Consider the following 55482-nt stretch of genomic DNA (forward strand, 5'->3'; position numbering starts at 1 on the left):
ACGGCGGCACGCTGCCGGGGCGGCAGCTCGGCCAGTGCGGCGACCAGCTCGGGATCGACCATCGCGGGATCCTCGACCGGAGCCTCGGGCAGCGAGTCCGCGCCGTGCTCCCGCCGGAAGAACGGGCGTCTGCGGTGGTCGGTCAGGCAGTTGACCAGGGTGCGGCGGGCGTACGCAGCGGGCTGCTGGGATGCTCGCCCCCAGGCCAGGTAGACCTTGACCAGGGTCGTCTGGACCAGGTCCTCGGCGAGGTGGGCGTCGCCGGCGGTCAGCAGTCGGGCGGTGCCGACGAGCGGCGCCCGGTGGCGGCGTACGAAGGCCTCGAACTCGGCGTCTTGGGAACGTCTCACGCACTGTCAACGGATCAGGGGGACCGCGGGGTTGCACGGGGCCCACCATCCGAATCGAATGCGTCTCCCACGCGCGCGACAATTAGGCTCATGCCCATGACGACCAACAGCCCTGCCAAGACCGCGATCGAGGAGATCACGGGGCACGAGGCGTGGGCGATCATCCGGCGCTCCTCGCGGGCCGGTGACCGCGACACGGTCGGCATGCTGGCCGGCACGCGGTCGGTGGTCGAGTCGCTGCTCGACGTACCTCTCGAGGAGGGCACCCCGGAGCCCGGCAAGGTCGCCGACCGGCTGCTCGCGGTGCCGTTCCGGCAGGTCAGCGAGCGCGGCTTCGAGGCCCACGACGACGGCACCCCGCTGGTGGTCGTCGACGTGGAGCGCGAGTGGGAGTTCTCGGTCGCCGAGGTGATCGAGGCGCTTCCCGACGTGCCGGTGGAGTTCGTCGACCGCGGCGGGTTCGACGTCGACGACGACACCTACGCCGACCTGGTCAAGACCGTCATCGAGGACGAGATCGGGCAGGGCGAGGGCGCCAACTTCGTGATCGGCCGCCACTACCGCGCCCAGCTCGACGACTGGAACCACGATCGCGCGCTCACCGTGCTGCGTCGGCTACTGGAGCGCGAGCGCGGGGCGTACTGGACCTACTGCTTCTTCACCGGCGACCGCTACCTCATCGGCGCCTCGCCGGAGCGGCACGTGAGCGTCCATGGCGGCGACGTCCGGATGAACCCGATCTCCGGCACCTTCCGGCTGCCGCGCGACCTCGAGGGCTCGCCCGAGAAGATCGCCCACGACCTCAAGGGCCAGCTCACCGACTTCCTGACGGATCAGAAGGAGGTCTACGAGCTCTTCATGGTGGTCGACGAGGAGCTCAAGATGATGTGCGACATCTGCGACCAGGGCGGCCAGGTGCTCGGCCCGTTCCTGAAGCCGATGTCGCGGCTGATCCACACCGAATACCTCCTCGCCGGCCGCTCGGCCCGCGACCCGCGCGAGATCCTGCGCGACACGATGTACGCCGCCACCGTCACCGGCTCGCCGGTCGAGAACGCGTGCCGGCTGATCAAGAAGTACGAGCCGGAGGGCCGTGGCTACTACGGAGCCGCGCTCGCGCTGCTCGGCCGTGACGAGTCCGGCGCCCCGACGGTCGATTCGCCGATCGTGATCCGCACCGCGGACGTCTCCGTCGACGGCCGGCTGAAGGTGAGCGCCGGCGCCACCCTGGTACGCGACTCCGACCCGAACTACGAGGTCGCCGAGACGCACGCCAAGGCCGGCGGCATCCTGTCCGCCTTCGGTCTGGTGCCCGCCGCGCCTGCCTTGGCACAGGACGTCTCCGAGCTGGTCAACGACGAGGACCTGCTGCTGACCCTCGCCGCCCGCAACCGCCGGCTGTCGTCGTTCTGGCTCACCGACCAGGCCGACGAGGAGCCCTCGGCCCACCTCGCCGGCAAGCACGCGGTGATCCTGGACGGCGAGGACGACTTCGTACGCATGCTGCGCCATGTCCTGCGGGTGCTCGGCATGACCTCGTCGGTGATCCGGCACGAGGACTACTCCGAGGGTGCCTTCGAGGGTGCGGATCTGGTGATCGTCGGACCCGGTCCGGGGGACCCGCGCGACGGCTCCGACCCCAAGATGGCCAAGCTGCGGGCCGCTGTCGCCTCGCTCTTCGAGACCGGACAGCCGTTCCTGGCGGTCTGCCTCGGCCACCAGGCGCTGTGCCATCAGCTCGGGATCGGGCTGCACTACAAGGACATCGTCTTCCAGGGCACCCAGACCCGGGTCGGCCTCGGGTTCGGTGGACGGCCGCGCCGCGAGCGGGTCGGGTTCTACAACACCTTCGTCGGACGGGTCGGCTCCACGGAGCTGCCCGAGGGGGTGTCGGTGGACGCCGATCCCGAGACGGGTGACATCCACGCCATCTCCGGACCGCACTACGCCGGCATCCAGTTCCACGCGGAGTCGGTCCTCACCGAGCGCGGCTACGACCTCATCCACGACGTCGTCAGCGATCTGCTCGCCCCATGACCAGAGTCGTCGTGGTCGACCACCACGACTCCTACGTGTGGAGCCTCGTCCACATGATCGCGCAGGTCAGCGGGGTCCTTCCGGACGTGGTCGAGCACGACGAGGTGAAGCTCGGGGACCTCGCCGGCTACACCCATGTGGTCCTCTCGCCCGGCCCCGGCCACCCGGCCGACCCGGAGGACTTCGCGGTCGGGCGAGAGGTGCTTCTGGCGGCGGATCGCCCGGTCCTCGGGGTCTGCCTGGGCATGCAGGGGCTGGTGACCGCCTACGGCGGCGTCGTCGACCGGATCGAGCCCGCTCATGGTGAGGTGGCGCGGGTGACGCACGACGGGCGCGGCGTCTTCGCGGGGCTCCCCTCACCGCTCGAGGCGGTCCGCTACCACTCCCTCGCGGCCGTGTCCGTCCCCGACGTCCTGGAGGTGACGGCCCGGTCCGAGGACGGCGTCGTGATGGGCGTACGTCATCGTGAGCTGCCGCTCGAGGGTGTTCAGTTCCACCCCGAGTCGGTGCTCTCCCAGCACGGGGCGGCGATGGTCGCGAACTTCTTGAACCAGCACAGCCTGGGTCGACCGGGACCACGATGAGCGTCGAGGAGCTCTTCGCCGAGGTCGCCGCCGCCCACCCCCGCTGCGTCTGGCTCGACGGCGGCGGCGCGCGCGAGTGGTCGGGCAGCCGGTCGCTGATCGGTTGGCTGGAGGACGACGACGTCTCGCTGACCTACTCCGCCACGCGCCGCGAAGTGCTGCGCCACGCCGGCGGCCGCTCGGAGGTCGTGGGCGACGACATCTGGCAGGTTCTCGAGCGCGAGATCGGGCCCGGGGAGCAGTGGTTCGGCTACCTCGGCTACGCCTGCCGCGCGGACCTCCCGGCGACCCCCTCGGCGGACATCCCGGACGCCGTCTGGATGCGGCCGTCGCACGTGCGGCTGTTCGACCACGGCGGGGTAGTCCGGGAGCGAACTGTCCATATACCCGGCAGTAATAGACAGTTCGCTACCGGACTACCCCGAAATGCCGCCTACGCCGCTGCCTTCGACGAGGTCCAGGAGGCACTGCGGGCCGGGGACACGTACGAGGCGAACCTGACCTACCGCACCACGGTCCGCACCGACGCCGACCCTGTGGAGACCTATCTGCGGCTCCGGAGCATCAACCCCGCGCCGTACGCGGGATTCCTCCAGCACGACGTCGCGAACCATCGAGCGTGGTTGCTGAGCTCGAGCCCCGAGAGATATGCGCTCATCGACGAGGACCGCACGATCGAGACCAGGCCGATCAAGGGCACGACCCCACGAGGCGCCACGGCGGAGGAGGACGCCGCCAGCGCGGAGCTGCTGCGCACCGATCCGAAGCTCCGCAGCGAGAACCTGATGATCACCGACCTGCTCCGCAACGACCTGGCGATGGTCTGCGAGCCGGGGACGGTGGAGGTGCCCGGGCTGATGCAGGTGGAGTCCTACGAGAGCGTGCACCAGCTGGTCACCACTGTCAGGGGCCGGCTCAGCGACGAGATCACGACGATCGAGGCGCTGCGCCGACTCTTCCCGGCCGGCTCGATGACCGGTGCGCCCAAGCTGCGCACGATGGAGGTCATCGAGCGTGCCGAGCGTGACCTGGGCGGCCCGAGGGCGGCGTACGCCGGTGCGTTCGGCTGGATCTCCGGCGACGGACCGGCCGACCTGGGTGTCGTCATCCGCACGCTGACCACCCATGACACCCACACCTGGCAGATCGGCACCGGCGGCGGGATCACGGTCAGATCCGACGTCGCCGAGGAGGCCGAGGAGGCGCGGTTGAAGGCCGATCGGGTGCGCGCTTCCCTCGGCAGATGATCAAACAGGTGAAAAGACGGCGACACGTTGAGACGGCGGCCGTTGTCTATTGGATCGTTCATAAAACGGGGACTACCGTGGACTCATCATGGCCACCATCGATGACAAAGCCCTGCCACATGTGATCGTGCTCTTCGGTGCGACGGGTGATCTGGCGCGCCGCAAACTCCTGCCTGGCCTGCTCAGACTCAACGAGGCCGGGCTGATGACGGATGCCCAGATCGTCGGCACGTCACTCGAGGACATGTCCGACGAGCAGTTCATCGAGTTCGCTCGCGAGGCGTGCGAGGAGTTCGGCAAGGGCGACATCACCGACGAGCGCTGGGAGGCGTTCGGCGGGATGCTCTCCTACGTCTCGACCAAGGAGGGCCCGCACGCCCTCGCCGACGCGGTGAAGCTCGCCGAGAAGAAGCTCCAGGGGCTCGGCAGCGACGTGCGCCGCCTCCACTACCTCAGCGTGCCGCCCAAGGCCGCTCAGGACGTGATCCGTCAGCTCGAGGAGGCCGACCTCGTCGAGCGTGCTCGGATCATCATGGAGAAGCCCTTCGGCACCGACCTCGAGTCGGCCAAGGAGCTCAACGCGAAGATCCACGAGGTCTTCTCCGAGGAGCAGATCTTCCGGATCGACCACTTCCTCGGCAAGGAGGCCGCGCAGAACATCCTGGCCTTCCGCTTCGCCAACGGTCTCTTCGAGCCGATCTGGAACCGCAACTTCATCGACCACGTCCAGATCGACATCCCCGAGACGCTGGGCCTGGAGGGGCGCACCGCGTTCTACGAGAGCACCGGCGCCTACCGCGACATGGTCGTGACCCACCTGATGCAGGTGCTGGCGTTCATGGCGATGGAGCCGCCGACCTCGCTGGCTCCCGACCCGATCGGCGAGGAGAAGAACAAGGTCTTCCGGTCGATCCGGCCGCTGGACCCGCGCAACGTGGTGCGGGGTCAGTACTCCGGCTACCGCGGCAAGAACGAGGTCGCCGACGACTCCGACACCGAGACCTTCATCGCGATGAAGGTGATCATCGACAACTGGCGCTGGGCGGGCGTGCCGTTCTTCCTGCGCACCGGCAAGAAGCTGGCCGAGGGCGCGCGGATCATCTCGATCGCGTTCAAGGAGCCGCCGCTGACGATGTTCCCGGCCAACTCCGGCGCCGGCACCCAGGGGCCCGACCACCTCACCTTCGACCTGGCCGACCAGTCGAAGATGTCGCTGTCGTTCTACGGCAAGCGCCCCGGGCCCGGCATGAAGCTGGAGAAGCTCTCCATGCAGTTCGCCACCCAGGAGACGAGCTCCTCGACCGGCGTCCTCGAGGCGTACGAACGCCTCATCCACGACGCCATGCGCGGCGACCACACGCTCTTCACCACCGCCGAGGGCATCGAGACGCTCTGGGAGATCTCCCAGCCGCTCCTCGACAACCCCCCGCCCGTGCGGCTCTACGCCCCCGGCTCCTGGGGCCCCAACTCGATCCACCAGCTGATCGCCCCGCACGCCTGGCGCCTCCCCTTCGAGCGCTCCTGGCGCGAGACGAAGAAGCACTAGCCGAAGCGTCACGTACGTCGCCCGAGGCGTCGGCTAGGTCGCCCGAGGCGTCACCCCGGACGGCCGAAGCGTCACGTACGTCGGTCGAGCTGGCCATGCGTGACGTCTCGGTCGACGGGGTTGACGCTTCGGCTACGGCGCGTTGGCGCTCAGCTGCTCGAGCAGGGCCTGGGCGGCGCGGTCCATGGCGTCACCGTCGTACGGATCCAGGTCGACGGAGTTGAAGCTCTGGATCAGGGTGCCGTTCTGGACGAAGCCGGTGACGGCGTACGAGTTGGTGCCCTGCTGCTTGACCAGCCGGGCGTCATCGGCGCCTTCGATCTCGGGCTCACTGACGTCCCCGGCCTTCACGTCCATGGTCTTCCACGCATCCGCGAGGGTGCCGTCGAAGGGCAGGTAGTTCAGGTCGTACGCCGTCCCGCCGGACTCCTCGGGAAGCAACGCGCAGCGGGGTGCCGCCGAGGTGCCCTTCTCGACGCGGAGCTGGCTGCCGAGGGCCTTCTCCACGGGGGTGATGTCGAGCCCGTCGCAGGGGTTGAACGTCTTCTTGGCGGCATCCCCCGAGGCGGACGCCGACGGATCGGCGGGCTCCCCGGCTCCGCAGGCAGCGAGGGAGAGCAGCGCCAGCAGAGCGGGCGCCAGGACGGCGTATCTCAATGGTTCGACCCTCAATCGTTCAACACAGCCGTGGGTGGTTCGGTCGGCCGGGGTGAGGCCGAGCCGGGCAGGCGCAGGGTCATCCGTGCGCCACCGTGCGGTGAGCGGGATGCGGAGACCGACCCGCCGGTGCGCTCGGCGACCTGCCGGACGATGGCGAGGCCGAGCCCGGAGCCGGGCATCGAGCGGGCCTCGGTGGAGCGGTAGAACCGGTCGAAGACGTAGGGGATGTCGTCGTCGGCGATGCCCGGACCCTCGTCGTCGACGTTGAGCACCCCATCGCGGAGCGAGACGTGCACCGTGCCGGACTCGGGCGACCACTTGGCGGCGTTGTCGAGCAGGTTGGTGATCGCGCGCTCCAACGAGCTGGCGTCACCCAGGACCCACCACGGCTCCATCTCCTCGGTGAAGGTCACCGACGGCGCGCGCAGGCGCACCCGGGAGAGCGCCCGGTCCACCACGTCGGAGACGTCCACCGTCTCCAGGGTCGGCTCGGCCGGCGCATCGCGGGCCAGCTCGACGAGATCGCCGATCAGGTTGGTGAGCTCCTCGATCTGGGCGCGGATGTCGCCGAGCAGGTCGGCCCGCTGCTCGCCGGAGATCGAGGCGTCGGCCTGGGTGAGGAGCTCGACGTTGGTGCGGAGCGAGGTCAGCGGCGTACGCAGCTCGTGCGAGGCGTCCGCCACCAGCTGCCGCTGCCGGTCCCGGGATGCGGAGACGGCGGACAGCATCCGGTTGAACGAGGTGGCCAGCCGGGCGATCTCGTCGTCGCCCTCGACCGGCAACGGGGTGAGGTCCTCGGTGGTCGCGATCCGGTCGACCGACGCGGTCAGCCGCCGCACCGGCCGTAGCCCGCCCGCTGCCACGAGCCAGCCGGCGAACGCCGCGGCGACGACACCGGCCGCGCCGAAGAAGAGCACGACGAGCCCGAGTCGCTTGTACATCTCCTGCTGCGGCCCCAGCGACTGTGCCAGCATCAGAGCCGAGTTGCTCTCGGGGATCGGGACGGTGACGACCCGGAAGACGCCGACCTTGGTGGAGACCGTACGGACCGACTGCTTGGCCTCGCGCTTGGCGACCGCCTCCTCGGGCACGCCGGGGCGTGGGAACGTGCCGAGCGTCGGTGACCAGTAGTTGTGCGAGTCGTCGACCTCGGCGACCTGGATGTCGCCTGCGTTCAGCACCCAGGTAGGGAAGGCCGCGCCTGTTCGTGCGTCCTGGATCGATGCGGTGTTGGCTGCGGCGGAGGTGGCCCGCTTCAACAGCGACTCGTCCATGTTGGCCTGCAGCTGGATGCGTACGACGAAGTAGAGCCCGACCGCGATCAGCGCGATCGAGCCGGCGACCGCGAGGGTCGTCAGCAGGGTGACCCGGCCCGCCAGAGAGCCGCGGTAGCGCGAGCTGGTGGCCGGCGTGGTCACGGCGCTGCTCACGGCTCCTTCAGGACGTAGCCGATGCCGCGCACGGTGTGGATCAGCCGGGCCTCACCCTCGGCCTCGGTCTTGCGCCGCAGGTAGCCGACGTAGACCTCGAGCGAGTTGGCCGTCGTCGGGAAGTCGTAGCCCCATACCTCTTCGAGGATGAAGGACCGGTCGAGTACGCGGCGGGGTCGGCGCAGGAACATCTCCAGGAGCGTGAACTCGGTGCGGGTGAGCTCGATGGCGCGTTCGCCCCGGGTGACCTCGCGGGTGGTGGTGTTCATGGACAGGTCGGCAAAGGTGAGCGTCTCCTCGTCGTCCTCGCCGATCGGAGCCGCCCGGCGCAGCAGTGCACGCAGCCGGGCCAGCAGCTCCTCGAGCGCGAACGGCTTGGTGAGGTAGTCGTCGGCCCCGGCGTCCAGGCCGTCGACCCGGTCGCCGACGGCGTCGCGGGCGGTCAGCACCAGGATCGGTACGTCGTTGCCGGCTGCCCGCAGTGCCTTGGTGGCCTCGATGCCGTCGAGGCGGGGCATCATCACGTCCATCACGACCACGTCGGGACCGTGGTTGGCGATCCCGGCCAGCGCCTCGGCGCCGTCGCCGGCCAGGGCGACGACGTAGCCGTTGAACTCCAACGACCGGCGCAGCGACTCACGCACGGCCTTGTCGTCGTCGACGACCAGCACGTGCGGCTTGTCGCCGGGGCTGTCGCTGGACCCATCACGAGGGGTGGCAGGGCTGTTCACACTCCTACCTTGCCACCCCTCGCTGAGTCGCTACTGAGAACGGCCCCGGTGTTTTGCTAAGCGTTCTCCTTGCGGAAGGTGGAGATTCCCCACCAGACCGCGAGTGCGAACAGGGCGACGGTCCAGCCGAGTCCCCAGCCGATGTCGCCCATCCCGAGGTCACCGAAGAACGAGGCACGGACCGCGTCGACGATGTGCTTGGTCGGGATCACGTCGGCCAGCGCCTCGAGCCACCTCGCGCCGAAGCTCATCGGCAGGAAGATGCCCGAGAGCAGCAGGATCGGCATCAGCAGCATGTTGGTCACCGGCGCCATCACGTCCTCGCTCTTCACGAGCAGCGCGAACGCGTTGGAGGCGGCGGCTCCGGCACCACCGATCATCACGGTGATCGCGATCCCGACGAGGATGCCGACCGGCCTGAAGTCCATGCCCATCACCAGGCCAAGGGCGACCAGGATGATCGCTTGCACCAGGATCTGCAGCAGGTCGCGGTAGAGACGCCCGAACAGCAGCGCGCCCCGCGACGCCGGGGTGACCCGCTCCGCCTCGATGACGCCCTCGCGCCACTCGCCGATCAGCGAGAAGCCGGCGAACATCGCGCCGAAGATGCCGAGCTGGACGAGCATGCCGGGGACGAACCAGTTGTAGGCGTTGCCGCCGAGCTCCTCGATGAGCGGCTCGAGCAGCGGGCCGAAGAGCAGCAGGTAGAGGATCGGCTGCATCACGCCGATCAGCACCCAGGCCGGGTTGCGGAGGTTCATCCGCAGCTGGCGGTTGAAGACGACCATCGACTCCCGGAAGAAGCCGGACCTGAGGACGGGCTGCTGGAACTCGGTCATCACTGGGCCTCCTGGGTCTGCTCGGCCTCGTCGGCCTCGGGTGTGCCTGAGTCGGCATCGCGCAGCGATCGTCCGGTCAGCGTCAGGAAGACGTCGTCCAGGGTGGGGCGGGCGACCTCGATCGACTCCAGGGAGACGCCGTTGGACTCCAGGTCGCGCAGCAGGCCGGGGACGGCCTTCCCGGCCCGCGGCACCCGGCCGCTGACCAGCCGCTCGTCGACCTCGACGTTCTCCGAGATCGAGCCGAGCTTGTCGCGCGCGATCGCGACCTGCTCGTCGGTGGCGACCTCCAGGGAGACGAGGTCGCCGGAGACGGCGGCCTTGAGGTTCTCCGGGGTGTCGTTGGCGACGATGCGGCCCTGGTCGATGACCATGACCCGGTCAGCGAGGGTGTCGGCCTCGTCGAGGTAGTGGGTGGTCAGGAAGACCGTCGCCCCGTGGTCCGTACGCAGCGAGGCGATGTGGTCCCACAGGTTGGCCCGCGCCTGCGGGTCGAGGCCAGTGGTGGGCTCGTCGAGGAAGACCAGCCTCGGGGCATGGATCAGCGCCATCGCGATGTCGAGGCGGCGCTTCTGCCCGCCGGACATGTTGCGGGGCTTGCGGCGCCACAGCCCGTCGAGCTGAAGCCTCTCGAAAAGCGCCTGCCCGTGGGCGACCGCGTCCTTCTTGGACATCCCGTAGAGCATGCCGTGGTCGACGACCTCGTCGCCTGCGTAGGCCCCCGAGAAGGTCGATCCGACCTGGGAGCAGTAGCCGATGCTCCGCCTGACCTCGACGGACTGCCTGGCCACGTCGAAGCCCGCGACCGTGGCGGTGCCCGCCGTGGGCTTGAGGAGGGTGGTGAGGATGCGCAGCGTGGTGGTCTTGCCGGCGCCGTTCGGGCCCAGGAAGCCGACCACCTCGCCCTCTTCGACGTCGAGGTCGACTCCGTCGACCGCGACGACTTCTCTCTTCTGCTTGCCATGGCCGGAGGCGAAGGTGTGCCTCAGGCCGCGTGCGTGAATCATGTGTCACTCCCTTGTGCGTGCAAGTCCCAGACAAGCACGGACCATCGATGACTATCACTCGATTTTACCGAGATGTTCAAACTTGAATAGGGCGAGTGTTCAATCTTGAACCCGGGTTGTCAAACCGATTCCGCCGGGAGGGTGGAGGCTCAGCCCCGCAGCATCTCCCGGTAGCGCTTCCGGTCGGCGTCCATCTGCCACCCCGGGTCGTCGTCGGCAGGCGTCCACCCGGGTGCGTCGCCGGCGAAGAACAGCTTGCCGCTGCGTACGTCGTCCAGCACCTCGACCAGCCAGGACCGCTCCGAGCGGAGCTTGTCGATCTGGAGGTGCAGGCCGCTGACGGTGTGGGGCGGCGCCATGCGCGCATTCACCCGGGCCGCGGCGTCGAGCTCCTTGATCGTGCGCTCCAGGTTCTTCAGCCGGACGCTCAGGTGCTGGACCGCGGCCGGCCGCTCCAGCAGCGGGACGAGCGAGAAGGCGGCGTAGAAGGAGAGGCCGTTGTAGGCGTCGACGGCCTCCAGCGACCGGGTGATCAGACGCTCCAGCTCCGCGCGGCCGCCGGCGCTGATCTCGTAGACCGCGACCGTACGCCCGTTGTCCACCAGATCGTGCCTGGTCAGATGGCCCTTGTCGGCGAGCGAGGTCAGTGCGTGGTAGATCGAGCCCGGGTTGATGTTGGCCCACTGGTCGACCTGCCACGACATCAGCTCGCGCCGGATCTGGTAGCCGTTGACGGGCTCGAACAGCGCCACCGCCCCCAGCAGCAGCATCCGTGTGTCGTCTCCGGCCATAGGGAGATTCTAGGGGTGGCACGACCGGTCCTCAGCGGGACGTCAGCTGCCAGAGATGGCCGTCGGGGTCCGCGACGAGCGCCCGGTACTCGCCCCACGGTGCCGCCTCCGGCGCGATCACTCCGCGGCCGACCGTCGTGGCGGCCGCGTAGCGCGCCTCGATGTCGTCGCGCGAGCCGAGCTCGAGGGTGACCAGGCACTGCTTCGGGCCGTCGGGCGGGGGCAGCGTCGCCGCGTCGATCGGCTCGTCCGCGAGCTGGCCGGTGACCCATCTGAACCCGCCGGTGGGGATCATCATCACCTCGCAGGAGTCGGACAGCGTTGCGCGCAAGGGCTCGGGGACCCCGTCCTCAGCGAGCTCTCCGGGCGTCTCCAGGCCGAGGCCGTCACGGAGGAAGACATGGGACCGGGGGCGATCCCGGGTGGGGAGGGCGATCGTGATCATGGAACTACGTTAAACATAGTTGATACTCTTGTGAAGAGAGTTGGAGGAAAGATGCCGAAGAAGCAGACGTACGCCGACCTGGGTGATGCCTGCGCGACCGCGCACGCCATGGATGTCATCGGCGACCGGTGGAGCATGGTGATCGCGCGGGAGCTGCTGCTCGGTCCGCGCCGTTTCGCGGACCTCGCCTCGGCCGTCGTCGGGATCACGCCTGCCGTCCTCACCGCCCGGCTGAAGGCGCTGCGGGACAGCGGCGTCGTCGAGCAGGCCCGGCTCGACGACCTCGGGCGGACCCACGTCTACCGGCTCACCGAGTGGGGGCAGGGGCTCGAGGACGTGATGCGATCGCTCGGTCGCTGGGCGCAGCGCTCGCCCGGCTTCCCGGTGCCGGAGGGGAGCATGACCCCCGACGGGGCGATCGTGGCGATGCGCACCATGGCCCCCTACGCCACGATGGCCGGGTGGGACGAGGGCCCGGTCCGGATCGCGATCGACCTGCACGACGAGCGGCGTCCCGCCGCAGGCGTACGCCGCTACCGCCTGCACTGGGACGCGGACCGTTTCGAGCTGACCGAGGGTGCGGACGATGCGCCCGCGGCGACCGTCTCCGGCGACTCGACCGCCTGGGCCGGCGTGGTCTTCGCCGGCGCGCCGGCCGACACGGTCGGCATCGAGGGCGACCGGCGGGCGGTGGAGCGGGTCGCGGCTGCGTACGCCGCGATCGCGTAGCGCCGGCATTTCACCGGCGCGGCGGGACCTCTGGCACTGACCACCCGTAGTTCGGGCTCACTACCCTCGATGGGATCGAATGACTCGGAGAGGATCGACGTGACCCTGAACCTGACCTACGGGGACCTGGGAGACGCGTGCGCGGCCGCGCACGCCCTGGACCTGATCGGTGACCGGTGGAGCCTGATCGTGGTGCGGGAGCTGATGTTCGGGCCGCGCACCGCCCGCGACCTGGAGTCCTCGGTGATCGGGGTCGGCCCCGACGAGCTCAAGGACCGCCTGCAGTTCCTCGAGCACGCCGGCGTCGTGGTCGAGACCGAGCTCGGCTACATCACCAAGACGACGGCCTACGCCCTCACCCCGTGGGGCCGTGAGCTCGAGTCGATCCTCGGGGCGCTCGGTCGCTGGGCCCATGGCTCGACCCGCTTCCCGATCATGTCCGCCGGGATGACGCCGAGCGGCGTGATGGTGGCGATGCGCACGATGGTGCCCGCCGGCAGCGCGACGACCCCCGAGCCGATCAGCGTCGCCTGGGAGCTGACCGACGCCCGCCGTCCGGACGCCGACCCGCAGCAGTTCCGGCTCGTGTGGAAGGGCAACCAGTTCGACCTCGCCGAGGGCACCCTCGAGGACGCCGACGTCACCATCGCGGGCGACTCGACGGCCTGGACCGGGGTCGTGTTCATGGGCTTCCCCGTGGACGCCGCGATCGCCGAGGCGGGGCTCGAGGTCGCCGGCGACCGCGCCGCGCTGGACCGCGTGCTCGGGCTGTTCGCGGACACCCTTGCCGAGGCCAGCTGACCCCCGGCTGACCACTGGCTGACCACGGGCCGACCTCGGTGCCTGCGCGCCGTGGGTGTGGCGTGGTTCACTGGAATCGGCGGATCCAGACTCGGAGAGGATCGACGTGACCCTGAACCTGTCCTACGGGGACCTGGGAGACGCGTGCGCGGCCGCGCACGCCCTGGATCTGATCGGTGACCGGTGGAGCCTGATCGTGGTGCGCGAGCTGATGTTCGGGCCGCGTACGTCTCCTGATCTGAGGTCCTCCCTGATCGGTGTCGGGACCGAGGAGCTCAACGAGCGGCTGCGGTTCCTGGAGCGTGCGGGCGTCGTGGTCGAGACCGAGCTCGGCTATCTCACCAAGACCACGGCGTACGCCCTGACCGACTGGGGCCGGGAGCTGGAGGAGGTCCTCAGCGCCCTGTCGCTGTGGGCCCTGGAAGGATCGGCCCATTTCCCCGTCCCGTCGACCGGGATGACTCCCAGCGGGGTGATGGTCGCGATGCGCACGATGGTCCCGCCCCGCAGCCTGACGACCCAGGCTCCGGTCCGGGTGCGGTGGAACCTGACCGACGCTCGCTGCCCCGACGTGGCGCCGCAGCAGTTCCGGCTGGACTGGAACGAGTTCGGCTTCGACCTCGACGTCGGCGACCTCCCCCGGGTGGACGTCGCCGTGACCGGCGACTCGACCAGCTGGGCGGGCGTGGCGCTCCTCGAGCAGCCCCTCGACGAGGCCCTGGCGAAGGGCGACCTCCAGGTCGAGGGCGACCGAACGGCGCTGGAGCGCGTGATCCGGGTCTTCCTCGACGCGATGGCCGCGGTGGGCTGACCCTGCGTCTCTAGGGAGCCGGGTCGGCGCAGAAGGCGATCAGCTCACCGCGCGCCTTGCCCTGCTCGATCAGCTGGCCGACATCGAGGGGGACGTGCTTCAGCTCGCCGAGCGGGGAGCGGATGATGGCGCTCTCCCGGCGCCAGGGCGCGATCGTCGGCGGAGCCACGCAGTGGTGCTGCTCGAGCATCGCGGCGAGCTCGGGCTGCTCCCTCTTCGCCAGCGACCGAGGCTCGGACGGCGTGGTGACGGCAACCAGACAGAAGGCTGCCAGCGCCGTCAGCGCGCAGATCTTCATGGCGACGACGACCAGAGTCAGGAGTCGCGGGGTGTCCGAGTGCACGCCTGTCCAACGACCGATAAGCCCGACGGTGACGGTCTGCGCCGGGCACTATGACGAAAGTCCTACCCGGACACCGGGAGCAGACCAGGAGCGGAGTCGCTAGTGTCGCGTCATGCCTTCGCGTACGTCTTCCTGGTTCTCCTCGCCCGCCGAGGCCGTCACCCGTCTGGGAGACGTCGGCTACCTCGCGGACGACTCGACCGCGCTGACGACCTACCTCGCGGGGGCGCTGGAGAAGCCGGTGCTCATCGAAGGGCCGGCCGGCGTGGGCAAGACCGAGCTCGCCAAGGCGATCACCCGCGCGACCGGGGCGGAGCTGGTCAGGCTGCAGTGCTACGAGGGGCTGGACGAGGCCCGGGCGCTGTATGAGTGGAACTACAAGAAGCAGCTCCTCCGCATCCAGGCGGCCAGCGACGGTCAGGCGTGGGAGGAGACCCACGACGACATCTTCTCCGAGGAGTTCCTGCTGACGCGGCCGCTGCTGACCGCGATCCGCCGTGAGGAGCCGACGGTGCTGCTCATCGACGAGGTCGACAAGACGGACGTCGAGGTCGAGGGGCTGCTGCTCGAGGTGCTCTCCGACTTCCAGGTGACCATCCCCGAGCTCGGCACGATGACCTCGACCCGCCGTCCGCTGGTGGTGCTCACCTCCAACGCCACCCGCGAGCTCTCCGAGGCGCTCAAGCGACGCTGCCTCTACCTCCACCTCGACTACCCCGACGCCGACCGCGAGCGCGAGATCGTCCTCTCCCAGGTGCCCGGCCTCGACGACAAGGTCGCCCGCCAGCTCGTCTCGGTCGTCGGCCGGCTGCGCGAGCTCGAGCTCAAGAAGTCGCCGAGCATCGCCGAGTCCGTCGACTGGGCGCGCACCCTGATCGCGCTGGAGATCACCGACCTCTCCGACAAGGCCGTCGCCGACACCCTCGGCGTCGTCCTCAAGCACTCCTCCGACGTCGACCGCGCGGTCCGAGAGCTGCGGTTGAAGAGGTGACTCTTCTCGACCGGCACATCGAGTTCCTCGAGGCACTTCGGGGAGCCGGGCTGCCGGTGTCGCTCTCCGAAGGCCTCGACGCCGTCACCGCCCTCGGCCTGATCGGCTGGAACGACCGGACCCAGGTCAGGGAGGCGTACGCCGCGACCCTGGTCAAGCGCGCCAACCAGCGGACCACCTTCGACGGGCTCTTCGAGCTCTACTTCCCGCGGATGGTCGGCTCGGGGACGGACGCCGAGGCGGAGGCCGCCGGGGTGGCGAAGGACGGGCCCGAGGCGCTCTCCGAGTTCAGCTCGCGGCTGGCCGAGGCGCTCGAGGCCGACGACGTCGAGATGCTCCGCCAGCTCGCCGCCGAGGCGGTTGCGCGCTTCGGCGCGATGCCGGGTCGCGGGCCGGGGCTGAGCTCGTGGTCGTCCTACACGGCGCTGCGCCGGCTCTCGACCGACGAGCTGACCGCGCGGCTCATCGAGGGCCTCCAGCAGGGCGGCTGGACCGAGGAGGAGGCGGCGCGCGTCGGCACCCGACGCATGGATCGGTTCAGCGGTCTCGTCGAAGCCGACGCACGCCGCCGGATCGCGGAGGAGAAGGGCCCCGAGCAGATCGCCAAGATCGCCGTCCGCCCCACCATCGAGAAGCTCGACTTCCTGCACGCGCGCCGGGCCGACCTGGAGGCGCTCCGGCGCGAGATCTACCCACTGGCTCGCCGGCTGGCGACCAGGCTCACCCAGGAGCACCACGCCCGCCGGCGAGGAGCGGTGGACCTGCGGCGTACGCTCCGGTCCTCGATGTCCACCGGCGGGGTCCCCGTCGACCTGCGCTACCGCCCGAAGCGGCCGCACCGCACCGAGCTGGTGATCCTGTGCGACGTGTCGGGTTCGGTGTCCAACTTCGCGACGTTCACGCTGATGCTCGTCTTCGCGCTGCGCGAGCAGTTCGGGAAGGTACGTGCGTTCACCTTCGTCGACGAGATCCACGAGGTCACGTCCTACTTCAAGCCCGGCGCCGACCTGGTCGACACGATGACCGAGCTGACGAAGGCGACCGAGCACTCGGCCCGGATGGGGCGCACCAACTACGGCCGGGCGTTCTCCCTCTTCCAGGAGCGGCACGCCGACGCGCTCGGTCCGAAGTCGTCGCTGCTCATCCTCGGCGACGCCCGGTCCAACTACTCCGACCTCGCCGTCGGCTCGCTGCGCGCGATGGTCGAGGGGAGCCGGCATGCGCACTGGCTCAACCCGGAGGTTCGTACGCAATGGGACACCGGGGACTCGGAGGCGACCCGTTACGGGTCGATCATCGAGATGCGGGAGTGCCGCAACCTCACGCAGCTCTCCGAGTTCGTCCACGACCTGGCCTGACGGTCAGGGATCGTGATTTTGTGGTGGTGTGGGCCGCCGACCCGTTCCTCGATTGTTTCTCGACCTGGTCCGGAGTAAAGGACGGCCTTTGGCCGCCGGCTTCGCCGGTCGCCTTCGGCGATCCTTGACACCGGATCAGGTCGAGAAAGATTTGGCTGGCTATCGGGGCGGCGGCCGGGGTGTGGTCGCCAGTACTGGCTCCTTGGAGGGTGTCGTTTCGCGGCGAACGAAAATTCGTTCGCCTTCCAACCCGTCGCTTGGAGACACACCCTCCCGGGTGAAAGAAACTTTTCTTTCACCGACCGGCCCGGCCGTGCCGGCGACGAACGAAAATTCGTTCGCCCCGCGGCAGCCGACAGGCGCTACTGCAGCTTCAGGTCCAGTCCGTAGACGATCCGGTCGGCGACCCCGACGGAGTCGGTGATGCACACGACGCGGTCCTCGGCCAGGAAGCGGCGCCGGTCGGAGAGGACCGGGGTGCCGTCGGGGATCTGCAGGTCGTAGGTCTCCTGCGGCGTCGGCATCCGCGACTCGATGTCCATTGCGACCGTGGTCACCTTCACGCCGACGGTGGCCAGCAGGTCCTTGATCGGAGGCTGCGGCCAGTCGTCGGTCGGGGTGGCCAGCGGGGTGTCGATGACCAGCGGATACGGGATGTAGGCCGTGGTGCGGTACTCGGCGGTGTCGTCGCCGCTGATGTAGAAGGTGTAGGTGGTGCTGAGGAGCTCGCTGCGGGGATCGATCTCGAAGGCCGCCCCGAGCTTCTCGCCGGCCGCGATCACCTCGTAGGCGTGCTCGATCGAGAGACCGTCGTCCGGGCCGCGCGGCGGCTGGTTGTAAGCCGCGTCCGGCTTCGCCGGGTGGCTCCGGTCGGTGATCAGCATGCTCATCAGGTCGTAGCGGGTCTTGGTGGCGTCGCGTACGAAGACACCACGGCCCTGCTCGCTGGTGATCAGGCCTTCGTTGCGCAGCACCGCCAGACCTCGCCGGATGGTGGCGCGGTCGTAGGGGAAGGTGTCCATCAGCTCGGGTTCGGTCGGTAGACGCTCGCCGGGCTGGTAGGTGCCGTCGTCGATCTGGGCCCGCAGATAGTCGGCCACGTGGAGGTATTTCGGCAGGCCGCGCGGACGGGGGTTGCTCATGGGAGAACACGTTACTGAGGCGTACAGATCCCGAATAGCCGCATAGCCCCACCCTTTCAGCCTTGACCCATTGCAATGAGTGGACTTAGGGTCGAACAAGCCTCGGGGCGTTGGGCGACCTGGCCCCCGCTGGAGACCGGCGTCTCGAGGCACTCAACGACGAGAGCCATCGACATTCCTTGGGGGGAATTCGTGTTCGTAGACGACAGACTCAGCATGCGATCCAGTGAGAGGCCGCCGGTCCTGTCCAAGGATCCGCTGGTCTACCGCACCGACCGAGGCAGCTTCTGGCACCTTCGCTCGGTCAAGAGGAGCAACGGGTACGTGATGACCATGTGCGGCCGCCGATTGGGCACGTGGCACGTGCTGCCGCCGCGCAGGCTCAGCAAGGTCGCGCCCGACCAGGTCTGCGTCGGGTGCCTGCGCAAGACCCCGATCGGCGAGGTGAAACGCCCGAGCGGGTCAGGCAACCTCGAGAAGGCTGAGGTCGGTGAGCCACTCGACCGGCGCGACGTCGTCGGTGTAGACCGTCCCGCCCCGGACGCCCGGCTCGAGCCGGGCGGCAGAGTCGGTGAGGGTGCCGGCGAGGTCGGCGGGCTGCGACTGCGCGGTGGCGATGAGATCGGCCGCGGGATCCGCATCCGGGTCGACGGTCGCGATCAGGTGCGTGTTGGTCGGGCCGGAGTCCGACCGCCACACGGCCTCGCCGAACGAGGTCCGCAGGGTTGCGGTGAGGACCTTCTCCAGCGCTGTGGAGCCCTCCGGGTGGGCTGAGTTCACGACGAGCACCCCGCCCGGGTTCAGGTGGGACTTCGCCAGCGCGAAGAACTCCTTCGTGGTCAGGTAGAACGGGATGTAGGGCTGGTGGTAGGCGTCGACCATGATCGCGTCGTACTTCCGGGTCTGCTTCTGCAGCCACGGGCGGGCGTCGGCGGTGTGGAGGTGGAGGTTCGGGTGGTCCTGGAGGTCGAAGAGCTTCTGGCCGACCTCGGTGACGTCCTCGTCGATCTCGACGGCGTCCACCCGGGTCTCCGGGGCGAAGTGACCGAACTGGCGCGCGGTCGTCCCGGCGGCCGAGCCCAGGATCGCCACCGACTTCGGGGCCTCCGCACCGGCGTACGACAGCGAGAGCATCTCGTCCCAGTAGGCGCCGGTGAGCCATTCACCCTCGTTGTAGACCGAGTGCACGGCGTGGCCCTCGTTGAGCTCGAGGTAGCGGCTGCCGTCGTCGTACTCGACCACGCGGGCGTACTGGTATTCGGTCTCCTTCTCCCAGATCACCTCGCCGCCGTTGCTGGTCAGCGTCTTGATCGACCCGGTCGGCAGTGCGATCAGGGCGAGGATCGCGACCGGCACGACCGCGGCCGGCAGCCGCCGCTTGACCAGGTGCGGGATCGCGCAGACCGCCATCAGGAGAGCGAAGATCAGGAACGTACGCCGGGTCCCGACGACCGGGATGAGGAACAGCGAGGCGGCGAAGGTGCCGACCAGGGAGCCGACCGTCGAGATCGCGTAGAGGCGTCCGGCCGCGTGGCCGGCGTCCTCGACGGCCTCGACGCTCAGCCGGACGGCATAGGGGCTGACGATGCCGAGCAGGAACAGCGGGATCGCGAGCAGCACGCCGACCCCGACCAGCGAGCCGGCGAAGGTCGCGATGCTGAGCTGGTCGACCGCCTTGACCGCGAGCGGGAGGAACGGGTCGGCGATGAACGGCACCGCGGCCAGGAGGGCGGCGGCGACGAGCACGATCTTGGCGAGGCCGGAGGGGTGCGGGTTCCGGTCGGCGATCCTGCCGCCGACGGAGTAGCCGATCGCGAGCGCCACCAGCACCGTCGCGATCGTGTTGGCCCACACGATCGTCGAGTCACCGAACCACGGAGCGAGCAGCCGAGCCGCGGCCATCTCCGATCCCAAGGTGCCGGCACCGACGGTGAAGACGAGAAGCTCGAGCGCACGTGCACGCAGTTTCATGGGGGTGAACCTATCCGGCGGCTCCAACGTCGGCACACGAGGCGGGTGCTGGCCGACGTCTGGCGCTGATCCGGTCCAGCACGGCTGGCTGCCCGAGGAGTACGCCACCGAGCACCAGCGCCATCCCGAGCCCGCTGATCGGGGTGAGATGTTCTCCCGCGAAGGCGAGGCCGATGAGGATGCCGGCGACCGGGTTGAGCAGGCCGACCAACGACACCGCGGCGGCCGGCAGCCGCCGGGCGCCACGGAACCAGACGGCGTAGGCGACGACCGTGCCGACGATGCCGATGTAGGCGTAGCCCCCGATCGCGGGCAGGTCGAGAGCGGGCGGCGGACCTTCGACGAGGAGGGCCACCGGGGCGAGGGCGAGGCCACCGAGAACGAGCTGCCAGGCCGTGAACGTGAGCAGCCCGACCGGCGGCTGCCAGACCTTGACGAGGATGAAGCCGGTGGAGAAGACGGCGACCGCGGCGAAGGCGGCCAGGACCCCGATCAGGTCGAGACTCGCGCCCCCGCGGAGCACCAGCAGGGCCACGCCGACGGCACCGACGACGCCGGCGGCGAGCGACCCGGCCCGCGGGCGTTCGCCAGCGAACGCCCAGGCCAGCAGCATCACCACGATCGGCGAGACCGCGGTCAGGGTCGCGGCGAGGCCGCCGGGGAGCCGGTAGGCGGCGACGAAGACGAGGGCGAAGAACGCCCCGAAGTTGAGCAGGCCGAGCGCTGCCGTACGCCACCACCAGGAGCCGTGGAGCAGGCCCGGCCGGAGCGCCAGGAGCAGCAGGCCGAAGGGCAGCGCCCGCACCACCGCGCCGAACAACGGCCTGTCCGGAGGTAGGAACGTGGCCGTGACGAAGTAGCCGGACCCCCAGGCCACCGGGGCGATCGCGGTCAGCGCGAGGGTCGCCAATCTACTTTCCATGGAAGAGATAATATCTTCCTCGTAAGATATATTCCAGTGTCATGGCAGACCACGTCTCGACCGTGATGGCGCAGTGGGAGCAGGAGCGCCCCGACCTCGACATCACCCCGCAGGCCGTCATCGCCCGGCTGCACCGCCTCGCGCTGCGGCTCACCGACGAGCTCGTCGAGGTCTACGCGGCCCATGGCCTGGGCGAGGGGGAGTTCGACGTGCTGGCGACGCTGAGACGGCAGGGTGCTCCGTACGCCCTGACTCCGAAGGAGCTCGGCGAGCAGACGATGGTCTCCTCAGGGGCGGTCACCAAGCGGGTCGACAGGTGCCTGGCCCAGGGCTGGGTCAGCCGGGACCGCCGGGACGAGGACGGTCGCGGGCGCCGGATCGCGTTGACCGAGCGCGGTCGGGAGCTGATCGACGCCGCTTTCACCGACCACATCGCCAACGAGCACCGCCTGCTCGCCGTCTTCACCGCGGCGGAGCGGCGTTCCCTCGCCCGGCTGCTCGAGAAGTGGGCCGAGCAGACCGGGGCTTGAGGTTGCCCCAGGGTCAGACACCAATCTGATGACACCGGTGACCATCACCGGGGAGGATGGTGATCATGAGCGAGCGTCAGCGAGCGACGACAAGCCTCAGGCGACCGCTCTCGTATTCTGGCGCTTGCGCCACGGGAGCGGTCGCATGAGCGGCCTGAAGGGGCTTGTGAACATCGGCGACTTCGCCCGGGCGACCGGGCTGACGCCGAAGGCGCTGAGGTTGTACGACGACCTGGGCCTGCTGCTGCCTGCCGAGGTGGATGCGGCTTCCGGCTATCGCCGCTACGCGCCCGACCAGGTGGATCGTGCTCGCCTGGTGGCCAAGCTGCGGCTGATCGGGATGCCGCTGGCCCGGATCCGGGAGATCGTCGACATGCCCGCCGCGCTCGCGGCGGCCGAGCTCGAGACCTACTGGCGCCAGGTCGAGGCCGACAACGCCACCCGTCGCACCATGGTCTCCGTCCTCGTCCACCGATTGAGGAGCGAGGCACATCCGATGACCACATCAACCGAGACCCTGCACGCCGAGTTCGGCGTCAGCCACGAGACCGGTCGCCGGGCCAGCCAGCAGGACGCCGTCCTGGTCACCCCCGAGCTGATCGCCGTCGCCGACGGCACCGGCGAGCGCGACGACCTCGCCGGAGCGGCCCTGACGGCGTACGCCGGTGGCGGGCTGCGCGCGGCCATCCAGGAGGTCTTCGCGGAGGTGCCGAAGTCGGGCACCACCCTGACCGCCGTCGATCTGCACGGCTCGACCGCGCGGATCACCCACATCGGCGACGCCAGGGTCCACCTGGTGCGGGACGGGCACGTACGCCAGGTCACCCACGACCACACGGTCGTCGCCGCCATGGTCGAGGCCGGCCAGTTGACCGCCGACGAGGCCCGCTCCCACGAGCACCGGGCGCTGCTCAACCGCGCCCTGGTGCCCGGGGTCGTCGCCGACGAGATGTCGCTGGAGCTGCTGCCCGGTGACCGGCTGGTGCTCACCACCGACGGCGTCCACTCCTACGTGGACGACCTCGATCCGCTGATCACCGCCGAGGCCGGCCCGCAGTCGGTCGCCGATGCGGTCTCGGCCGCCGTCGCCGCCGCCGGGGAACCCGACAACCACACCATCGTGGTCGCCGACCTCTCGTAGACGCTGGTTGAGCCGCGAGCGCCAGCGAGCGTGTCGGAACCAACACCGCAGACGACCGGGTTGGTTTCGACACGCCTCCGCCTAGCGGCTACGGCGGCTCAACCAACGGCGCTTCGGCTTTGCCGGAGTCTCCGCGTCGAGTGCGGCGGCCGCCCGGGCGAACGAGTCCCGCAGCGACGGGTAGACGAGCTTGATCTCGGGGTGCTCGAGGAGCGTCTGGGCGATCCGGCGGGTGAGCCGTTTGCCGACGGTGGCGATGTGGCGGACGACGGCGTCGACCTCGTCGTCGGTGAGCTGTTGCGGGTGGAAGGGCTTCGGCGCCTTCTCGCGCAGCAGCTCCCGCATGGGCTCGAGGGAGTCGATGTCGTATCTCAGCGCGAGCGCGCGCAGCTCGTCGTCGGCGCTCTTCCGGAGCCGTTCGTGGTCGGCAGGAGGTATCAGGGTGTAGCTCGTCGGCCCGAGGGGGCAGGACTGGAGGTGGACGTCGAGGCGCTCCTGCAGCTGCGGCCCGATGGGGAGGACATTGAGTGCTCGCTTGATCTCGAGCGCGTGCAGCGAGTAGGAGAGGTTGACCTGCTTCAAGGACAGGTCGCCGAGCACGGCGGTGTCGATCCCGGCGGTGTGGAGCAGGTCGGTGAGCAGATTGTCGCCGACGAAGAGCTCGGGCAGGTAGGGCCGGAGGACGAGCCGGGAGCGTACGGCCTCGGAGTCGAGCGCGCGGTAGAGGTGCTCGTGACCCAGCCAACCGCCGTATGCACCGGGCGACGGCTCGAACGAGTCGACGTGCGCGAGCCGCTTGACCCGCTGGTTGTAGTCGGACTCCAGGAAGGCGAGGGGATCGCGGACGTACAGGACGAACCGGGCCTGTGGCGGCAGCAGCTCAGCGATCCCGGGCAGCTCGGGGAGGAACGCCTCGGAGGAGAGCAGCAGCGTGTGGCAGCCGCTGGCCTCGAACTCCTCGAGCGTCCGGGCGACCTCGTGGGGCGAGGCCACGAAGAGATGACCTGAGCGCTCCATCAGCGACCCGGCGTTGCCGGCGCTGATGCCGTTCTGGTCGACGCGGTGCTGGGGGTAGCGGATGCCGGCCCTGGCGAGCGTGTCCGTGTGGGCGCTGAAGAACGCCTGGACCGCGGAGGTGCCCGTCTTGGGGAGGCCGGCGTGGACGACGATGGACTTCACGAGGACCGATCGGGTAGGCGTCAGAGGGCCCTCCGCGATCGACTGGCCGGTGACCGAGCACAGGTGAGGTCGGGGATGGTGCCGAGGGTCATCTACACCGTATCGACTCCCATCCCCGAGGCAAGCCCCGCGGCTCTAGCCGAGGTATCCCAGACTGCGGATCCGCGCGATCTCGTCGCGGAGCTCGTCGTGGGCGGCGTTGTCCGCGGCCCGCCCGCCGGCCACGTACTGGCTCTCCTCCGCCACGGTGCCGTCGTAGACGACCGTGAACCGGTGTCCGACACCCGCGTTGATGAGCCCGCCGAGGAGCGCGACCGGGTCGGAGCGGTCCTCGAGCGACAGCACCCGCGTGGTCTCCGGAACCCGCGGCGCGGCCGCGCCGGGAGCACCCACGGTGACCACCTGGTCCACGACGTACGCAGCCCCGGCTGCTGCCGCGATCGCGGCCGCCGCGGTTCCCCCGGCCGCGGCGCCGACGAGCATCACGTGTGAGTCGGCCTCGACCGCCTCCTCGATGGTCCGCGACGCGGTGGCGATGTAGTCGGAGAGGTCACCGGAGACGAGCCGCAGGCGACGGCGGCCGGCGTAGGGACCCGGCAGGTAGGCGATGTAGCGACCGGGCGCTGTCTTCTGGACCGCGACACCGGTCTCGGTGGCCTCGAGGGTGCGGATCAGCTCCTCGACGGTGGCCGGGGCGGCGGCGGTGACGTCGCCCGCCGGGGTGTCCTCCTCGGTGGCGGCCAGCGCCCCGCCGACGTCGCGCAGCGCATGCCCGGCATCGGCCGCGAACGCGTCGACACCGACGGCACGCAGCGCGCCCGCGGTGGCCGCCCCGGCGTCGTCGCCGCGCGGGAAGTCGGCGGTGAGCAGCGAGCGCAGCTCGAGCGACTCGAGCAGCCCGCCGCCGGTGGCGATGTGGTCCATCAGCTCGGGGTGACCCTGGGCGAGCTCGCCCAGGTAGGCGGTGACGCCCTCACGGTCGAGCGCGTCGGTCTCGATCAGGCCGGCGGACAGCAACGACCCACCGAGCTCGACCTCGGGGGCGAGGTAGTCGAGCGCGTTGGCCGCGATGGCGCCCAGCGTGCTGCGGGCCGCGGTCTGGAGCTCGTCGATCCAGCGGTAGGTCTGCACGGTCGCACGCACCGAGAGCGCATCGGCCTCGAGCGCCTGGCCGAGCCCGAGGACGCCATGCTTCTCGGAGGTCGCGGCCCGGATCTCCTCCTCGGCCGGCTCCCAGGTCTTCGCGGAGAGCTCGGCGGAGAGGGTGACGTCGTCGTCGGTGAGGATCTCCGCGCCGATCTCGGCCCACTCACGCAGCTGCGCGCCGGCGTCGCCGATGGAGCCGGCCAGACCGAGGATCTGCTCGTACTTGTCCTCCGGACCTGCGGGAGGCGGCACCGAGTCGGGCGCGCCACCGGGGAGCGGCCCCAGACGGTTGATCGGATCGTTGGACGAAGTGCTCATCGGACCTCCGCGAGAACAGGAGCAAGGTCGGCGGCGAGCTCGGACGGCTCGACGCTGGTGATCAGCAGTGTCAGCTCGCCATCGAGCGACACCGTACGCATCGAACGCCAGCCGTCGTTGACCAGCGTCCAGGAGACCGTGCCGATCAGCGGGTTCTCCGGGTCGGCGGTCGTCGCGACGACCGCGCGCAGCCGGCCGTGGGCCTCGGTGGACAGCGCCTCGAGGGCTCGGGAGACGATCACGTCGCCGTCGGTCAGCACCGGCACCAGATCGCCGCGCCCGGTGCGCAGGGCCTCGAAGACGGCGTCGGCGGTCGCGAACGGGACCTCCAGCTGCTCGGGCACCGCCGAGGTCAGCCGGGCGGTGTCACCCGGCAGCGTCGCGGTTCGGCCGAGCTCGGCCGACCAGGCCGCCGAGGGATACCAGGAGAGCTCGAAGACGAGGCCGTCCACGGTGGCGAGCGAGGCGGCCGCCTCCCCCTTCTGCCGGTGCCAGGCGCGGCCACGGAGGCAGTCGACGACGACGTCGAGGTCGATGACCACCTCCGGCGTCGCCAGCAGGCCCAGTGCGCCGGTGATGCCGGCGTCGAGGGCTCCGTCGGCGTCGAGGAGGTCACGGCGCCGGAGGGACGTGCTGCCCTCGCCGAAGCCGGCGACGGCGCGAGCCAGGGCCTCGTCCTCGGCTGCCGAGCGGGTCTGTCCCAGCCGGGCGTCGAGCCCGTCGTCGCGGTGCGTCGCGACCTCGAAGGGGAGCGGCGCCCCGATGCTCTCGCAGGCGTGGGTGAGCTCGGGGAGGGTCAGGCCGACCCGGCGCGGCACTCCTGCCCATGGCTCGGTCGGTGCCGCCGGAGCGGGGCCCAGATCGATCGTCGTCATCGGAAGGTGACCTCCAGCCAGTCCTTGTGGCCCGGCTCGGGGGCCTCGAATCCGTCGACCGCCAGCCCGTCGCCGGCCAGCGCCTCGGCGCGAGCCTCGGCCTCGGCGATCTGCTCCTTGAGCAGGTCGACCTGCTTGAGGTGCTTGGCCAGGGCGTCGGCCGCGCGATCATGCTTCTCGGCCGAGCTTCGCAGCGCGGTGGCGCGCTCCTTCATCCGTCCACGGAGGGACTCCGCAGCCCGCCCGTGCCACGGCACGGCCTCGGCCTGCGTCACCAGCTTGTCGGCACTCGCGCGGATGTCATCCGCCTGCTCACGCAGACGGCTCACCCGGCGGCGGATCACGTCGCTGTCGCCGTACATATCCCTCCTCGGACAGGTCTCTGTGTTCCTCCTACCCCGCTGGAGTGGTTCTAAACGTAAAATCGTGAACTTTCTCGAAATCGCCTCCGGCCGCGGACTGCGGCCGTCGGTGTTCAGTAGATCGCGCCGGGTTCCTCGGTGACCTCTGGCAGGATCACGCCGTTCTCCAGGGCGTTGGCGCCGGGGATCTCTTCGATGAAGATCGCCAGGCTCTCCTTGGCGTCTCCGGTGACCTCGGACCAGGCGTCGGCGATTCCGTGGATGAGCCTCGCTCGCACCTCCGGCGAGCGGCCCGCGCGGATCAACCCGACCATCCGGGGCGCGTCGATCGCCTCGCCGGCCACGAAGAGGCTGCCACGCGGGACCTCGACGAACGAGCAGTAGACGTAGGCGCCCGACGCACCGGTGACCTCGGTGTGCACCCTCGTGGCCGCCGCGGCGACCTCGGCCTTGTGCTGCAACGTCGCACCGCCCGCCGGGACCGTGAACTGGTAGTAGGGCACTGGGCCACCTCCGTGAGCCGCGCTGACCGAGCCTGGTAGGACTCGAATTGAGTCTGACTCTAGGGCGTACGTGTTGCTTCATCAAGGTGTGCGCCTTCCGCTGCCTACCTTGCGGCAGGCTCAGGACATCACCGTGCGAAGGAGTCGCTCCCTGGTCCGTGCTGCTGTCGCTACCAGGCGTCCGGCTCGAACTCGGCGGTCATCTCGCGCCAGGACACGGGCTCGGCGCAGTGCGCACAGGTCAGCTGTGGGTCGGCTTCGTGGCCACAGGCGCGATGGATCAGCCGCACCGGTGGGATGTCGTTCTTGTACTTGTCCCCCCAGGACATCAGGGCGACGAGCACCGGGTAGAGGTCGGCGCCCTTGTCGGTGATCCGGTACTCGTGCCGCGGAGGGTGTTCCTGGTACTGGACGCGATCCAGGATGCCCTCGTCCACCAGGACCCGGAGCCGGTCGTTGAGGACGTTGCTGCCGAGGCCCAGCTTGTAGCGGAAGTGGTCGTAGCGACGTTCACCGCGGAAGCACTCGCGCAGGATCATCATCGTCCACCGCTCCCCGATCACCGACCAGGTGCGTGCGACGGAGCAGTACAGCTCCTGCAGGTCATCGTGCTTCATGGCGCCAGTGTAGGACTCCATTTGAATCCGAAAGGTCCCGTGCATCCACCCCCTTGGACCTTTTTTGAGTCTTAGGTGTTGATGCGGAAGTTGCTGTGGCCTATAGTCCGACTCAATTCGAGTCCTAGTCCTGTTCGGACTGAGCACACTCGACCGGATCTCGACCGCACGGAACAGGGAGAACTCTTTGTCTGCCATCAGTACGACCACCACCCCGGCCGATGTGGCCCGGCAGTGGGCCGATGCCTGGAGCGCGCCGACCCCGGAAGCCTTCGTCGCCCTCTACGCCGAGGACGGCGAGTACTTCGACGTGACCTTCGGGGTGCGACGCCGAGGGCGCGACCTGATCGCCACCCACCACCGTCTGTGGCGGGCAGCCGTCCCGGACTTCGTGATGTCGGTCGAGGACATCCACACCGGTGACGGGTTCGTGGTCGTGGAGGTGACCGGCCGGGGCACCTTCTCCGGTGACGACCTCGGCGGCGGGAAGATGAAGGCGACCGGCAAGCCCTTCAGCGGTCGTTCGGTCGCCGTCCTGGTGCTGGACCGAGACCTCGAGATCGTCTCGTGCCGGGAGTACTACGACCGGGCAGTGATGCCCGGCGGAGCGGCCACGCCGTTCGGGGAGTGAAGACCAGGCGGAGCGCGGCCTCCCTACCGCAGAACGGTGGAGAGGCGGTCTAGCCCCTGGTCGATCTCGGCGGCGGAGCCGGCGAAGGAGAGACGTACGAAGCGGTGTCCGTCGACCGGGTCGAAGTCGATCCCGGGCGCCATCGCGACGCCGGTGCGGTCGAGGATCTGGTGGCACCAGGCCATGGTGTCCTCGGTCCAGCGGCTGACGTCGGCGTAGACGTAGAACGCTCCGTCGGCCGGGGCCATCTCCGTGACCCCGAGCGAGCGGAGGCCGTCGAGGAGCACCTCGCGGTTGGTCGCGTAGCGGGTCACGTGACCGTCGAGCTCGGCGTACGCATCCGGGGTGAACGCCGCCACCGCGGCGTGCTGGGCGAGCGCCGGCGGGCAGATCGTGAAGTTGCCGACCAGGACGTCGATCGCGCGTCGCAGATGAGCGGGGGCGAGCAGCCAGCCGATACGCCAGCCGGTCATCGAGAAGTACTTCGAGAACGAGCCGAACACGACGGCGTCGCGCGAGGTCTCCCAGGCGCTGCGGCCACGGCTACCGTCCCCGCCGTACGTCAGACCGTGGTAGATCTCGTCCGAGATCAGCTGGATGCCGGCCTCCTCGCAGTAGCGGGCCAGCGCGGCCAGCTCCTCGGGTAGCAGCATCGTGCCGGTCGGGTTGGCCGGACTGGCCACCACGAGCCCCTTCAGGCCGACGCGCTCGTGCAGCTCCCGCACCTGCTCCACGGTCGGCTGGAACCGCTCGGCGGCACCGGTCGGGATCTCCACGACCTCGCAGCCGAGCGCGGCGAGCACGTTGCGGTAGCAGGGGTAGGACGGCCGGGCCATCGCCACCCGGTCCCCGACGTCGAAGGCCGCGAGGAAGCTGGCCAGGAAGCCGCCGCTGGCACCGGTCGTCACGATCACGTCGTCGGGGGAGACGTCGATCCCGTGCCACGCCCGGTGATGTCCGGCGATCGCCTGGCGCAGCTCGAGGATGCCGGTCGCCGGCGTATAGCCCAGCGGGTCACCGCTCTGCAGCAGCCGCACCGCCTCGGCGCTGACCGCCTGCGGCGCCCCCGTGGAGGGCTGCCCCGAGGTGAGTGAGATGAGATCGGCGTACGTCCGCTGTCGCTGCGCCGCCCGCTCGAGCATGTCCATCACGTGAAAGGGAGGCACGTTCGCGCGTCGGGCGACAGTCAGGCGGTCCATAGGAGCAAACACTAGGATGCAGTCCCAGAGGTCGGAGGGGGGCCCGGCGCGCATGAGTTTCGACGTCCATCAGTTCGACATGTTCGTGCTGATCGGCTCCCTGGTCACGCTCCTGGCGATCCTCGCGGTGCGTATGTCCACGAAGGCCGGGCTCCCGTCGCTGCTGATCTACCTGCTGATGGGCGTCCTGCTCGGTGAGTCGGTGCTCGGGATCCGGTTCGACGACGCCGCGCTCGCGCACGCGGTCGGCTTCGGAGCACTGGCGCTGATCCTGGCCGAAGGTGGTCTGACGACGTCGTGGAAGGACGTACGCCCCTCCTTCGGGCTCGGGTTGATGCTGGCCACGGTCGGGGTCGTGATCTCGATCGGGATCGTGGCGGCGGGTGCGCACTACCTGCTCGGGCTCTCCTGGCAGCTGGCGTTCCTGCTGGGGGCGGTGACCTCGCCGACCGACGCGGCCGCGGTCTTCTCGGTGCTGCGGGTGGTGCCGCTGCCCAAGAGACTGACCGGCGTCCTCGAGGCCGAGTCGGGGCTCAACGACGCCCCGACCGTGGTGATCGTGACGCTGATCGCCAGCGGTGCGATCGCCGACCACCATCCGGTCGTCGTCGCAGGGGTCGTGGTGGGTGAGCTCCTGCTGGGCATCGCGATCGGTCTGCTCGTCGGGTTCGGCGGAGCATGGCTGATGCGGAGGGCGGCGCTGCCCTCCGCCGGCCTCTATCCGCTGGCGGTGATGACGCTGGCCTTCCTGGCGTACGGCGGAGCGGCGTGGCTGCACGGGTCGGGGTTCGCGGCGATCTACGTGGCCGCGCTCGTCCTCGGCAACTCCGAGCTGCCCCACCGCGGCGCCACCAGATCCTTCGCCGAGGGCGTCGCCTGGCTGGCCCAGATCGGGCTCTTCGTGATGCTCGGGCTGCTGCTCTCCCCGGGGCGTATCGACCTCCAGACGATCGGCCTCGCGCTCGCTGCCGGCCTGATCCTGACCTTCGTCGCCCGGCCGGCATCCGTGCTGGTCAGCACGGTGGTCTCCCGGATGTCGTGGCGCGAGACCGCATTCGTCTCCTGGGCCGGGCTGCGCGGCGCGGTGCCGGTCGTGCTGACCACGATCCCGCTGGCCGAGGGCGTCGACGGTGCCGAGGAGCTCTTCGACCTGGTCTTCGTGATGGTCGTCGTCTACACGCTGCTGACCGGCCCGACGCTGCCCTGGGTCGCCCGGGTGCTCGATGTCGCCCGTCCCAACGACCCGCGCTCGCTCGACCTCGACGTCGCGCCGCTCGAGCAGATCGCGGCAGACCTGATCCAGCTCCGGATCCCGCCCGAGTCGCGCCTGCACGGCGTCGAGGTCAGTGAGCTCCGGCTGCCGACCGGGTCGTCGGTGTCGCTGCTGATCCGCGACGGACGGACCCTGGTCCCGGAGAGCACCACGGTCCTCCGCGCCCGCGACGTCGTCCTGGTCGTCGTGCCCCGCCACCAGCGTGAGCATGCCGAACGGCGCCTCGAGATGGTCAGCCGGAAGGGACGGCTCGCGGGCTGGCTGCGGTGACGAGGCCGCGCTCTACTCGACCGGCGGGCTGCAGATCGTGCCGTCCGCCTTGGCGGTCACGGTCTTGTCGCCGCCGGTGACCTCGGGGAAGTTCTCGCCGGTGACGACCACGATGCCCGGGATGTCGGACTTCGTCTCGACGATCTTCGCGTCGCCGAGCCAGCTCGCGACGAGCGCGGCGGAGGGAGCGTTCTTGTCGGGCGTCCAGACCTCGACGGTCTTCAGCTTGGTGCCGCTGGGCGCGTTGCCGGTGGACCCCTTGACGAAGCCCGCGTCGACGAGATCCGTCATCGCCCGGGTGGCGAGCCCGGCCCGTGTGCTCGCGTTGAGCACGGTCACGACCACCTGCGACGGATAGACCTCGGAGCCCTTCTTGACCGGCGCGTCCACGCACGGGCCGACATCGACCTTCTGCGGGAAGGGTGCGGTCATCGCCTTCCATCCCCAGGCGCCGGCCAGAGCGACCGCGACCGCGAGGACGGCGAGGATGATGAACGTACGAAGTCCCGTGAGGGCCGAATCGAGCATGACGCCGAGCCTAACGGCTCGGAACGTCCTGACCGAGGCTGTGCACGCGGGCGTGCAGCACGTTGCGCTGCTGCAGCGCCGCGCGGAGCGCCCGGTGGAGCCCGTCCTCGAGATAGAGCTCGCCGTTCCACTCCACGACGTGGGCGAAGAGGTCGCCGAAGAACGTCGAGTCCTCGTTGAGCAGAGCGACCAGCTGAAGGGTGTCCTTGGTGGTCACCAGCTCGTCGAGTCGGACCGTCCGAGGAGGCAGCGCGGCCCACCCCTTGGTCGTCAGACCATGGTCGGGGTAGGGGCGAGAGTCGCCGACACGCTTGAAGATCACCCTCGTGACTGTATCGCCCTCGGGGCAAAACCCAACATAGAGTCGGCGCATGACGGATGCTGCTGCTCTCTCAGAAGCGGTCGGGCCCGGCTACCAATTCGAGGGTTCCGCCCTCGAGCTCGGGGGCCTCATGGCGGACGCTGAGACGTTGTTGGACACGCCGATTCGCATTCCCCTGGGGATGTTGAACCGGCATGGGCTGGTCGCGGGCGCGACCGGAACCGGAAAGACCAAGACCCTGCAGCTGCTGGCCGAGCAGCTCTCCGCAGCCGGGGTCCCGGTGTTCGCCGCCGACATCAAGGGCGACCTCTCCGGTCTGGCCGCTCCGGGCGCGTCGAGCGAGAAGCTGACCGCGCGGGCGGCCTCCGTCGGGCAGACCTGGCAGGGGCGCGGGTTCCCGGTCGAATACTTCGCGCTCGGCGGCGAGGGCACCGGCATCCCGGTCCGGGTCACGGTCGACGCCTTCGGCCCGACCCTCCTCTCCAAGGTCCTGGACCTCAACGAGACCCAGGAGTCCTCGCTCGGTCTGGTCTTCCACTACGCCGAGAAGGCCGGCCTGAAGCTGGTCGGGCTCGACGACCTGCGCGCCGTGCTGCAGTGGCTGGTCTCCGACGAGGGCAAGGCCGACCTCAAGGGCCTGGGCGGCCTCTCGTCCGCGACGACAGGAGTGATCCTGCGTACGCTCATCGCCTTCGCCGACCAGGGCGCGGACGAGTTCTTCGGTGAGCCGGCCTTCGCCGTCACCGACTTCGTGCGCAACGACGGGGACGCCGGGATCATCTCGCTGCTCGAGCTGCCCAACCTGCAGGACCGGCCGGCGATCTTCTCGACCTTCCTGATGTGGCTGCTGGCCGAGCTCTTCCGGGCACTGCCCGAGGTCGGCGACGTCGACAAGCCCAAGCTGGTCTTCTTCTTCGACGAGGCGCACCTGCTCTTCAACGACGCCTCCGACGCGTTCCTCGACCAGATCACCAACACGGTCCGGCTGATCCGCTCCAAGGGTGTCGGGGTCTTCTTCGTCACCCAGAAGCCGACCGACGTCCCCGACGACGTGCTCGGTCAGCTCGGCTCTCGCATCCAGCACCAGCTGCGGGTCGCCACGCCCAACGACGCCAAGGCCCTCAAGGCCAGCGTCAACACCTACCCGACCTCCTCCTACGACGACCTCGGCGCGGTCATCCAGACGCTCGGCATCGGTGAGGCGATCGTGACCGTCATGAACGAGCGCGGCGCGCCGACGCCCGTCGCCTGGACGCGGCTGCGTGCCCCCGAGTCGCTGATGGGTCCCGCGGAGGCGGCCGCGATGGAGGCTGCCGTGGCGGCCTCGCCGCTGGCGGCGAAGTACACCGCGACCGTCGAGGTCGAGTCCGCCGCCGACCAGATCCAGGCGAAGACCGACGCGGCAGCCGCCGCACGCGCGGCCGAGGCGGAGGAGAAGGCGGCGGAGAAGGCGGCCAAGAAGACCGCCCCGAAGAAGACCTCGGGTTCGCGATCGCGGTCGCGTGACGATGACGACTCGATGATCGAGACCGTGGTGAAGTCGACCGCCTTCAAGCAGGCCGCACGCACCGCCGCCAGGGAGCTGGTCCGGGGGATCTTCAAGCGCCGCTGAGCCGGCGGCCTGAAGGTCGGCCGGGTCTGATTGGCACGGGCATGGGCAGAATCCTTATCGTCTGCTCATGCTCGACCTTCTCCTCCGGAACGTACGCATCGTTCCGCTCTCACCCCGGGCGAACGCGCCCGCCGGGGTGGTTGACGTTCGTGTCGCCGACGGTGTCGTGTCGGCGGTCGGAGAAGGCCTCGACCGGCCTGATGGCGTCGAGGCGTACGACGCCGGTGGCCGCTGGCTCGTGCCGGGGCTGTGGGACGCCCACACCCACCTCGGCCAGTGGACACTGCGGGCCAGCAGGCTCGACCTGCACGGCACCCGTTCGCCCGCCGAAGCGCTGGCCCGGGTCGCCGCCGCCGCCCGAGAGGTCGGGCCGGGCGAGGCGATCGTCGGGATGGGCCACTCGGCCGGCACCTGGGACCGCTGGGGCACCGTCTCCGAGCTCGACTCTGTCACCGGCGGCACCCCCGCGATCCTCGTCAACCACGACTTCCACCACGCCTGGCTGAACACCGCCGCGCTCGACGCCGTGGACCTGCCGCGCCGGGAGGACATGGTGCAGGAGACCGAGTGGTACGAGACGTATCCGCGGATCGCGGAGCTCTTCGAGTCCAACGGGAGCACACCGGCGGCGTTCCGCCGGATGCTGACCCGGACCGCCGCGCTCGGCGTCGTCGGGGTGACCGACTTCGAGGTCGGTGTCCGGCTCGACGACTGGCGCTCGCGGTGGGTGTCCGGGTGCGACCTGGTCCGCATCCGGGTCGCGACCTATGCCGACCAGCTCGACGAGGCGATCGCCGAGGGGCTGCGTACGGGCGACCGGCTGCTCCCGGGCGAGGACCGGCTGACGATGGGCCCGCTCAAGATCATCAGCGACGGTTCGCTCGGCACCCGGACGGCCTGGTGCTGCGACCCGTACGCCGACGACCCCGACAGCTGCGGAGCGCCGAACCAGTCTCCGGACGAGCTGCAGGGGCTGCTGGCGAAGGCACACACCGCCGGCCTCGAGGTCGCCACCCATGCGATCGGGGACCGCGCGGTGTCGGAGGCACTGGCGGCGTACGCGACGACGGGGGCGCGGGGGAGCATCGAGCACGCTCAGCTCGTACGCCGCGAGGACCTGCCGCTGATGGCCCGGCTCGGGATCACCGCGTCGGTGCAGCCGGCGCACATCCTCGACGACCGCGAGATGACCGAGGACGTCTGGCCGGGCCGGGAGGACCGCTGCTTCGCGACCCGCTGGATGCTCGACGAAGCGGTGCGGATCGCCCTCGGCTCGGATGCTCCGGTCGCGCCGCTCGACCCGTGGCTGGCCATCGCGGCCGCCGTCGGACGCTCGCGTGACGGCAAGGAGCCGTGGCATCCGGAGCAGGCACTCACCGCCCAGGAGGCGTTGGCGGCGTCGGTCGACGGTCAGCCCACGGTCGCTCCCGGATCTCGAGGCGACCTGGCCGTGCTCGACATCGACCCGCTCCGGGCCTCGGTCGGTGATCTCGCCGCGATCGCTCACGGCGGGGTCGTGCTGACCACCGTCGGCGGCCGGATCGTCCACCGCAGCTCCTAGCCAGAGCCTCAGAAATTGGCGAAGGCCCGGCCGTCGTCGGCCGGGCCTTGCGCAACGGGATCGCTGGATCCCCTCAATCAGCTGCTGGTCACGCGGACCAGCGCACCGAGTCGTCGACGAAGTCGGCGAACACGTGAACACCGCGCAGGTCCTGGCGCTCGTCCATGAGCTTCGTCAGGGCACTGGCGTGACGGAACTTGAGGCTGTGCTGCTTCGCGGCACTGTTGGCCTCAGGCTGGGTGGCGGTGAGTGTTTCCATCGAGGTCCCCCCTACAACGGATAGATGGTGTGCATCGTGGTTTGTTCTGCGCATCAAGCATCCCGCCCGCAAGTCGCAAGCAGGTTGTTTGAACGTTACAAGCCGGTTTCGGTAAAAGAAATGGCTGTCGATGCCTGTCGCGGTATCTGCCGAGCGATAGGGCCGAATCTCGCTAGACAAAGGCGATGGGGGCTCAGTCCGCGGCGGATCTGAGCGTGTCGACCGCCTGGCGGGCCTGCTCGAGGAGCCGCAGCGCGGCGCTCGCGTCGGGAAGGTTCGGCTCGGGGGACCAGAGCTGGTCGGTGTCGCTGATCGGATCGGCTCCGTCGATGATCGGGTCGAGGTCGGTCACCAGCGCGCCCTTCGACGGGTCGCCGGCGAGCGACGAGCGGATCTCGTCGCCGTCGATCGGGGACGCCGAGGCGATCAGCGTGGCGTTGCCGAACCTCGCTCCCGCGAGCGCGGAGCCCTGCACGATCATCGCGACATGCCCGAAGACCGTACGCAACGTGGCGAGCTCGCGACGGGTGAAGAGCAGCTCGGGGCCGGCGACGGAGTTCAGCACGAGCCGGCCCTCCTCGCGCAGCGCGCGGCGTGCCGCGGTCATGCACTCGAGCGAGGTGAACGCCGGCGGGATCCGGTTGCCGACGAAGACGTCGATGACGATGGCGTCGTGCTCCGGGTCGGGGTGAGCCTCCAGCCACGAGCGTGCCTCTGCGGTCTCCATCGTGATCCCGGAGGGAAGCGGGAACCGTGACCTGGTGAGCTCGACGAGCGCGGGCTCGAGCTCCACGACCGTCTGCCTGGCCGCGGGCCACCGGTGGGCGACCGCACGGGGGAGAGCCAGCAGCGCCCCGCCCAGGTGGGCGGCGCGGCGCGGTGCCCGATCCCCGAGCGCAGCCAGCATCCACCGGATCGAGGCGAGCTTCGGCGGTAGCGCCGGGTCTTCGCCGAGGTGGGACTGGGCGACGCCGTCGATCTGGATGGCCCAGCCATCCTCCTTGCGTACGAGATCGGCGGTGCTCCCGTCCGAGAAGACGATGCGCTCGAGACTCCCGGATGGCCCGGAGGGTGTTGACATGCGTCGATCCTCCCAGACACCATCGCGCCCGAGCCGGGACATTCCGGTAACCTGCTGGCGTCGTTGGTCAGCGCCGCAGTTCTCGGACGTCGGGACTCGGATATCGGGCGTGAGGGAGTTCTTGCGGTGGAGATATGGGAGGTCGCCGAGCATGACGACCGGATCGAGGGTCTCACCGCCGATGGAAAGCCGGACCCGGCCTACGCCGCCTCGCTCGGACTGAAGGACGCGCCGCTGGGCCGTCGTGCCGTCGCGGCCGCCGTCGACATCGTCTGCTACCTGCTCCTGCAGGTCCCCTATCTCGTCTTCACGCTCCCGCTGCTGCTGAAGCTTGCCCAGGGCAAGTTCGGCTTCGCCCGGTTCCTCAGCCACCCCGACTTCATGCTGGCCGCGATCGCCGGTGGCGCGACCGTGTTGCTGAGCCTGATCTTCGTCATCGTCCAGATCGTCTTCCACGGCCGCCGCGGGGTCACGCTGGGCAAGTCCGTCGCCGGGATCCGCTCGATCAACGTCAAGACGCTCGAGCGACCGGGCGTCGGCCGCGCCTTCCTCCGCGCCCTGGTGCTCTGGGGCTCCGGGATCATCCCGATCGCCCCGATCGCCTTCCTCGCCTCGCCGCTCTTCGACAAGGAGGAGCGCAACCGCGGCTGGCACGACAAGGTCGCCGAGACCTGGATGGTCGACGTACGCGCCGGCCTCGACCCCTATGACGAGAAGCGGATGCGCATCGCCCGGAAGACGGTCGCGGCCGCGCCCGTCGCGGAGCGGAAGTCGCTGCCGTCGCTCAGCACCCCCAACGACCACGACGCCGGCAGCTACCGCCCCGCCGGGCGGGTCAGCGCGGGTGTGCTCGGCGTATCCCGCCCGAAGGCGAAGCACGACGAGACCGGTGCCTCGCCCGGTGGCGCGCTCGCGACCCCGCCGTCGGGACCGGTCGCACCGACGCCGGTGACCCCGTCGATCCCGCCCTCGCGCGCGACGCCGGGCCAGGGCCAGACGGTGCCCCCGCCGCCGCCCACCCCGACACCGACGCCGTACCCGGCACCGGCCCCGACGCCGCCGGTTCCGACGCCACACCCGACGCCCGCGCCGACGCCGCACGCCACCCCGGCTTTCACGCCTCCGCCCTCGTCCGGCGGTCAGCCGCCACGCGAGCGGGGCATCATGCTGAAGGTCGACTCCGGCGAGCGGATCCCGGTGACCGGCCTGGTGCTGGTCGGCCGTGACCCGGCTCTGACGGAGAACACCCTGGGTGCGCGTACGGTCTCGATCATCGACGTGTCGGTCTCGAAGACCCACCTGTCGCTGCGCCCCAGCGGCGACGGCGTCGAGGTCACCGACCGCGGCTCGACCAACGGCACCGTCGTGATCCACGAGGGTGCGACCCGACGACTGAACGCCTGGGAGCCGGTGCTGGCACCGGTCGGCGCGATGATCCGCTTCGGCGACCGCTCAGCCCTGGTGCGCCGCGGGTGACGCGGCCCCATCCGCACGATCTTGCTGCATGGTCTTTCAGGCACGTTGACGAGGGGAACGAAGGATGAAGGTCAAGCTCACTCTGCACCGGCCCGGTGTCGCGCCTGCGGATGTGATCGTCACGGCCGACTCCACGGCCACCGCCGGTGACGTCGCTCGGCACATCGCCGACGCGGACCCGGCGCGCTCGATCATCGCGGGCGAGCACGACGTCTTGACCCTGGCGGTCGCCCCGCCGACCGCGGAGCGGATGGAGCCGCTCCAGCACGACATCCCCATCGGTGAGGCTCCGATCGGGTCCGGGTTCGCCGCTGCGGTGGTCAACTTGGGACCGGACAGTGAGGCGACCGGCTCGCGGCGCAAGAGTGTCGGCGTGCTGCGGGCGATCGACGGGCCGGTGCGCGGCCAGGCGTTCCCGCTGGTCACGGGCCATGCCTCGATCGGTCGCGGCCCCGAGAACGAGATCGTGCTCGCCGACCCGATGGTCTCCAAGCGTCACGCCCGCATCGAGGTGGACCGCTCGGTCGAGCTGGTCGACCTCAACTCGGCCAACGGCGTCGTCGTCGACGGCACCCAGGTCTCCCGCGTACGTCTGGCGCCGGACACGCCCGTCGTCATCGGCAGCACCACGCTGGTCATGCAGCTCTCGGCCGACTTCCTCTCCGCCGTCGAGGACCCGGTCCTCGAGCGCGGTGGTGGTCTGCTCTTCAACCGCAGCCCGCGGGTCGACGTCCGCTACCCCGGCACCGAGCACCCGCCGCCGTGGATGCCGACCGAGATGCAGAAGAAGCTGTTCCCGTGGTTCGTGCTGATCGCGCCGATCATCATGGCGCTCTCGATCTACGCGATGACCGGTCGCGCCCGGGCGCTGCTGCTGGTTGTGATGACCCCGATGATGGCGGTCGGCAACTACATCAACCAGCACCGCCAGGCTGGCGCGAAGCAGGACCACGAGATCGAGCTCTTCGAGCGGCAGTTCGAGAAGCTGGAAGAGGTCTTCTACCGCAGCAAGCCCGAGGAGGAGCTGGCGCGCAACGAGGAGGTTCCTGCGGTCGCGGAGGTCTTCGAGCAGGCGATGCAGCTCGGTCCGCGGCTGTGGACCAGGCGTCCCGAGCACTGGAACTTCCTGGCCGTACGTCTCGGCACCACCCGCGCGCTGTCGCGCAACTCGATCGCGGAGCGCGACACCCAGAACGGCCTGCCCGAGTTCATCGAGCGGATCGACCGTCTGAAGGAGCGCTACAAGTACGTCGATGACGTACCGCTGCTGGAGTCGCTGCCCGCGGTGGGCTCCGTCGGTGTCGCCGGCCCGGCCGGCCCGGCGGCCGACGCGATGCGCGGGCTCGCGGTGCAGCTCTTCGGCCTGCACGCGCCCAACGAGGTCGTGACCGTCGCCTTCGCCGACCCCGACTGGGTCGAGGAGTTCGAGTGGCTCAAGTGGCTGCCGCACACCACCTCGGAGACCAACCGGTTCAAGGACATGCCGCTGGCCGACTCCGCGCCGACCGCCAACGCCCTGCTCAGCGCGCTGGAGGAATACATCATGCGCGCCGGCCGGACCGCGGAGCACCGCGGCCCGTTCGCCGAGAAGTGGAACCCGATGCAGTACGGCACCGACGTCGCTCGGGCCGGCGAGGAGACCAACGCGCGGGTGCAGGTCTCCATCATCGTCTTCGTCACCAACGACGCTCCGGTCGACCGGGCCCGGCTGGTCCAGGTCCTCGAGCGCGGCGCCGACGTCGGCGTACACGCGGTCTTCCTCTCCTCGACCGTCGAGGCGCTGCCGGCCGTGTGCCGCAGCTTCCTGGACGTCAGCAACGGCCTCGAGCGCGCCACGGTCGGGCTGGTCCGCAACGGCGACCTCTACGAGGGCGTGACCGTCGAGGGCGTCTCCAACGCCTACATGGACATGTTCGCCAAGCGGCTCGCGCCGGTGGTGGACGCGAGCACCGTCGTCCACGACTCCTCCGACCTGCCCAACTCGGTCGGCTTCCTGTCGCTCGTCGGCAACGAGGTCGCCGAGGACCCGCACTCCGTGGTGGAGCGCTGGCGGCAGAACAACTCGATCATCGACCGCTCCGACCGGCCGCGCCCGCGGTTGAAGAAGGCCGGAAACCTGCGCGCCATCATCGGCCAGGGCGCCTCGGACGCGATGACCCTCGACCTGCGTACGCAGGGCCCGCACGCCCTCGTCGGCGGGACCACCGGTGCCGGTAAGTCCGAGTTCCTGCAGGCGTGGGTGCTCGGCATCGCCTCGGCGCACTCGCCCGACCGGGTGACCTTCCTCTTCGTCGACTACAAGGGCGGCTCGGCCTTCGCGGACTGCATCGAGCTCCCGCACTGCGTCGGTCTGGTGACCGACCTGAGCCCACACCTCGTACGCCGCGCGCTGACCAGCCTCAAGGCCGAGCTGCACTACCGCGAGCACCTGTTCAACCGGAAGAAGGCCAAGGACCTCCTCGAGCTGGAGAAGCGCCAGGACCCGGAGTGCCCGCCGGCGCTGGTGCTGGTCATCGACGAGTTCGCCGCGCTGGCCGGTGAGGTCCCGGAGTTCGTCGACGGAGTTGTCGACATCGCTCAGCGAGGCCGTTCGCTCGGCATCCACCTGATCATGGCGACCCAGCGTCCGGCCGGTGTCATCAAGGACAACCTGCGGGCCAACACCAACCTCCGCGTCGCGCTGCGCATGGCCGACGAGACCGACTCCAAGGACGTCGTCGACGACCCGATCGCCGGCACCTTCCCGCCGTCCCTGCCGGGCCGCGGCATCGCGAAGACCGGCCCGGGTCGCCTGACCCCGTTCCAGTCGGCGTACGCCGGTGGTTGGACGCGCGACGACGAGGTCGTCACCGCCGATGTGAAGGTGGCCGAGCTCAAGTTCGGTTCGATCACCGAGTGGGAGCCGGAGCGTCCGCCGGAGAGCGACTCGCACGACGAGGACCTCGGCCCCAACGACCAGAAGCGGATCGTGGCCACCCTGATCAAGGCTTCGGCCACCGCCGGGCTGATGACCCCGCGGCGCCCGTGGCTCGACGATCTCGCCTCGGTCGTCGACATGCGCGACCTCCCGCTGGAGGGCGACAGCCAGATCCTGCTGGGTCTCGCCGACATCCCCGAGCGGCAGCAGCAGAACGCGACCTACTTCGTCCCCGACCGCGACGGCTCCCTGCTCATCTTCGGCTCGTCGGGTTCGGGTAAGTCGACGCTGCTCAAGACGATCGCGACCGCCGCCGGTGCCCGGCCGGAGCTCGGCCGGGTCCAGGTCTACGGCCTGGACTTCGCCTCCGGTGCGCTGGGCGCGATCGAGCGTCTCCCGCACGTCGGCTCGATCATCGACGGCGACGACGCCGAGCGGCTGCAGCGGCTGATGCGCACGCTCGAGCGGGAGATGGACCGCCGCTCGGAGCTGTTCTCCAAGGCCGCGGCCGCGAACCTCAGCGAATACCGCGAGATCGCCGACCAGTCGATGCCGCGCATCCTGCTCCTGATCGACAACTACCCCGAGTTCAAGAAGGAGTGGGAGATCGCCGCCGGCCGCGCGCCGTTCTACCAGTCCTTCATGCGGGTCCTCGGTGAGGGCCGCCCGCTCGGCATCCACGCGGTCATCACCGCCGACCGGTCGGGGTCCGTCCCGACGGCGGTCTTCGCGAACATCCCGCGCCGTGTCGTCATGCGGCTCTCCGACCCGAGCCAGTACGTGCTGGTCGGAGCACCCAAGGACGTACTCAACGAGCAGTCGGTGCCCGGCCGTGCCGTCGTCGACAAGGCCGAGGTGCAGCTGGCTGTGCTGGGTGGCACGACCAACGTCGCCGAGCAGACCAAGGCTCTCGACGAGCTCGTCTCCCAGCTGCGGGCTCTCGGTGTCCCGGAGGTCGGCGAGATCGGTGCCCTGCCGACGAAGATCTCCAGCAGGGACCTTCCGGCTCAGGCGAACGGCCAGCCCGTCTTCGGTATCTCCGACGACACCCTCTCGGCGCGCGGCTTCGACCCGATCGGGTCGTTCATCATCACCGGCCCGCCGCAGTCGGGCAAGACCAACGCCCTCAAGGCGCTGGTCGAGTCCGTCGAGCGCTTCGACCCCGAGGTCAAGCTGTTCCACCTCGGTAGCCGTCGTGCCCTGCTCGGCGACTTCCGGCCGTGGGTACGCAGCGCCACCCGCCCCGACGACGAGAAGGTGCTCGTCACCGAGCTCGCCGAGATCGTCGCCGACGAGTCCTTCCCCGGCCGCATCATGATCGTCGCCGAGGACATGACCCACCTGGCCGACGGCCCCGCCGACCGCCCGATGCGGGCCCTGCTGCAGGCGATCAACAACTCCGACCACCTCTTCGTCGGCGACGCCGACGTCACTCGGGCCGGCGGCGGCTCGGGTGTCATGGGTGAGTGGAAGGCCGCTCGCCAGGGCATCGTGCTCAAGCCGGACACCTACGACGGCGACACGCTGTTCAAGGTTCCGTTCGGCAAGCTCAAGCGCACCGACTTCCCCGCGGGCCGCGGAATCTTCGTCCAGGCCGGGCGCATGGTGACCATGCAGATGCCTCTGGCGAGCGACTCCGAGAACTCAGGATGAATCTGACAACGAATCTCTTTTTACCCTTCACAACCTCGTGACGGGTGCCCTACGGTGGCCAGCGGCGTTTACTTACGTCAGGTAATGAAATCGCGGGAGAGGGCTAGGATCGATGACTGATTTCGGGGCAACCTACGACGAGATGACCGGCACTGCCGACAAGCTCGACCAGGGCAAGGACACGATCGAGTCGGCGCTGGACGAGTGCCAGGGCTACGTCGACGAGCTGGTCCAGGACGGCTTCAAGACGGAGAAGGCGTCGGGCAAGTTCCAGGACGGCTACACCGAGATGACCACCGGCCTCAAGGACGCCATCGCCGGTGTCGAGGACATGGCTCAGGCTCTGCGTGACATGGCCACGGCGATCCAGGACCTGGACTCGCAGCTCGCCGGCGGCTGAGCCGCAGGGCTGGTCAAGATGGTGGGCAAATTACGGCCCACCATGACCCGTCTCGGTCGATTGCCGCGGTGTCGGCGCCCGCCGGCGCGCACCTGCGACCGCCTCACCGAGATTGCTTCAAACTTTACTTTCGGAGATGTTTAGAACTCGACGGAGCGGGTAGGACTACCGCGACGACGTTGATTGCCCGGATCTCGGACCACACCCGGGAAACGGTGTCGGCTCGTTGGGTTCACGCTTCACGACCAGGTGATGCGTGAGTGATGGTGACGAACGGCGCCGCAATGGGTGTCGTGTCATGAAGATTGCGGGAAAGGCAATGATCGATGAGTGACTTCGGGGCAACATACGACGAGATGACCGGCACTGCCGACAAGCTCGACCAGGGCAAGGACACCATCGAGTCTGCACTTGATGAGTGCCAGGGTTACGTCGATGAGCTGGTTCAGGACGGGTTCAAGACGGAGAAGGCGTCGGGCAAGTTCCAGGACGGCTACTCGGAGATGACCACGGGTCTGAAGGACGCCATTGCTGGTGTCGAGGACATGGCGCAGGCTCTGCGTGACATGGCCACGGCGATCCAGGACCTGGACTCTCAGCTCGCCGGCGGCTGATCCATAAAGTCGCCCAGATGGTGGGCTAGCGCCTGCTAGCCCACCATCTCTCCATTTCTTTCTCTTGATCACGCGCTGCGAGGACAACACTCGACGGCGTGCTCAGTAACCACGTGAAGGGTGCACAGCCATGGCGGATATCTTGATCAAGATCTCTGAGCTCGAGAAGGTCAAGACGTCATTGGACTCGATTGTCGACGAGTTCGAGAACGCTACTGACAGCTCCGAGGACCTCGAATCTGACATCGGCGATCCGTTCGACATGAGCGACCTGCGCGACAAGGCCTGTGACTTCGAGGAGCGCTGGGACGACAAGCGCAACGACCTCAAAGACAGCTTGAAGAAGGTCAGTGAGCACATCAAGGGCGTTATCGACGGGATCGAGCAGTGGGACAGCGAGACCGCCCTCCAGTTCGAGCCCAAGAAGAAGTAGAACCCCAAGCCTTTAAACGCTCCTGACGGAAAGGACAACCCCCACATGTTCGGTGGCATGCAGGACTCCCCGAAGGGGCGCGAGATCAAGTCGGTCGAGGGTTCGCCCTCGGGGATCATCGCGCGAGGGTCCGCTATCGAGCGGCTCGGCAAGATGATGGACGCCTCGGCTGACACGCTGCGCGACATCAAGGAGAACACCTTCGCCGGCGGCGAGCAGCAGGGTAAGGCCATCGAGAAGCTTCAGGAGACCATCGGTGACTCCTACAAGGTCCTCGAAGAAGCGGCCGACCTCTACAAGCCTGTTGGTCCGGTGCTCGTCGCCTACGGCGAGATGCTGGAGACCTACAAGCCGCTGATCGACCGCACCGCGTCCTCGTGCAGCGACCTCTGGGACATCTACGACGCCCTGCCCGGTGACAAGGACGACAGCACGACCGAGGACGACGGCGGCTTCCTCGGCATCGGCGACACCGACAAGGAAGAGGCCGCCGACAACAAGGCCAAGAAGGAAGCGTACGAGAACTGGGAGACCGAAGCCGAGGTCTTCGACACCTGGTACGACGTATGGGAGGACGGCTTCGACGCAGCCGTCAGCGGGATCTCCGACGGCCTGTCCGGATCCATCGAGGACGGCTTCTGGGACAACTACGGAGACTTCATCGACGCGGTCTACGAAGTCCTGACGTGGGCCGCTCTGATCATCGCTGTGGTCGCGATCTTCTGCACCGGTTTCGGTGCGCTGGCAGCCATCCTCGCGCTCGCTGCCTTTGCTGTCTCTGCCATCAAGTTCGCCTGCGGGCAGCAGAGTCTGGGGCAACTGGGCCTGGATGCCCTGGCCATCATTCCGATCGGCAAGCTGTCGAACCTGTCCAAGCTCGGCCACCTGGCCAATATGGCGAAGGGCGGCAAGGTGACCGCTCTGTCCAGGACCTGGAAGGCCATGAGCAAGGGTCCGATCGGCGACCTGACGAAGGCAGCGCGACTCAAGGACGCCTTCAAGGTGAAGAGCGGCGCCGAGGTTCTCGAGGGCGTGATCGGTAAGCCCTTCAAGGCATTCCGGACCGACAACCTGAAGATGTACATGGGCAACCTCGACGCCCTCAAGGGTGGTCTGGGCGCGTTCCGGGGCCTGACGAAGGTCGAGTTCGGGGTAGCCCGCTTCGGAGCGACGCTCGGCACCCTCGGCAATGCCGGAAAGCTCACGCAGGGGACGGATCACTTCGACCCCATCCCGATCGACATCCCTGAGATCAAGGTCCCGGGCATGCCTGCCTGGCTTGGTTTCTAGGTTCGGTTCAAGCGCAACAAACGTCTGAGGTGCAGAGTGGCGAAGTGGGCAGTAGAGCTGGTTGACGACCTGGACGTTCCAGGTTGGCTCCCTGTTCCTGAAGGGTTGACACCGACCGAGAGCGAACGGTGGGTCGACGAGACGTCGAGCATGCTCGATGAGCTGGTCGGTACGCCGCGCTGGGATGGTGAGGCGACGACGATCGAGGACATCCGCGGGCTGCTCCAGATGGCCCTCGACGAGCGTGCGACCTCTGATGCGTACGCCCTGTTCCAGGTGTGGCCGGTGATGTCGGCGGCTGCGGTGATGTGCCACCTGCATGTGATGGAGACGGAGTCGGTCCTGGACATGTCGCTATGGGATGGCGTCGTGCACGCGGCCGACGCCGATCACATCGGACCTGGCGCTCAGCTGTCGTCGCGCAAGGAGCTGAACTTCGAGGGTGGCTCGGTCATCATCGAGTCGGTGAACTTCGCGTTCAGCGATGGTGAGGCGCTCCTGCTGCTCGGCGTGGACGAGTGCATTCCGCAGCTGACGACCTCGGTCGTTCGCGGACTGGTGGCGCTCAAGGACATACTTCGGATGGTCCGCGAGGACGGGAAGGTGTTCGAGTCGGTTCCTCTGCGCGGAGTGCCGGTGGACGAGGCTTGGCCGATCGCGACAGATGGGGCGACGCTGTGAACCTACGTGAGCAACTTGGCGTGCGTAAGACCGTGGACTTCGAGATCGACCTCCCGCGGGGGTGGGCTCGTTTCGACATCGATGGTGGCCACGACGAGCTCCTCAGCGGGATGAAGAAGCGGTTCATGGAGGGTCACCGCCCCGACCTGTTCGCCGAGGCGAAGGCCATGTTCGACAAGGCCTTCGACGGGATGCGGAAGAACGACGTCTTCGCATTCTTCGCGCCGGCAGGCGAGCAGCCGGACGGCGCCGTCGTCCTGCCGGCCTCGATCAACGCTTCGATCCGCACGGGCGAGCCCGGTCAGTCCTTGGACAAGATGGCCCACAACGCCATCCAGAAGTACGGCGCGAAGCCGTTGTTCGGCGACCCGCGCACCCTGCGGTTCGAGCGGGAGCGGACGATCGACCTCGATGGCGAGCCGATCATCAACCACTCCCTGATCTACTTCACCCCGGTCCCCGGCACCCAACGGCGTAGGGCCCTGCAGCTGGTCGCAGCCTTCGCGCGTACGCCGGACGTAGGACCTGACGCGCCCGCGCTGGTCGCGACCCGCGCGCTCCTTGACGCATCCGTCGCTACGCTGCGGTGGAAGCGCGGCAGCGCGTGACGTGGGGACTGATTCCTATCGATTGTGGAAGGCCTGAACTTGCTGTCCTTTGACAAGGGCCCGTCGGCGCAGGAGTGGGCACGGTCTGCCGACGTCGCCACCCCGGTCAAGTGGGGTGACCTCGAGAAGCAGATCATCTCGGAGCGGCTCACCCCGAGCGGAGACGAGGGTGCGCCGAACTGGCTCCTCGGCGTGCTCATGGTTCCGATGTTGACGGTGCTCGGTGCGTTCCTGCTGGCGCCGGTGCTCGCGGCCGGCTTGGTCGCATGGGCAACCACGACGGAGGACGCTTCCGCCCAGGGTGATCTGACGCTGATCGCGACCTTCCTGTTCGTCATCTCGATCGTCGTCTCGGCGGCCTGGCTCAGCATGTGGTGGCAGACGCGTTCCCGGTCGGTGATAGCGATCGTCTCGGGTCTTGTGGCGACCGTGTCGGTCGTGGTCACCTTCGTCGTCGGGAAGTCCTACGACGGCGATCTTCCCGGGGACTGGCTCGAGTGGTCGGCGTTGGTCGCCGGCCTGCTCGGTCTCGCCCTGACGATCCTCCAGTTCGTGTCGAAGTCGGAGCATCGTGCGGGCGTGCCGAAGAGCGATCGTGCGCAGCGGCGCTACAGCGCCGCGCGCGAGGAGGTCCTCGACGTGCTCAGCCAGCGCGGGATCGTAGAGCTGACCCCGGATCAGCGTCATCGGATGCAGCGAATGCGCGTCGGAACGTGGCACAAGTTCGATGCTCAGGGGCGCGTGTAGATTCACGGCTTTCATCCATCTAGGTAGCAAAGGGTTCACGTGGGTTCGGAACGAGCGAGAAGTGCTGACCTCGATGTCACCCCGGAGGCGGCCTTCCAGGCTGCTCTCGGCGTTGCACAGCACGAGAAGAAGTACGAGATCAGGGCCGTGCACAATGAGGGCCAGGCCCTGATCATCAGGCAGAAGACCAAGGCCCTGTCGTGGCCGAAGGTCATCATGCTTCGAGTCCACCAGAACGGGTCGGGGTCGTCGGTCAACGTCCTGGTCCAGAACATTCCGGGCGGGCCGACCGCCCTGCTCGATGGTGTCTTCAACGGAAAGATCGCCGAGAAGTACCTCACGGGCATCCAAGGTGCGTTGGACGGAACCGTCACCGCTCCGGCAACCGCAGTGACTTCCCACTTCGTTCGTGACGACGGCTCCGAGGGCTCGTGGGATGACCCGGACGAGCTCCCCGAGTTCTGAGGTCACTCAATTCCGTGACTCGGGCTGCGACACACCTTGGCCTGTCGCGCGACCGATGTGCGGTTGGCGCCGGTAAGGTGATCGGCTGGTTCTGGTCGCCCGTATCCCGTGCTCTGGTGCGCCTTGCGGGATATTTCGGTTGTGTCGTGACGGTCTCATCGGCGACCCAGCGGATGCCGCTGGCGGGCGTGAACGAGAACTCTGTATGAAGATGACAACGAATCCGTTATTGCGCTTCACAAGCTTGTGAGGCGTGACCTACGGTGACCAGCGGCTGCCCATTGGGGCACCGTGCAAATAAATCGCGGGAAAGGCAATGATCGATGAGTGACTTCGGGGCAACATACGACGAGATGACCGGCACTGCCGACAAGCTCGACCAGGGCAAGGACACCATCGAGTCTGCACTTGATGAGTGCCAGGGTTACGTCGACGAGCTGGTTCAGGACGGGTTCAAGACGGAGAAGGCGTCGGGCAAGTTCCAGGACGGCTACTCGGAGATGACGACCGGTCTGAAGGACGCCATTGCTGGTGTCGAGGACATGGCGCAGGCTCTGCGTGACATGGCGACCGCGATCCAGGACCTGGACTCCCAGCTCGCCGGCGGCTGAGTCACAGCGTTGGTCAAGGTGGTGGGTCGGCATCTGCGGGCCCATCACCTATCCATCTCGGGTGTCGGTCAGGTGCAGCGGTGTGTCGACTCCCGCTGGTGCACTGCCTCGACCTCCTAACGGGGGCCAGCAGAACTTTACTTTCGAAGGTGTTTAGAACTCGACGTAGCGGGTAGGACTACCGTGACGACGTCGATCGCTCTGATCTCGGACCCGTCCGCGATGACGGCATCGGCTTGTCGGGCTTGCGCTTCACGACCGTGTGACGCGTGACTTATGGGACGAACGGCCCCGCAACGGGTGTCGTGCAATGGAATCGCAGGAAGGTAATGATCGATGAGTGACTTCGGGGCAACATACGACGAGATGACCGGCACTGCCGACAAGCTCGACCAGGGCAAGGACACGATCGAGTCGGCGCTGGACGAGTGCCAGGGTTACGTCGATGAGCTTGTTCAGGACGGGTTCAAGACGGAGAAGGCGTCGGGCAAGTTCCAGGATGGCTACTCGGAGATGACCACGGGTCTGAAGGACGCCATTGCTGGTGTCGAGGACATGGCTCAGGCTCTGCGTGACATGGCGACCGCGATCCAGGACCTGGACTCCCAGCTCGCCGGCGGCTGATCGACATCTTTCGTGGGTGGGACGACCAACTCGTTCGTCCCGCCCCGTGTGTCAGATCTGGCTCGGGCTTGACCGCATATCGAAGGGAAGCGGGCAGTGGCGGACGTCAAAATCAAAATCGAAACGTTGGCGCGGATCTCAGCACAGCTCGAGGCGATCGTCGGCGAGTTCGAGAACGCGACAGACAATTCAGAGGCACTTGAAGCGGATATCGGAAATCCCTTCGACAAGAGTGAGCTTCGCGAGAAGGCGCAGGACTTCGAAGAGCGCTGGGACGATAAGCGAAGCGACCTCAAGGACAGCCTTAAAGACGTTCATGAACATGTCAAGGGTGTCGTTGAGGGATTCGAGAACTGGGACAGCGAAACAGCTCTCCAGTTTCAGACGAAATAGGTCTATTCAACTCCGTTAGGAATCGCCGTCCGACTCGACCGAGTAAAGACGGTGACCTTGTGAAATGTAGATCCGGCGAAGGAGCGCATAAGCCATGGATCCATCCCCTCGGGGCAGGGAAATCAGGACGGTCGAGGGAAATCCCTCGGGAATCATCTCGCGTGGGAACTGGATGGAGACCCTCGGCCAGATGATGAAAGAATGCCATGACACGTTGAAGGACATCGCGGAGCACGACCTCGCTAACGGCGAGATGGACGGCAAAGCGGTCGAGAAACTTCAAGACGTCATCGGTGACTCCTATGACAAACTCGACGAGGCCGCCGAGCTATACACCCCGGTGGGTCCGTTGATCGCGAAGTACGGCGAGGACCTGCAGCACTGGCAACCCCTGATTCTGTCGCAGACCGAGGCATGCAAGGACGCTTGGGCCAAGCTCGAATCTATGCCTGATGCGCCGGCCCGCCTTCCTGGTACTGAGCCGGAGGAGGGCAGTCCTGAGGCCCAACAAGAAGAGGCCGACGCTCAGGCGCGCGAAGAGGCGCAGCGCGAATGGGACGACGCTTCGGGAACCTGGGATGCCTACTACGACTCGTGGGAAGACGCCTACGATGAGGCCGTTAGCGGGATCGGTCACGAGATGTCGGGCAAGATCAAGGATGGCTTTTGGGAAGTCCTTGACGACATCATCGCCGTTCTTGAGTTCATCGGATTCGTGCTGTTCGTCGTCGGCATGTTCGTGGCAGGTCCGATTGCTGCAATCGCATTGATCGTTTCGGCACTCGTCTTCATCGGTAAACTCGCGCAAGCCCTCGGAAATGGTGGGGGCTGGGACGACGTGGCTTGGGCGGCGCTGGACCTGATTCCGTTTGGGAAGTTCGGAAAGATCGGCGACGCCGTGGGTGCCCTGGACGACACTGCCAAGGTGGGCCAGAAGTTTGCCGCTGGATTCAAGGTCGCAGGCGGACTTGACAGTGCTTGGGAGTTCAAGAAGTTTGGCGATGTCATCACCAGCCTTCACACCGGCATGGACATTGCTGACTTCGAGCGCCTCGGATCCTACGGAAAGGTCGCCCTCGCTGGTTTGGAGGTTCAGGGGGCGCTGGCCAAGACGGGTGGTGCCTACAAGAGCGCCGTTGAAGCTGTCAGCGGGGCGGGCGACACGTTCACCGACAACCCGTTCGGGTAAGACTAGGCTGCAGGTCGGGCCGAAGAGAGGCACGGCATATCGTGGAGGCGAAGATGAGTACGTCATGGCAGGTCTCGGGCGTCTACGCGGGAGAGCGTTGGACTGCCGTCCAGTCGCCGACCGCGGCCCCTGACGGTTGGCTCAGCGACGAGGTCAGCCGACTGGAACAGTTGTGGACCGGAACGGACAAGGACGAGGCCGCCCGCGAGGTCACGGAGATTCTCAATGACACCGCCGAGTTGCTAGCGGATCCCAGTATGGTCCTGGCGCTAGTTCATTGGCCCATGTCCGTCCCTGTACCGTGCCGTGTTCGCGTTGCGGTGGCTGATGCGGATGCGCTTGGCCTGGAGGAGTGGCGCGGTCTGGGGTACGAGGTCGATGAGTACCCGGGTTCGTCCCTTGGTCCGGGGATTCACTGTCACGCCACGCGCGATGAGGTCGTTCACGGGTGGCCAGTGCACGTCTCGACTTCGATCTTTGCTTTCACAAACGCGATCGGGAGCGTCATGCTAATCGTTGAATCAGGCGTCCGAGATGCATACCTGGCTACGATGCTGGAGATTCCGCGTATGCTTTCAGAATTGGAAGTATCGCGTGAAGACGGAGAGGTCTTCGTTGCCAATCCTGTTGTTGGCGTAACCAGGAATCAGGCGGACGAGTGGGGGTTTGTGCCGAATGCCTAAGTCTGCCGCACCAAGTCCCGCTGAGTGGGCGACGACGCACCCGAATTTCTCTGGGTTCAGTATCGATGATTTGAACCGTGTAGTCCTTGATTATGCGCAGATCGAACTCGAAGCTGCCGAACGGCGAGCACGTCGGCCCGTGCTGGTTCGCCTCATCGCCAAACTGTTGTTCTTCGTCGCTGTGATTGGTCTCGCCGGACCTATCTTCGCGGCGGTGGTATTCATTGCGGCCAGCAACAGTGGCGAGATGTCAAACGATCCCTCGGTCGTCGGATTTGTTGTCTGCGTCTATGCCGGCTGTGGGTTGGGTTGTGTTTCGCTCCTTTATCGTTTTGTTCCTTGGGTGCGATCATCGCACCGCCAATGGGATCGTTCTCTATTTGGATTCTCAGTAATTGTCCTGGTCCCCACGGTGGCACTACTAGTGGCTGTTGTTGTCAGTGATCCAGCCGTATTCAATCGGTCCATCTTTCTGGTTGCGCCTCTGATCACGTTGCTCCTGAGCGTTGGGGTGATGGTCGCTGAGTTCCGTCTATATTCTCAGCAGAAGCCTCCGGCGGTTGATGTTTCGAGACTGTCTGAGCGTGAAATTCAGGTGCTTCTCGACCTACGCCACAAGGCATTGGAGACGCTACGATCACGCTCGATCGTTTCTTACGACGACTTCGATGAATTCGACCATCATCCGCTTGTTTCGGCCAACTGAAGAGGAATACCAAGTGCCTGGAAGTGACTCGGGTTCGCTGCGTGAGGCTCTCGGCGTGACGCGCGATCCAGAATTCGAACTGAAATTGCCGGACGGCTGGGAACGCCACGTTCCAGATGATGCTGACAAGGCGTCGTTGGATGCGTCGCTGAAAAGGCGCCTGATGTCGGTGAATCGTCCTGACCTGCATGCCTCCTTACGTGTGCAGCTGGATCAGGCGTTCGCCAACATGAAGCAGCAGAGCGTCGTAGCGTACTTCGCGGCGACGAAGGAATCGGAATCGGGTGCTTACCTTCCAGGATCCATTGTTGCGACAATCCGTAGGTCCCCTTCGGGGGAGAGCCTCGATGAGTACGTTACGCACGCAATTCGTGAGTATGGGGCCGAACCGTTGTTCGGCGACAAGAGGTTCATTCGCTTTGAGCGGGAGTCGACCAAAACGGTCGACGGTGGCCCGCTCGATGTGACAACGATCGTATATGTCACGCCTATCCCTGGGTCGAACCGCCGGCGCGGGCTTCAGTTGAGCGCGACCATTGTTCGTGATCCCGAGACTTCTGCGGACGACCGCAACTTCGTCACGTGGAAGACTGCTCTTGATATCTGTGTCTCGACACTTCGCTGGACTTCTCCCGTATTGTAAATCTCGTGTCGCGAATCCCGCGACTGATCGATAACGTCGACAGCGGCCGGACCAGTGAAATGTGGGCGAGTTTGTGACCCGAGATCTCCCGAAGTTTCAGCGTTTGCTCGGGTTGAGTCTGTCGGCCTGGTGTCTCGTATTCGGCCTCATTCACCTGGTGTCGCCGCGGACCTTCTTGGTGACCGTTGTTCCAGTGAGCTCTGGTTTCGAAGAACCTGTGGGGTTCTATGGCTTTGTCTTTGCTGTCTACATGTTGCTCTCCGCTGGGTTGATCGCGCAGCTTTCTGACCAACGGCCGTCCGTCGTGGTCGGTCGCCATGCCGCGATCAGGCGAATGTCGTTGTTGATCCTGTCGTGCGCGGCCCTTGTGCGTGCTGTCCTGGGATTGCGAGGTATAGCGGAGCGCGATGTCGCGGCCGTGGCCGTCTTGGCGGAGGTGTGGTTCGCGATGGCTGGCATCGCAGGGATCCTCTTATGGACGACGTTGCTTGCGAGAAAGAGGGACCTCGAAAGATAGAAGAAAGGGCCCGAACTGGATGTCTCCGTCGACGTGCTTGGTGGCGACCACTGACGCCTCTTCTTCCAGACGGGGAGGATCGTTGCCTGCGTGCGTCCAGGTGGCCAGGCGACGCCTGCGGCGTACGAGATGAATCGTCAGCCATGCCGGGGGATCAGCGTCGCGATGCCGATCAGCAGCGCGGCGACAGCACCAAAGCTCATGTTGTGCTCCACTTGCCCGAGGTCGAGGAGCCACACCCTGTTCTGCGGCGTTGAGCGACGGCGGCGAGAGGTCGGGGCCGGCGATCGCTAGCCTGTCCGCGTCGTACCTATCTATTGATGACGGAGTGTGAGCGGTGGCTCGGGGAATCGCGGCGATGACGGTGGCTACGGCTGCCTTGGTCTCTGGTTGCAGTGTTGGCCCGCCGCCGAAGGATTTCGGGATCGAAGACGCGGTTGCGGCGTTTCGGGTGACGGAGGGCGGGGAGGACTCCAGCTATCTCGTGCTGGTCTCGCCGGAGGGGAAAACTCGGGCGATCGAGCTCGAGGAGGTCGAAGGCGCCGGAATCTCCTGGACGGAGCACGGGATCACGACCTCCGACACGGCGCACGACTACGTGATCGACGAGTCGGGGCTCACCGACAACAAGCGCACGAGCGGCGACAAGTCTCTCGAGACGATGCACGAGTGGTACCGCGTGCAGGTCGGTCAGGGGACGTTGGTCGGGTTCAGCCCCGCGGATTCGTCCGAGGATCCGTTCGTGACCTACATCGACGGGGGCAGTGGCAAGGCGACCACCCGGGTGTCTCCGTACGGCCAGACGACGACGGCCGCGGTGTGCGACGAGCGTGTGTTCGCGCCCGGGAGGGGCACCAGCACCAAGGCCTTCGAGGAGGACAGCGAGTCGATCCCGGAGGACCAGTGGGACCTTGCGGCGTTGACCTCGGCCTATCCGCATGACGGCACGGACATCCTGAGCACCTTGGAGCCCACCAGCCCGGGCAGCACGTCGCCCTGTGCCGATGGCATCGTCTACGAAGGGTGGGAGAACGACGACGACCAGCACTTCATCCGCACCTGGACCACTACGAAGGGGACGTCGCCGGACAAGGCTGCTGTTGACCACGAGATCGTCTATCCGGAGGACGCCTCCTCGCAGATCGGTGCACCCTCGGCGGTGACGATCGCGGACGGCCAGCTCGTCTGGGTCGTCGAGAACACGATGTGGAGCGCCCCGCTCCCGACGAGCGCGAAAGCACCGGTTCAGGCGCGCGAGATCGGTTGGGTGGAGGGATACATCGGGCTCGACGCGGAGGTGCTCACCTACTCCTCCAACGCTGCGTACACGATGACCAACGAGACCGAGCTGCACAAGCGGTTCACCAAGCGCCGCCGCGATCGGGTCTGGACCGAGCTGACAGCGCTGAGCCTCGTACGCACGGACCTGGCGACCGGCAAACCTTCCATCGCCTTGGAGATCGATGTGGAGGACGTCGACTTCCCGACCAAGGACGCGTCGGTGACGGCTCTGGCGGTCAACCCGGAGTGGGTGGCCGAGAACAGCCGATAGGCGAAGGCCAGACGATGTCGTCGGGATCACCGCGACACGCCGAAGTAAAGGACGATCACCAGGGGCACGGGTTGCCAAGGTGGCGCCGTACCTCTCGATCTCGGGAACATTCACTGTTGAAGGGGATTCCTCATGCGTAACACCACCGTCCGGACCTATCGATCGGCCGCCGTCGGCCTCAGCCTCGGCCTCGCGCTCGCGTTGACCGGGTGCGGCTCCGAGGAGACCGACTCGGACGCTGACGCGGCGGTCGAGGTCGAGTCCAGCGCGCCGGCCTCCGAGTCTCCGTCCGCAGCACCGGCTGGCGAGGAGAAGGAGGTCAAGATCGGGAAGACGATCAAGGACCCCGACATGGGCGACACGATCGAGGTCGTCTCGGCCGTCCGGGACTTCCCGTCGACGGAGGAGGCCGAGCTCATCGCCGAGGGTGGCGAGGTCGTGCTGCTGCAGGTGAAGATCAAGCCCGGCACGGAGTTCGGCGGCCGGATCTCGGAGGGGAACTTCGAGATCTCCTGGGACAACGGCGCCGACTTCGAGAGCTCGGACACCCGCCTGATGACCGAGGAGCTGACCGCCGCGAAGCGTACGCCGCTCGAGGACGTGCAGCGGCGCGACGGCGGCGAGCACACCGGCTGGATCGCCTTCCAGGTGGAGGAGAAGGCCGACGCGTACCTGGTCGAGTACGAGCGCGACGGCGCGAAGGTGATCGGCTCGGACAAGACCATCGCCGAGTTCACGGAGCAGGTGGAGATCCCCGCCGGCTGAGGTCTCGACAACCTGGTGGACGGAGACCGGCTACGTCGGTGGCCGGTCTCCGTCGAGGCTCGTTAGGATCTGGGCGTCCGTTGTCTCGGAGAGGGGACTTGAAGTGCATCCTGGGGCACGTCGTCGAGCGGGACTCGTTTCCGTTGCCAGTCTGGCGCTTGTCGCCACCGCCTGTTCGGGTGATCTTCCGGCATCCGTGGAGGAGGGGGCCGAGGTCGCCGTCGCGTGGACGGGTTCCCTGACGAGCACGAACCCCGCGAGCGCGGCGAGCGTGACCGACGGAAACCTCGACATCGCCTCGCTGACCCGCGGGGCCTTCGGCACCCTGGTCGATGACGACGTCGAGATGGACGAGACCTTCGGCAAGGTCACG

58 protein-coding genes (2 of these 58 cut by a window edge) are annotated in these 55482 nt (G+C 67.9%); 35 read left to right on the top strand and 23 right to left on the bottom strand.

From position 1 onward, the window contains the following. A protein-coding gene (locus tag ACZ6WN_RS02140; RefSeq protein ID WP_465862397.1) for a SigE family RNA polymerase sigma factor crosses the window boundary here: on the bottom strand, window positions 1-350 show its 5' portion. The gene continues 151 nt to the left of window position 1, outside the view; only the first 350 of its 501 coding nucleotides appear in the window; it begins with the start codon at window positions 348-350; its stop codon lies beyond the left edge, outside the window. A gap of 96 nt (window positions 351-446) precedes the next feature. Between ACZ6WN_RS02140 and ACZ6WN_RS02145 the strand changes: the two genes are divergently transcribed. The 4 genes from ACZ6WN_RS02145 (at window position 447) to zwf (ending at window position 5764) form a co-directional block, all read left to right on the top strand. Further along, window positions 447-2387: an anthranilate synthase family protein gene (locus ACZ6WN_RS02145; protein ID WP_465862399.1), complete on the top strand. Its 1941-nt coding sequence runs from the start codon at window positions 447-449 to the stop codon at window positions 2385-2387. Further along, the gene (locus tag ACZ6WN_RS02150; RefSeq protein ID WP_465862401.1) at window positions 2384-2971 is read left to right on the top strand and encodes an anthranilate synthase component II; all 588 of its coding nucleotides are present in this window, start codon (window positions 2384-2386) and stop codon (window positions 2969-2971) included. The genes ACZ6WN_RS02145 and ACZ6WN_RS02150 overlap by 4 nt, the downstream gene beginning before the upstream one ends. Then, window positions 2968-4218 carry an anthranilate synthase component I family protein gene (locus tag ACZ6WN_RS02155; RefSeq protein WP_465862402.1) on the top strand — a complete coding sequence of 417 codons (1251 nt, stop codon included), beginning with the start codon at window positions 2968-2970 and terminating at the stop codon, window positions 4216-4218. Before ACZ6WN_RS02150 ends, ACZ6WN_RS02155 begins: the two co-directional genes overlap by 4 nt. 88 nt (window positions 4219-4306) lie before the next feature. Beyond that, window positions 4307-5764 carry a glucose-6-phosphate dehydrogenase gene (gene zwf, locus ACZ6WN_RS02160; RefSeq protein WP_465862403.1) on the top strand — a complete coding sequence of 486 codons (1458 nt, stop codon included), beginning with the start codon at window positions 4307-4309 and terminating at the stop codon, window positions 5762-5764. Window positions 5765-5896: 132 nt separating this feature from the next. Here the strand turns inward: zwf and ACZ6WN_RS02165 are convergent, their stop codons facing one another. The 7 genes from ACZ6WN_RS02165 to ACZ6WN_RS02195 all read right to left on the bottom strand — a co-directional run bounded on the left by ACZ6WN_RS02165 (window position 5897) and on the right by ACZ6WN_RS02195 (window position 11667). Beyond that, a complete protein-coding gene (locus ACZ6WN_RS02165; protein WP_465862404.1) occupies window positions 5897-6421 on the bottom strand; it encodes a hypothetical protein in 525 nt (174 codons plus the stop codon). Between the two features lie 11 nt (window positions 6422-6432). Then, window positions 6433-7854 carry a sensor histidine kinase gene (locus ACZ6WN_RS02170; protein ID WP_465862406.1) on the bottom strand — a complete coding sequence of 474 codons (1422 nt, stop codon included), beginning with the start codon at window positions 7852-7854 and terminating at the stop codon, window positions 6433-6435. Next, entirely contained in the window at window positions 7851-8585 is a 735-nt protein-coding gene (locus ACZ6WN_RS02175; RefSeq protein WP_465862408.1) for a response regulator transcription factor, read from the bottom strand. The genes ACZ6WN_RS02170 and ACZ6WN_RS02175 overlap by 4 nt, the downstream gene beginning before the upstream one ends. 56 nt (window positions 8586-8641) lie before the next feature. Continuing rightward, window positions 8642-9424 (bottom strand): ABC transporter permease, encoded by a 783-nt coding sequence (locus ACZ6WN_RS02180; RefSeq protein ID WP_465862410.1) that lies wholly within the window; start codon window positions 9422-9424, stop codon window positions 8642-8644. Continuing rightward, a complete protein-coding gene (locus ACZ6WN_RS02185; RefSeq protein ID WP_465862411.1) occupies window positions 9424-10431 on the bottom strand; it encodes an ATP-binding cassette domain-containing protein in 1008 nt (335 codons plus the stop codon). Before ACZ6WN_RS02185 ends, ACZ6WN_RS02180 begins: the two co-directional genes overlap by 1 nt. 149 nt (window positions 10432-10580) lie before the next feature. After that, on the bottom strand, window positions 10581-11222 hold the full coding sequence (locus ACZ6WN_RS02190; protein ID WP_465862412.1) for a PadR family transcriptional regulator: 642 nt from the start codon (window positions 11220-11222) through the stop codon (window positions 10581-10583). Between the two features lie 31 nt (window positions 11223-11253). Further along, window positions 11254-11667: a VOC family protein gene (locus ACZ6WN_RS02195; protein WP_465862413.1), complete on the bottom strand. Its 414-nt coding sequence runs from the start codon at window positions 11665-11667 to the stop codon at window positions 11254-11256. Between the two features lie 51 nt (window positions 11668-11718). Here ACZ6WN_RS02195 and ACZ6WN_RS02200 point away from each other — a divergent pair, with 51 nt between their 5' ends. The 3 genes from ACZ6WN_RS02200 (at window position 11719) to ACZ6WN_RS02210 (ending at window position 14008) form a co-directional block, all read left to right on the top strand. Next, window positions 11719-12396: a winged helix-turn-helix transcriptional regulator gene (locus ACZ6WN_RS02200; protein ID WP_465862414.1), complete on the top strand. Its 678-nt coding sequence runs from the start codon at window positions 11719-11721 to the stop codon at window positions 12394-12396. Between the two features lie 99 nt (window positions 12397-12495). After that, window positions 12496-13197 carry a winged helix-turn-helix transcriptional regulator gene (locus ACZ6WN_RS02205; RefSeq protein WP_465862416.1) on the top strand — a complete coding sequence of 234 codons (702 nt, stop codon included), beginning with the start codon at window positions 12496-12498 and terminating at the stop codon, window positions 13195-13197. Between the two features lie 106 nt (window positions 13198-13303). Next, complete coding sequence (locus ACZ6WN_RS02210; protein ID WP_465862417.1) at window positions 13304-14008, top strand: winged helix-turn-helix transcriptional regulator; 705 nt, start codon at window positions 13304-13306, stop codon at window positions 14006-14008. A gap of 10 nt (window positions 14009-14018) precedes the next feature. Here the strand turns inward: ACZ6WN_RS02210 and ACZ6WN_RS02215 are convergent, their stop codons facing one another. After that, a complete protein-coding gene (locus ACZ6WN_RS02215; protein WP_465862418.1) occupies window positions 14019-14351 on the bottom strand; it encodes a hypothetical protein in 333 nt (110 codons plus the stop codon). A 112-nt stretch (window positions 14352-14463) separates the two neighbouring features. Here ACZ6WN_RS02215 and ACZ6WN_RS02220 point away from each other — a divergent pair, with 112 nt between their 5' ends. Both ACZ6WN_RS02220 and ACZ6WN_RS02225 read left to right on the top strand, forming a co-directional pair. Then, window positions 14464-15342 carry an AAA family ATPase gene (locus ACZ6WN_RS02220; protein WP_465862420.1) on the top strand — a complete coding sequence of 293 codons (879 nt, stop codon included), beginning with the start codon at window positions 14464-14466 and terminating at the stop codon, window positions 15340-15342. After that, window positions 15339-16700 carry a vWA domain-containing protein gene (locus tag ACZ6WN_RS02225; protein WP_465862421.1) on the top strand — a complete coding sequence of 454 codons (1362 nt, stop codon included), beginning with the start codon at window positions 15339-15341 and terminating at the stop codon, window positions 16698-16700. Before ACZ6WN_RS02220 ends, ACZ6WN_RS02225 begins: the two co-directional genes overlap by 4 nt. A 362-nt stretch (window positions 16701-17062) precedes the next feature. On the opposite strand, the gene ACZ6WN_RS02230 is transcribed toward ACZ6WN_RS02225, so the two are convergent. The 3 genes from ACZ6WN_RS02230 to ACZ6WN_RS02240 form a co-directional block, all read right to left on the bottom strand. Beyond that, window positions 17063-17842, bottom strand: a complete 780-nt coding sequence (locus ACZ6WN_RS02230) for a GntR family transcriptional regulator (RefSeq protein WP_378725509.1) — start codon at window positions 17840-17842, stop codon at window positions 17063-17065. A 462-nt stretch (window positions 17843-18304) separates the two neighbouring features. After that, window positions 18305-19813, bottom strand: coding sequence for a spermidine synthase (locus ACZ6WN_RS02235; RefSeq protein WP_465862423.1), 1509 nt, complete (start codon window positions 19811-19813; stop codon window positions 18305-18307). Window positions 19814-19823: 10 nt separating this feature from the next. Further along, window positions 19824-20735, bottom strand: a complete 912-nt coding sequence (locus ACZ6WN_RS02240; RefSeq protein WP_465862424.1) for a DMT family transporter — start codon at window positions 20733-20735, stop codon at window positions 19824-19826. Window positions 20736-20776: 41 nt separating this feature from the next. Between ACZ6WN_RS02240 and ACZ6WN_RS02245 the strand changes: the two genes are divergently transcribed. Both ACZ6WN_RS02245 and ACZ6WN_RS02250 read left to right on the top strand, forming a co-directional pair. Further along, the gene (locus ACZ6WN_RS02245) at window positions 20777-21265 is read left to right on the top strand and encodes a MarR family winged helix-turn-helix transcriptional regulator (RefSeq protein WP_465862426.1); all 489 of its coding nucleotides are present in this window, start codon (window positions 20777-20779) and stop codon (window positions 21263-21265) included. Between the two features lie 145 nt (window positions 21266-21410). Then, entirely contained in the window at window positions 21411-22406 is a 996-nt protein-coding gene (locus tag ACZ6WN_RS02250) for a MerR family transcriptional regulator (protein WP_465862428.1), read from the top strand. Window positions 22407-22487: 81 nt separating this feature from the next. On the opposite strand, the gene ACZ6WN_RS02255 is transcribed toward ACZ6WN_RS02250, so the two are convergent. The 6 genes from ACZ6WN_RS02255 to ACZ6WN_RS02280 all read right to left on the bottom strand — a co-directional run bounded on the left by ACZ6WN_RS02255 (window position 22488) and on the right by ACZ6WN_RS02280 (window position 27406). Further along, the gene (locus tag ACZ6WN_RS02255; RefSeq protein ID WP_465862430.1) at window positions 22488-23585 is read right to left on the bottom strand and encodes a sulfotransferase family protein; all 1098 of its coding nucleotides are present in this window, start codon (window positions 23583-23585) and stop codon (window positions 22488-22490) included. Between the two features lie 135 nt (window positions 23586-23720). Then, window positions 23721-25049 (bottom strand): hypothetical protein, encoded by a 1329-nt coding sequence (locus tag ACZ6WN_RS02260; protein ID WP_465862432.1) that lies wholly within the window; start codon window positions 25047-25049, stop codon window positions 23721-23723. Next, a complete protein-coding gene (locus ACZ6WN_RS02265) occupies window positions 25046-25924 on the bottom strand; it encodes a hypothetical protein (RefSeq protein ID WP_465862433.1) in 879 nt (292 codons plus the stop codon). The genes ACZ6WN_RS02260 and ACZ6WN_RS02265 overlap by 4 nt, the downstream gene beginning before the upstream one ends. Next, entirely contained in the window at window positions 25921-26286 is a 366-nt protein-coding gene (locus ACZ6WN_RS02270; RefSeq protein ID WP_465862434.1) for a hypothetical protein, read from the bottom strand. Before ACZ6WN_RS02270 ends, ACZ6WN_RS02265 begins: the two co-directional genes overlap by 4 nt. Before the next feature lie 113 nt (window positions 26287-26399). Next, the gene (locus ACZ6WN_RS02275) at window positions 26400-26789 is read right to left on the bottom strand and encodes a tautomerase family protein (protein WP_465862436.1); all 390 of its coding nucleotides are present in this window, start codon (window positions 26787-26789) and stop codon (window positions 26400-26402) included. 170 nt (window positions 26790-26959) lie between these two features. Further along, a complete protein-coding gene (locus ACZ6WN_RS02280) occupies window positions 26960-27406 on the bottom strand; it encodes a winged helix-turn-helix transcriptional regulator (RefSeq protein ID WP_465862438.1) in 447 nt (148 codons plus the stop codon). 187 nt (window positions 27407-27593) lie between these two features. Here ACZ6WN_RS02280 and ACZ6WN_RS02285 point away from each other — a divergent pair, with 187 nt between their 5' ends. Beyond that, window positions 27594-28037: a nuclear transport factor 2 family protein gene (locus ACZ6WN_RS02285; RefSeq protein WP_465862439.1), complete on the top strand. Its 444-nt coding sequence runs from the start codon at window positions 27594-27596 to the stop codon at window positions 28035-28037. Window positions 28038-28060: 23 nt separating this feature from the next. On the opposite strand, the gene ACZ6WN_RS02290 is transcribed toward ACZ6WN_RS02285, so the two are convergent. Then, the gene (locus ACZ6WN_RS02290; protein ID WP_465862441.1) at window positions 28061-29185 is read right to left on the bottom strand and encodes an aminotransferase class I/II-fold pyridoxal phosphate-dependent enzyme; all 1125 of its coding nucleotides are present in this window, start codon (window positions 29183-29185) and stop codon (window positions 28061-28063) included. Between the two features lie 103 nt (window positions 29186-29288). On the opposite strand from ACZ6WN_RS02290, the gene ACZ6WN_RS02295 reads away from it, so the two are divergent. Further along, window positions 29289-30779 carry a potassium/proton antiporter gene (locus ACZ6WN_RS02295; protein WP_465862443.1) on the top strand — a complete coding sequence of 497 codons (1491 nt, stop codon included), beginning with the start codon at window positions 29289-29291 and terminating at the stop codon, window positions 30777-30779. Window positions 30780-30791: 12 nt separating this feature from the next. Here the strand turns inward: ACZ6WN_RS02295 and ACZ6WN_RS02300 are convergent, their stop codons facing one another. Next, complete coding sequence (locus ACZ6WN_RS02300) at window positions 30792-31307, bottom strand: LytR C-terminal domain-containing protein (RefSeq protein WP_465862444.1); 516 nt, start codon at window positions 31305-31307, stop codon at window positions 30792-30794. A 10-nt stretch (window positions 31308-31317) separates the two neighbouring features. Then, complete coding sequence (locus ACZ6WN_RS02305; RefSeq protein ID WP_465862446.1) at window positions 31318-31629, bottom strand: type II toxin-antitoxin system VapB family antitoxin; 312 nt, start codon at window positions 31627-31629, stop codon at window positions 31318-31320. Between the two features lie 49 nt (window positions 31630-31678). On the opposite strand from ACZ6WN_RS02305, the gene ACZ6WN_RS02310 reads away from it, so the two are divergent. Together ACZ6WN_RS02310 and ACZ6WN_RS02315 are read left to right on the top strand one after the other, a co-directional pair. Beyond that, window positions 31679-33241 (top strand): helicase HerA-like domain-containing protein, encoded by a 1563-nt coding sequence (locus ACZ6WN_RS02310; RefSeq protein ID WP_465862447.1) that lies wholly within the window; start codon window positions 31679-31681, stop codon window positions 33239-33241. Between the two features lie 67 nt (window positions 33242-33308). Next, on the top strand, window positions 33309-34802 hold the full coding sequence (locus tag ACZ6WN_RS02315; protein WP_465862448.1) for an amidohydrolase: 1494 nt from the start codon (window positions 33309-33311) through the stop codon (window positions 34800-34802). An 88-nt stretch (window positions 34803-34890) separates the two neighbouring features. Here the strand turns inward: ACZ6WN_RS02315 and ACZ6WN_RS02320 are convergent, their stop codons facing one another. Both ACZ6WN_RS02320 and ACZ6WN_RS02325 read right to left on the bottom strand, forming a co-directional pair. Further along, window positions 34891-35061 (bottom strand): hypothetical protein, encoded by a 171-nt coding sequence (locus ACZ6WN_RS02320; protein ID WP_168381080.1) that lies wholly within the window; start codon window positions 35059-35061, stop codon window positions 34891-34893. A 193-nt stretch (window positions 35062-35254) separates the two neighbouring features. Next, the gene (locus ACZ6WN_RS02325; RefSeq protein ID WP_465862449.1) at window positions 35255-36142 is read right to left on the bottom strand and encodes a spermidine synthase; all 888 of its coding nucleotides are present in this window, start codon (window positions 36140-36142) and stop codon (window positions 35255-35257) included. A gap of 126 nt (window positions 36143-36268) precedes the next feature. Between ACZ6WN_RS02325 and ACZ6WN_RS02330 the strand changes: the two genes are divergently transcribed. The 20 genes from ACZ6WN_RS02330 to ACZ6WN_RS02425 form a co-directional block, all read left to right on the top strand. Then, window positions 36269-37618: an RDD family protein gene (locus tag ACZ6WN_RS02330; protein ID WP_465862450.1), complete on the top strand. Its 1350-nt coding sequence runs from the start codon at window positions 36269-36271 to the stop codon at window positions 37616-37618. 64 nt (window positions 37619-37682) lie between these two features. Next, window positions 37683-42188 (top strand): FtsK/SpoIIIE domain-containing protein, encoded by a 4506-nt coding sequence (locus ACZ6WN_RS02335; protein ID WP_465862452.1) that lies wholly within the window; start codon window positions 37683-37685, stop codon window positions 42186-42188. 112 nt (window positions 42189-42300) lie between these two features. Continuing rightward, window positions 42301-42588: a WXG100 family type VII secretion target gene (locus tag ACZ6WN_RS02340; protein WP_008356184.1), complete on the top strand. Its 288-nt coding sequence runs from the start codon at window positions 42301-42303 to the stop codon at window positions 42586-42588. 326 nt (window positions 42589-42914) lie between these two features. After that, entirely contained in the window at window positions 42915-43202 is a 288-nt protein-coding gene (locus ACZ6WN_RS02345) for a WXG100 family type VII secretion target (protein WP_141791345.1), read from the top strand. A gap of 130 nt (window positions 43203-43332) precedes the next feature. Beyond that, window positions 43333-43635 (top strand): flagellar protein FlgN, encoded by a 303-nt coding sequence (locus tag ACZ6WN_RS02350; protein ID WP_091043302.1) that lies wholly within the window; start codon window positions 43333-43335, stop codon window positions 43633-43635. Between the two features lie 57 nt (window positions 43636-43692). After that, window positions 43693-44925, top strand: coding sequence for a hypothetical protein (locus tag ACZ6WN_RS02355; RefSeq protein WP_465862454.1), 1233 nt, complete (start codon window positions 43693-43695; stop codon window positions 44923-44925). 150 nt (window positions 44926-45075) lie between these two features. Beyond that, on the top strand, window positions 45076-45606 hold the full coding sequence (locus tag ACZ6WN_RS02360) for a hypothetical protein (RefSeq protein WP_465862455.1): 531 nt from the start codon (window positions 45076-45078) through the stop codon (window positions 45604-45606). Between the two features lie 20 nt (window positions 45607-45626). Continuing rightward, complete coding sequence (locus ACZ6WN_RS02365) at window positions 45627-46214, top strand: protein TPRXL (protein WP_465862456.1); 588 nt, start codon at window positions 45627-45629, stop codon at window positions 46212-46214. 39 nt (window positions 46215-46253) lie between these two features. Further along, the gene (locus ACZ6WN_RS02370) at window positions 46254-46961 is read left to right on the top strand and encodes a hypothetical protein (RefSeq protein ID WP_465862457.1); all 708 of its coding nucleotides are present in this window, start codon (window positions 46254-46256) and stop codon (window positions 46959-46961) included. A gap of 39 nt (window positions 46962-47000) precedes the next feature. Beyond that, window positions 47001-47426 (top strand): hypothetical protein, encoded by a 426-nt coding sequence (locus ACZ6WN_RS02375; protein ID WP_465862459.1) that lies wholly within the window; start codon window positions 47001-47003, stop codon window positions 47424-47426. Window positions 47427-47749: 323 nt separating this feature from the next. Then, window positions 47750-48037 carry a WXG100 family type VII secretion target gene (locus tag ACZ6WN_RS02380; RefSeq protein WP_141791345.1) on the top strand — a complete coding sequence of 96 codons (288 nt, stop codon included), beginning with the start codon at window positions 47750-47752 and terminating at the stop codon, window positions 48035-48037. 336 nt (window positions 48038-48373) lie between these two features. Next, window positions 48374-48661, top strand: a complete 288-nt coding sequence (locus ACZ6WN_RS02385) for a WXG100 family type VII secretion target (protein WP_141791345.1) — start codon at window positions 48374-48376, stop codon at window positions 48659-48661. A 96-nt stretch (window positions 48662-48757) separates the two neighbouring features. Further along, the gene (locus tag ACZ6WN_RS02390) at window positions 48758-49054 is read left to right on the top strand and encodes a flagellar protein FlgN (RefSeq protein WP_160025811.1); all 297 of its coding nucleotides are present in this window, start codon (window positions 48758-48760) and stop codon (window positions 49052-49054) included. Between the two features lie 94 nt (window positions 49055-49148). Continuing rightward, a complete protein-coding gene (locus ACZ6WN_RS02395; RefSeq protein WP_465862460.1) occupies window positions 49149-50243 on the top strand; it encodes a hypothetical protein in 1095 nt (364 codons plus the stop codon). 53 nt (window positions 50244-50296) lie between these two features. Further along, window positions 50297-50926: a hypothetical protein gene (locus ACZ6WN_RS02400; protein WP_465862462.1), complete on the top strand. Its 630-nt coding sequence runs from the start codon at window positions 50297-50299 to the stop codon at window positions 50924-50926. Beyond that, window positions 50919-51632, top strand: coding sequence for a hypothetical protein (locus ACZ6WN_RS02405; protein ID WP_465862464.1), 714 nt, complete (start codon window positions 50919-50921; stop codon window positions 51630-51632). Before ACZ6WN_RS02400 ends, ACZ6WN_RS02405 begins: the two co-directional genes overlap by 8 nt. Continuing rightward, window positions 51595-52275, top strand: coding sequence for a protein TPRXL (locus ACZ6WN_RS02410; protein WP_465862465.1), 681 nt, complete (start codon window positions 51595-51597; stop codon window positions 52273-52275). The genes ACZ6WN_RS02405 and ACZ6WN_RS02410 overlap by 38 nt, the downstream gene beginning before the upstream one ends. 968 nt (window positions 52276-53243) lie before the next feature. Then, window positions 53244-54344: a hypothetical protein gene (locus ACZ6WN_RS02415; RefSeq protein ID WP_465862466.1), complete on the top strand. Its 1101-nt coding sequence runs from the start codon at window positions 53244-53246 to the stop codon at window positions 54342-54344. Between the two features lie 132 nt (window positions 54345-54476). Further along, complete coding sequence (locus ACZ6WN_RS02420) at window positions 54477-55109, top strand: transcriptional regulator (RefSeq protein ID WP_465862467.1); 633 nt, start codon at window positions 54477-54479, stop codon at window positions 55107-55109. 271 nt (window positions 55110-55380) lie between these two features. Continuing rightward, on the top strand, window positions 55381-55482 hold the 5' end (the start) of the coding sequence (locus ACZ6WN_RS02425; RefSeq protein WP_465862469.1) for an ABC transporter substrate-binding protein. The gene runs 1449 nt beyond the window's last position; the window shows 102 of its 1551 coding nt (coding positions 1-102); its start codon is at window positions 55381-55383; its stop codon lies beyond the right edge, outside the window.

This window comes from Nocardioides sp. NPDC054178 (genome assembly GCF_055585005.1).

What these genes read in the sequence shown, in the direction of transcription:
- ACZ6WN_RS02145 (WP_465862399.1), top strand. Translation starts at nt 447, where the DNA reads ATGACGACCAACAGCCCTGCCAAGACCGCGATCGAGGAGATCACGGGG.
- ACZ6WN_RS02150 (WP_465862401.1), top strand. Translation starts at nt 2,384, where the DNA reads ATGACCAGAGTCGTCGTGGTCGACCACCACGACTCCTACGTGTGGAGC.
- ACZ6WN_RS02155 (WP_465862402.1), top strand. Translation starts at nt 2,968, where the DNA reads ATGAGCGTCGAGGAGCTCTTCGCCGAGGTCGCCGCCGCCCACCCCCGC.
- zwf (WP_465862403.1), top strand. Translation starts at nt 4,307, where the DNA reads ATGGCCACCATCGATGACAAAGCCCTGCCACATGTGATCGTGCTCTTC.
- ACZ6WN_RS02180 (WP_465862410.1), bottom strand. Translation starts at nt 9,424, where the DNA reads ATGACCGAGTTCCAGCAGCCCGTCCTCAGGTCCGGCTTCTTCCGGGAG.
- ACZ6WN_RS02185 (WP_465862411.1), bottom strand. Translation starts at nt 10,431, where the DNA reads ATGATTCACGCACGCGGCCTGAGGCACACCTTCGCCTCCGGCCATGGC.
- ACZ6WN_RS02190 (WP_465862412.1), bottom strand. Translation starts at nt 11,222, where the DNA reads ATGGCCGGAGACGACACACGGATGCTGCTGCTGGGGGCGGTGGCGCTG.
- ACZ6WN_RS02195 (WP_465862413.1), bottom strand. Translation starts at nt 11,667, where the DNA reads ATGATCACGATCGCCCTCCCCACCCGGGATCGCCCCCGGTCCCATGTC.
- ACZ6WN_RS02200 (WP_465862414.1), top strand. Translation starts at nt 11,719, where the DNA reads ATGCCGAAGAAGCAGACGTACGCCGACCTGGGTGATGCCTGCGCGACC.
- ACZ6WN_RS02220 (WP_465862420.1), top strand. Translation starts at nt 14,464, where the DNA reads ATGCCTTCGCGTACGTCTTCCTGGTTCTCCTCGCCCGCCGAGGCCGTC.
- ACZ6WN_RS02230 (WP_378725509.1), bottom strand. Translation starts at nt 17,842, where the DNA reads ATGAGCAACCCCCGTCCGCGCGGCCTGCCGAAATACCTCCACGTGGCC.
- ACZ6WN_RS02235 (WP_465862423.1), bottom strand. Translation starts at nt 19,813, where the DNA reads ATGAAACTGCGTGCACGTGCGCTCGAGCTTCTCGTCTTCACCGTCGGT.
- ACZ6WN_RS02240 (WP_465862424.1), bottom strand. Translation starts at nt 20,735, where the DNA reads ATGGAAAGTAGATTGGCGACCCTCGCGCTGACCGCGATCGCCCCGGTG.
- ACZ6WN_RS02245 (WP_465862426.1), top strand. Translation starts at nt 20,777, where the DNA reads ATGGCAGACCACGTCTCGACCGTGATGGCGCAGTGGGAGCAGGAGCGC.
- ACZ6WN_RS02250 (WP_465862428.1), top strand. Translation starts at nt 21,411, where the DNA reads ATGAGCGGCCTGAAGGGGCTTGTGAACATCGGCGACTTCGCCCGGGCG.
- ACZ6WN_RS02260 (WP_465862432.1), bottom strand. Translation starts at nt 25,049, where the DNA reads ATGAGCACTTCGTCCAACGATCCGATCAACCGTCTGGGGCCGCTCCCC.
- ACZ6WN_RS02265 (WP_465862433.1), bottom strand. Translation starts at nt 25,924, where the DNA reads ATGACGACGATCGATCTGGGCCCCGCTCCGGCGGCACCGACCGAGCCA.
- ACZ6WN_RS02270 (WP_465862434.1), bottom strand. Translation starts at nt 26,286, where the DNA reads ATGTACGGCGACAGCGACGTGATCCGCCGCCGGGTGAGCCGTCTGCGT.
- ACZ6WN_RS02280 (WP_465862438.1), bottom strand. Translation starts at nt 27,406, where the DNA reads ATGAAGCACGATGACCTGCAGGAGCTGTACTGCTCCGTCGCACGCACC.
- ACZ6WN_RS02290 (WP_465862441.1), bottom strand. Translation starts at nt 29,185, where the DNA reads ATGGACATGCTCGAGCGGGCGGCGCAGCGACAGCGGACGTACGCCGAT.
- ACZ6WN_RS02295 (WP_465862443.1), top strand. Translation starts at nt 29,289, where the DNA reads ATGAGTTTCGACGTCCATCAGTTCGACATGTTCGTGCTGATCGGCTCC.
- ACZ6WN_RS02300 (WP_465862444.1), bottom strand. Translation starts at nt 31,307, where the DNA reads ATGCTCGATTCGGCCCTCACGGGACTTCGTACGTTCATCATCCTCGCC.
- ACZ6WN_RS02310 (WP_465862447.1), top strand. Translation starts at nt 31,679, where the DNA reads ATGACGGATGCTGCTGCTCTCTCAGAAGCGGTCGGGCCCGGCTACCAA.
- ACZ6WN_RS02315 (WP_465862448.1), top strand. Translation starts at nt 33,309, where the DNA reads ATGCTCGACCTTCTCCTCCGGAACGTACGCATCGTTCCGCTCTCACCC.
- ACZ6WN_RS02320 (WP_168381080.1), bottom strand. Translation starts at nt 35,061, where the DNA reads ATGGAAACACTCACCGCCACCCAGCCTGAGGCCAACAGTGCCGCGAAG.
- ACZ6WN_RS02325 (WP_465862449.1), bottom strand. Translation starts at nt 36,142, where the DNA reads ATGTCAACACCCTCCGGGCCATCCGGGAGTCTCGAGCGCATCGTCTTC.
- ACZ6WN_RS02335 (WP_465862452.1), top strand. Translation starts at nt 37,683, where the DNA reads ATGAAGGTCAAGCTCACTCTGCACCGGCCCGGTGTCGCGCCTGCGGAT.
- ACZ6WN_RS02340 (WP_008356184.1), top strand. Translation starts at nt 42,301, where the DNA reads ATGACTGATTTCGGGGCAACCTACGACGAGATGACCGGCACTGCCGAC.
- ACZ6WN_RS02345 (WP_141791345.1), top strand. Translation starts at nt 42,915, where the DNA reads ATGAGTGACTTCGGGGCAACATACGACGAGATGACCGGCACTGCCGAC.
- ACZ6WN_RS02350 (WP_091043302.1), top strand. Translation starts at nt 43,333, where the DNA reads ATGGCGGATATCTTGATCAAGATCTCTGAGCTCGAGAAGGTCAAGACG.
- ACZ6WN_RS02355 (WP_465862454.1), top strand. Translation starts at nt 43,693, where the DNA reads ATGCAGGACTCCCCGAAGGGGCGCGAGATCAAGTCGGTCGAGGGTTCG.
- ACZ6WN_RS02360 (WP_465862455.1), top strand. Translation starts at nt 45,076, where the DNA reads ATGCTCGATGAGCTGGTCGGTACGCCGCGCTGGGATGGTGAGGCGACG.
- ACZ6WN_RS02380 (WP_141791345.1), top strand. Translation starts at nt 47,750, where the DNA reads ATGAGTGACTTCGGGGCAACATACGACGAGATGACCGGCACTGCCGAC.
- ACZ6WN_RS02385 (WP_141791345.1), top strand. Translation starts at nt 48,374, where the DNA reads ATGAGTGACTTCGGGGCAACATACGACGAGATGACCGGCACTGCCGAC.
- ACZ6WN_RS02395 (WP_465862460.1), top strand. Translation starts at nt 49,149, where the DNA reads ATGGATCCATCCCCTCGGGGCAGGGAAATCAGGACGGTCGAGGGAAAT.
- ACZ6WN_RS02400 (WP_465862462.1), top strand. Translation starts at nt 50,297, where the DNA reads ATGAGTACGTCATGGCAGGTCTCGGGCGTCTACGCGGGAGAGCGTTGG.
- ACZ6WN_RS02405 (WP_465862464.1), top strand. Translation starts at nt 50,919, where the DNA reads ATGCCTAAGTCTGCCGCACCAAGTCCCGCTGAGTGGGCGACGACGCAC.
- ACZ6WN_RS02410 (WP_465862465.1), top strand. Translation starts at nt 51,595, where the DNA reads ATGAATTCGACCATCATCCGCTTGTTTCGGCCAACTGAAGAGGAATAC.
- ACZ6WN_RS02420 (WP_465862467.1), top strand. Translation starts at nt 54,477, where the DNA reads ATGCGTAACACCACCGTCCGGACCTATCGATCGGCCGCCGTCGGCCTC.